Genomic DNA, 57,671 nt, shown 5'->3' with positions numbered 1-57,671 from the left:
TCACAAGCAGAGCATGATGAGATGGCATGTGCAATCCTTGTGACACCTTCAGTCTCCTTTGCTACAGCTTGTCAGCAGGAGGTGGAGCGCCAGTTGGCTGAGCTACCTCGTCAGGACATTGCTAGAGCTTCTATTCGAGACTATGGTGTCATTATCGTGGTGGATTCAATCGAGGCAGGGATAGATGTCATCAACAGCATCGCTCCAGAGCATTTTGAATTGATGGTAGAGGAGCCAATGCAATACGTGGGTAAGGTTGTAAATGCAGGTGCGATTTTTGTAGGTGCTTATAGCTCTGAGCCTGTGGGGGATTATTTTGCAGGCCCCAACCATATTATTCCCACAAATGGAACAGCTCGTTTTTCATCTCCAGTAGATGTGGACGATTTTATTAAGAAATCAAGTTTGATTTATTATAGCAAGGAAGCGTTACTTAGAGACGGAGACACCATTATTGAGCTAGCACGACGTGAAGGGTTAGAAGGACATGCTAGAGCGATTGAGGTTCGGTTAGCGAAGGAAGGCAAAGCACGTAAGGAACAGTAAAGAAGCCCTAAAACACAGGTTGAGAGGAATAGGTGATTATAATGAGTAATTCACAGGGACGTAGCAGTGAAGTAAGTCGCCAAACGAATGAAACGAATATTAAATTGTCCTTTGACATAGATGGAACGGGTAAAACGAACCTTGAAACCGATGTGCCGTTTTTAAATCATATGTTGGATTTATTTACGAAGCATGGTCAATTTAATTTGGATGTGAAGGCTCAAGGGGATATCGAAATTGATGATCATCATACGGTGGAGGATATCGGCATTTGCTTAGGGCAAGTATTTCGTGAAGCTTTAGGCGATAAAAAGGGGATTAAGCGTTATGCGAGTGTCTTTATCCCGATGGATGAAGCTTTGGCCCAAGTAGTTGTAGATATTAGCAATCGTCCTCACTTTGAGTATCGAGCGGAGTATCCGTCTAGTCGTGTAGGGAGTTTTGACGTTGAGCTTGTACATGAGTTTTTATGGAAGCTTGCACTTGAGGCAAGAATTACGTTACATGTCATTGTTCATTATGGTAAAAATACACACCACATGGTGGAGGCTGTCTTTAAGGCATTAGGACGTGCACTAGACGAGGCGACAAGCATAGACCCACGTGTAACTGGTGTGCCTTCAACGAAAGGAGTGCTGTAGTATCGTGAAAGTAGCAATTGTTGACTACGGCATGGGGAATTTGCATAGTGTGGGCAAGGCGGTAGAACGTTTAGGGCATCAAGTCATTGTAGCCGCTAGCCAAGCAGAGATTGAGGCGGCAGATGGTGTTATTTTGCCAGGGGTGGGTGCTTTTGGAGATGCGATGAAGCAATTGTCGCAGACCGGACTGGATAAAGTGCTACAGGATGTCGTTACACGTGGTCAACCGCTACTGGGGATCTGCCTTGGGATGCAGTTATTGTTTGATGAAAGTGTGGAACATGGCAACTATCAGGGGCTTGGGATTTTACCAGGCAAGGTGGTACGCTTTGTAGAAGGAGAGCTTAAAATTCCACATATGGGCTGGAATAAGCTACAGTTTAAAGCGGAAAATGATGCTTTGCTAGCAGGGTTAGAGGAAGGTTATGTTTATTTTGTCCACTCATATCATGTACTGCCTACAGATCGTGCTGATTTGTTAGCCGTTACAGACTATGGTCATGAGGTGACCGCGATTGTGGGACGTGGCAATGTTTATGGAATGCAGTTTCACCCTGAGAAGAGCAGTGAGTTAGGTATGGCTTTGCTGGAAAGCTTTTTAAATAATGTTGTTGGTAAGAAGCAAGCTTGAGTGGGAATGTAACTGTCAGCTGAGAGAATAGTCTTTGTAATGAAGTATAAGGGGGCCAGTGAGATGTCATTTATTATATATCCTGCGATTGATATTCGTGGTGGCAAGTGTGTCAGGCTAGTGCAAGGGGATTACAATCAGGAGACGGTGTACAACGAAAATCCGGTTGAGGTCGCAAAGGCTTGGGAACAGCAAGGGGGAAGCTATATTCACCTTGTTGACTTGGATGGGGCGAAAGCAGGTTATCCAGTTAATGACGAGTTAATCGGTCAGATTGCGTCAGCCGTTGGGGTTCCTGTGCAGGTTGGCGGCGGCATTCGAGATTTGGAATCGGTCAAAAGGTTGCTGTCGTTAGGTGTAAGTCGAGTCATTATCGGAACGGCTGCGATTGAGGACGAAGCATTTACATCCGCAGTACTACAGCAATATGGTGATCAGGTTGCGATTGGCATTGATGCTAGAGACGGCTATGTTGCAACAAGAGGTTGGTTAAACACATCTTCGATCCAAGCAGTGGAGCTTGCGCAGCAATTAGCGGCCAAGGGAGCGGAAACGTTTATTTTCACCGATATTTCTAGAGATGGGATGATGCAGGGTCCAAATGTAGAAGCTATCGTGAATTTAGCGAAGGTATCTGGTAAAACGGTCATTGCTTCTGGTGGGGTAACCGTACAGGAGGATTTATTGGCATTGGCACGTTATAAGGATCAAGGTGTAGGTGGAGCGATTGTAGGTAAAGCACTTTATACAGGGAATATTTCATTAGAAAAAGCGATTGCGGAAATACAGAAGGCGTAGCAGGTTATTAGCGATGTAGGGCATGACGACTTCAGGTGGGTAGTAATCTTCAGGTAAATAGTAATGATATCTGAATCTCACAATCGGGGTTAAGGTGGCAATAAGCTACAAGCTCATGTTAAAAAGAAAGGGGGGAAGCAGGATGTTGGCTAAACGAATTATTCCATGCCTTGATGTCAAGGATGGACGCGTGGTTAAGGGAGTAAACTTTGTCAATCTGCGTGATGCAGGTGATCCTGTAGAGCTAGCTGCATTGTATGATCAAGAGGGGGCAGACGAGCTAGTATTTCTTGATATTTCTGCTTCAAATGAAGGGCGTGCCACAATGGTCGAGGTGGTTCGGCAAACGGCTGGTGAAATTTCTATTCCATTTACGGTAGGTGGGGGGATTTCAAAGGTAGAGGACATGAAGACCATTTTACGTGCGGGCGCAGATAAGATTGGAATTAATACCGCGGCGGTGCTGAACCCTAAGCTAATTTCTGAAGGTGCTTCTTATTTTGGCTCCCAGTGTATTGTAGTTGCAGTCGATGCGAAATACAATGCAGATTGGGAAGAGTGGGAAGTCTATACACATGGTGGGCGCAAGCCAACAGGCATTAAGGCTTTACAATGGGTGAAAGACGTGACAAGCCTAGGTGCGGGTGAAATTTTATTAACAAGCATGGACGCGGATGGGACTAAAAATGGGTTTGACATTGCTTTAACTAAAGCGGTGAGTAGCGCTGTTTCTATTCCTGTTATTGCTTCAGGTGGAGCTGGAAAAAGCGAAGATTTTTATGAGGTGTTCACTGCGGGGCAAGCTGATGCAGCGTTAGCCGCAAGTATTTTTCATTATAAAGAGCTGGCAATTGAAGAAGTGAAGCAGCAACTTCGACTTAAAGGGGTGGAGATTCGATGAGTATGCCAATTTCGTCACTAAAGGATACTATTAAATGGGATGATAAAGGGTTATGCCCTGCTATTGTACAGGATTTTCATACTAAAGAGGTGCTTACGCTTGCTTATGTGAATGAGGAGTCTTTCTTGAAAAGCTTAGAGACAAAGCAAACTTGGTTCTGGAGCCGTTCACGCGCTGAATTGTGGCATAAGGGGGCAACCTCAGGGAATACACAACAAATTGTAGGCTTTCGTTACGATTGTGATGCGGATGCGATTCTGTTTGAAGTGGTATGTGCAGGGCCTGCGTGTCATACAGGGGAAACTAGCTGTTTCCATAACGTTGTGATGGCGGACGACGGGCAAGAGGGCGTAGCTGATGCATCTTCAGTTCAAAACGTAAACGTATCGGGGGCGAAAGGACAGCTGGAACAGCAAGTACAAAAGGTACAAGCTATAGCTGAACAAGGTTCGGCACAAGGCGCAGATGAGCGCTTTGCTGTTTTGGAAGAGCTAGAGCAGTTAATTGAGGAGCGATTCAAAACTCGCCCGGAAGGTGCATACACCACTTATTTATTTGAAAAGGGATTAGATAAAATCCTTAAAAAAGTAGGCGAAGAAACCGCGGAATCGATTATAGCGGCTAAAAATAATGATAATGCAGAGCTTCGTTATGAGGTGAGTGATCTCATCTATCATTTACTTGTGTTGTTGCGTCAGCAAGGGCTTGAATTGGACGAAATTATGCAGGAATTACAGCTTCGACATGAGCGGCCACGTAAGGATTAGTGTACCACGATAGAGTGAACTATTGATTTTTTCAAAATTGCAATTTGTTGTGAAGGGAGGTTGTTACATGCTAATTGACTATCATACTCACCATGCGCGTTGTGGTCATGCGGAAGGAACACTAGAGCAATATGTGCAGCAAGGGATTGCAAAAGGGATCACACAGCTTGGCTTATCCGATCATATGCCACTCATACACGTCAATCCTGCCACGTATTACCCTGAAATGGCGATGCCAATGGCTGAGCTTCCGTATTATGTAGAAGAAGTATTGCAGCTTAAACACAAGTACCGTGAGCAAATTGACATTCGCTTAGGACTTGAAGGTGACTATATTGAAGGGTATGAGGAAGAGATTGCCCGCATTATTGAAGACTATCCTTGGGATTATGTAATTGGTTCTGTTCATTTTTTAGGCGAATGGGATATTTCTGATTTTCGTCAGGTGCATAACTGGGAAGGTAAAGATGTGTTGAACGAATATAGACGTTATTATGAGGCGGTAAGCAAGGCGGCTAAAACAGGGTTTTATGATATTATGGGTCATTTGGATGTCATTAAACGTTTTGAGTATGTGCCAACATCAGATCATGCTGAGGAATGGAAACAGCTAGAACAGATGGCGCTTAAAGCTATTGCTGATGCTGGTGTAGCGATTGAGCTTAATGCTTCAGGTCTAACTAAACCTTGTAAGGAAATGTTTCCTAGCCGACGTATTTTAGAGCAAGCGCATCAATTACACATTTCTATGACCGTAGGATCGGATGCGCATCAGCCTGAAAATGTTTTTCAAAATATCGATATTGCGTTAAAGCTACTTTCTGAATTAGGCGTAAATGAGCTAGCCACCTTTCAGAACCGCAAGCGAGATATGATTTCACTAAAGTTAGCTGAGGCTTAAAAGTAAAAGGTTTTGGAAAGAGGAAGTTTGAAGGTAAGTAGTTTGAAAATTAGAAAGTAAGAAGTTTGAAAAGAGCAGGTGGAGGTATTGCCTAAGTGTAAGAATGTGGACTTTCCCTCCATCAACCCTAGCTGTCAGATTTATTCTAGCAACTAATATCTAGTTACATAATACTATTAATTACAGATTACTATTCTAGTTATCTTTCGTAGTCGGGACATATGTAGTTTTTGATGAATTTCCCACCGTCTTCTCTTCGATATATAGATCCAACGCTTTAATCCCTCTTGTAGCTAGTATTACAAATAAAACAAATGTGATGACGACCAATACTATTATTTTACATAATTCCCAACTTGGTTTTAACCTATTTTTTCTCTTTTATACAGGGAATGCTAGCAGATTCTACTCTTTTCCTCATGGGAGGATGTACATGACTATGGTATACTGTTGAGTGTGAGAAAAAGGAGGTGCTTTGCACTTGGACAATGAGAAACAGCCAGCTACAGCTGTCAAAAACAACGTCTTGCCTTTGACAATGGATGCAGGCTTTTTCTTTGAGAGAGCACTCTCTTCATTAGATCGGTATCGTTATGACAAGGCATTAAAATATTTTGGCAAAGCCGTTGAATATGAACCTAAAAATCCAGTGAACCATTGTAATATGGCAGGGATTTTATCTGAGATGGGAGATTATGCGGCGTCTAATGCTGCGTTGTTGCATGTTCTTGAAGAGATAGACCCAGAAATGACAGAATGCTATTTTTATATTGCTAACAATTATGCCAATATGGAGTTATTTGAGGACGCAGAGGAAGCCCTTGTGCACTACTTAGAAAAAGACAAAAATGGGCAATTTCTTGAAGAAGCAAAGGACATGATGGAATTGCTGCAATATGAGCTAAATCGTCCGACTAAGCTAAGTCAGATTAAATCACGAGAAGGTGTCTACGAGCATGAAAAGGCTCGGAAATGCTTGGAGACAGGACACTTTTCACAGGCGATTAACCTATTAGAGGATATTACACAAAAACAGCCTGATTTTTTAGCTGCACTTAATAATTTGGCATTAGCTTATTATTACCGCGGTGATTTTGAAGCTGCACATGCAGCCATTGCTAGTGTTCTTGATCAAGATGATGGCAATTTACATGCTTTATGTAATCTAGCTATTTTTTATCAACATCAAGGTGAAACCATTCTTCTTCTTTCGTTAATCGAAAACCTACGTAAAATTGTTCCATTTCATCAAGAGCATGTGTTTAAACTAGCAACAACGATGGGGATTTTAGGTCAGCATGAGATCGCATATGGACATTTTAGAAGATTACTTAGAACAATCGAGCATGGACATGATCCGAATTTAATTCATTATGCCGCCGCCGCTGCATGTAATACAGGTAGATATGAGGTTGCCAAAAAGCTTTGGTTACAAATTGAAAAGCTTGACCCTGCTCATGACACAGCGCAGTTTTATTTGAGCCAGCTAGAGGTGGCAGAGCATGGACAAGGGTTACCGATCGTTAGCTATCATTATCAGCTTCCATTTGAGGAGCAATTTAAGGATTGGGAATCGGTAGATGAATGGTTGCCTTCACAGGTTGATCAGAATCCACTATTGCGCTCGTCCCTATTTTGGGCACTTCGTCATAGTGATCGTCCTACTAAAATTGGAGTCGTTCAGTTACTAGGCAAGATAGGTGATGAGGAAGTGAAGCTTGCGCTCCAGGAGTTATTGCTTGACCCCAATGAGGATATGTACGTGAAGAACTTAGTGTTGTTTACATTGCGAAGCATGGGTGTAAATAAAGTCGTTCCTTTTCATGATGGAAATACGATAGAAATGGTAAGTACCGCAGTTGTTAAAACAACCTTACCGTTATGGAAAAAGGAGTGGCAAGGTGTACTTGATGTTGCCTTTGAACACTTGGCAAATCGAGGCGATTTAGAACAACAGCATGACGTGGAGACGTTATGGGTGCAATTTCTGACATTGCAGTACCCCAATATCCCAACAATCCAGTCTGTACAAGGATGGGCGGCAGCACTTGACTATCTTATCAGCAAGGTACATCAGCTAGATTCCTCTTATCAAATGATTTCTACTCGTTATGGGGTTTCTGCTTCAACGGTACGACGGTATGTAGAACGAATTGACACAGTGTGTCAGGTGAAGCAAAAAATTGCTGAGCAGATGTTTGTCGTTAGATAACATGGATTTTCACTGTCATAATAACAGCTTTAAGAGCATTGGCATAATTAAAACGATATGATTGGTAGATTTGATATAAAAGGCGTTCAAACAAAATAAAGTTTGGCGCCTATTTTTATATTGAGGTGGAGAGTGGAGTGACGCTATGGGTTATATTAGTGAGCTAAGGAAGTTAGTAGGGACAACACCAATTATTATGACGGGTGCATGTGTTTTATTGTGTGATTCTGGCCGGCTATTATTGCAGAGAAGAACGGATAATGGTTTATGGGGGACTCCAGGCGGCTCAATGGAGCTTGGTGAAACTTTAGAGGACGTTGCGAAACGGGAGCTTTTAGAAGAAACAGGTCTTGTTGCTCGTCAATTAACGTTAATGCATGTATTTTCAGGTCCTGAATTATATTATAAGTACCCCAATGGCGATGAGGTTTACAATGTTGTAGCCGCGTATATATGCACCGACTATGAAGGTGCTCTTCAAATGGATAATAATGAAGTATCCGAGTTAGCTTTCTTCGACTTTACCAGCCTACCTCTCCCCAATGAGCTATCTCCACCAGAAAAACCGGTCATCTCGAAGTTTTTAGAATATTTAATGAATGCTAAATGATGAATGATGACTCCTGAACTTGTCCATAATGATGATGATCTCATTGTTGGATAAGGAGGAAATTAATATGTATAAATCAGTCATAATCGGTACGGGACCAGCTGGCTTAACCGCGGCGATTTATTTGGCGCGTGCGAGCTTGAATCCACTTGTTATTGAAGGAGAGCAGCCTGGGGGTCAGCTTACAACAACAACAGAAATTGAAAATTTCCCAGGCTTTCCTGAAGGAATTCAAGGTCCTGAATTAATGGATGCGATGCGTAAGCAATCAGAACGCTTTGGTGCGAAGTTTCAGACAGGGCGGGCTTCTGCTGTAGATTTATCGTCAGGCTCTCCATTTACAATTACCTTAGAAAACGGTGAGCAATTAAGTACGGAGACAGTCTTGATCTCTACCGGAGCATCTGCCAAATATTTAGGCATTCCAGGCGAGCAGGATAATATCGGACGGGGAGTAAGCACTTGTGCTACTTGTGATGGCTTTTTTTTCCGAGGTAAAAAAATTATTGTGGTCGGCGGTGGCGATTCTGCGATGGAGGAAGCGGGTTTCTTAACACGTTTTGCGACTGAAGTAACAGTTGTACATCGTAGAGAGGAATTACGTGCTTCTAAAATTATGCAGGAGCGGGTGCAGCAAAACGAAAAGGTGAAGTGGGCATTAGGATATACCCCTCTTGCTGTGGAATCATCCCCTGAAGGGGTTGTGAAGGGATTAAAGGTGCGTGGCTTGGATGGATCAGAGAAGCTAATTGAAGCCGATGGGGTATTTGTCGCTATAGGTCATACTCCAAATACTAGCTTTCTAGCACAGCAGGTCAAGCTGGATGAGCATGGATATATCGTAGTGAAGCCTGGTACATCGTTAACGAGTGTAGCGGGCGTATTTGCTTGTGGGGATGTACAGGATAAAAAATATCGTCAGGCAATTACCGCAGCAGGCTCAGGCTGTATGGCAGCGATGGATTGCGAAAAGTACTTAGAGGGCGATATGGTGCATGACTGGGGAGGCCTATTATAAATAAAATTTGTAATGATCAAGGCTTACTAGTGGATCAGCATTAGATCAGAGTAGGTGAGTACTAGATCCACCCATTTTCTTTAGCGATACGCACCGCTTCAATACGGCTTTTTACCTCAAGCTTGCTTAAAATTTCAGATATATAATTTCTGACGGTACCATGGGTTAAGTGCAAAGTGGCTGCAATATCATTGGCGCTATCTCCATTTGCGACTAGACGCAAAATATCTCGTTCGCGTTCTGATAACGGATTAGCTACAGAAGTGGAACCAAAAATTAAGGCGGGGGAAACCTCCCGATGTCCTTGCATTACGCGACGGATCGCTTCCGCTAAGGTGTCACTTGACTCGTCTTTAAGTAAGTAGCCACGGACATCAGCGGCCACAGCACGTTCAAAATAACCAGGTCTAGCAAACGTAGTTAAAATGATGACTCGACACGAGGTGCCTAATGCGTGGAGCTGCTCGGCAATATCTAAGCCGCTTCGCTTAGGCATTTCAATGTCAATGAGACAAATATCAGGCTGGAGCTTGGTTATAAGCTGGAAGGCTTCTTCTCCATCTTCGGCTTGACCAATAACCGTTAAATCATCCTCCAAATCAAGTAATGAAGCAAGGGCCCCACGCAACATGCGTTGATCCTCGGCAATAACGATAGAAATCATCTTTTACCCTCCTATACGTAATCGAATCCTAAGTGTATGTCCTAAGCACACCCTAAGTACGTCCTTAAGAAATCCTATATACGTTCAAATTATGTCCTAGTCATGCTTTTTAACAGCAAGTGGAACTGCAATTTTTAATGTACTGCCACCATCCAGAGTTGATGCCAGTTCGAGATGACCTTCAATGAGAGCTAAGCGCTCTTTAATCCCTTTCAATCCATTGCCACCTTGCTGTAGTTGTAGTAGTTGTTGGTTAGGAATTCCTTGCCCGTTATCCTTAATGGTCATATTGATGACGCTTGATGAGATCTCAAAAGAAATATGACAAGCTGTTGCATGGCTGTGCTTAACGATATTTGTGATGGCTTCTCTTATACACATGCTAAGTATATTTTGGATCAATGCAGGTATATTCGCTGTCGCCCCGCCACCTATCTCCAGATTAATATTAGCTGCCTCTAAAATATGTTTGGATTCAGCAAGCACTTCTTCAATCGTAATCGTACGCATATCGGATACAAGCTCTCTGACTTGACTGAGTGCAGCTCTTGAGGTTTGTTCGATTTCCTTTGCCTCTGTAACAGCAAGAGTGGGATCACGAGGAATTAGCTTACTGACAAGCTGACTCTTAAGTGTTATTAACGTTAACGTATGACCTAACGTATCATGAAGGTCCCTTGCGATCCGCATCCGCTCCTCTTGTTGGATCAGTGTTTTTATTTGCTCATTTGCTTCCACGAGTTGCTTTTTTAATTCCTTTTTTTGTCTACCAGAACGTGTTCCAAATGGAGTAATAATCATGACCATTAAAAATGGAATTGCGAATAATAGATCTTCTAATTGTAAGCCTTGAAAAAAACCAATACTAATCGGAATCATCTCGGTAATAATCAAGGCAACAATAGCTCTTTTAAATTTTTTGTTTTCTGTATAATACCCTATTGAATATGCCGTAAAAAAGCCCATGTACAAATAAAACGGATTGATCCATAAAGAGAACAGTAAAATGATAGCGAGCTGGGTAGCGATCCAATAATCATATTTTTTCTCAGCTACCCAATATAAACGCTGATAGGAAAACAGGAAAATGACAATTAATAATAAGCCACCGTATAGCTTTAAGCCACTTTCCTGAAGTGTATAGGTTAAAGGAATTAGCAAATAGATGGGCCAAATATATGGGAATATTCCATATTCTTTAGGAAACAGGTTATAAAGACGACCAGCCTTCAAAACGATTACACCACCCGTTGTTTTTTTCTTACATATACGGATAATATCATAAATAAGATGAAGTAACCGAGAAGAATAAATACATTTTTCCAGTCAAAGGCTTCACCGTGTACAATCCCCCATGCGCCATTACCAAAGCTAAACGAGGGCATCCATTTACCGATTTTTTGCAAAAAGTCTGGTAGAACGTTAATTGGCATCCACATGCCACCACTTATCGCTAGTAACATATATACTACATTACTTACACCACTTGCTGTATCCACCTTTTTCATTGAGCCTATTAATGTACCAAGTGCTAGGAAAGGGAGGGAGGCGATCAAAATCCAGCCTGCACAAGCCAACCACTGAAAGGCACTTAAGGTAACGCCATTAATCAAATAACCTGCAATAAAAATGAATATAATTGAAAATAAATGAACGATCGTTTGCCCAATCATTTTGCTCATAAAATAGACAGAGGGTGGAAGTGGTGTAACGGAAATATAAGTCGTCCAGCCTTGAGTTCGCTCCTGTACAAGTCTAATTCCGAGCGTCATAATTGCGGACCCCATTACACTAAAGGTGGTCATAGACATTAAGTAATGTCCTTGCCATAGCTTTGCATCGTCTACCCCTGTACTGATCACTCTCGTAAATAAAAAGTAAAACATAATGGGCATCATTAGAGACCAGAAAATGTAATATCTATTACGGAATAAACGTAGTATTTCAGCACGACATTGTGATAGTAACATCTGAGTTCTCATTATTGTTCACCTCTTGGTTCAATTGTAAGCTGCTCAAAGGCTTCATCTAGCCGACCTTCATTAATTTGAATATCATAAACAGGTAATTCGTGCTTGAAAATACACCGTAATAAATCGTCAGAATTTTGGGTTGGGATCACAATTCTACCTTGCTGTTCATGATAACCATCATCTGAGAACAGTGCTTCTAGCTGTGCATATAGCTCATCGTTATTAATTTGTTGTGGCAAAAAGGATACTGTCCGCTGCATTAGCTTAGCTTTTATGTTAGCTGGGGTATCATCTGCGACAATTTTTCCTTGATTAAATAATAGGATTCGGTCTGCAGCATCATCGGCCTCTTGTAGATAATGTGTACTGAAAATGATCGTTTTCCCTTGAGAAGCAAGCTTTCTTGTATCTTCCCAAAAGTGTCTTCTTGCTGTTGTATCTAAGCCAACGGTAGGCTCATCAAAAAACAAAATATCTGGATTGCCTGCAAGCGCAAGGGCAAAGTTTAGACTACGTTTTTGTCCGCCAGATAACTTATCTGTAAACCGGTTTAGGTCGGTTTGAGAAAAGCGAGTTAACTTAATTAATTGTTCCATGCTAAGGGGATTGTGGTAATAGCTTCTTACAAGTGTGAGTAATTCATGGATACGTAAAGAGTCCATCACACTCACTTCCTGTAGCATTACACCTATTTTCTCTCGCACAAGAGGGGAAGAAGGGGTGTGGCCCAAAATATTTACCTTTCCAGAGGTAGGTTCCATTAAGCCGAGCATCATAGATAAGGTGGTTGTTTTGCCTGCGCCATTGGGGCCAAGGATTGCTGTGATCGAACCTTGGGGAATTTGAAAGCTGATGTTGTTTACCGCTTGTTTATCTTTGAATTTTTTACTGACCTGCGTCAGCTCAATGACATGATTCATCACGTGTTCCTCCGTTACGTTTATTGGTGATGAATTCATTGTAAAATAGCTTGCAGGTCAGTATTAGTGGGGGATGTCATGATATTGTCATGACAACTGTCATATGCATACAGTGCTTGAGCGTGGAGCTATGTTGCTGGTAGGGCTTATAGTTTGCTGTAAGGCTGGTAGTTTAATGAAAGCTGATTTTTTCGCCATCCTCTGGAATAATGACTTGATTTGTTAAATTGTGCTCATCTACATATTTGCGAAGCTGCTCCCGAGTCACTAGACAATGATTGATGGCATCCATGTGCACAGCAACAATTTTGCTGCCAGGGGTCTCCTCACATAATTTAGTAATGTCATGTTCATCCATCGTAATTGGATCACCTGTTACGAATCTGGCCCCGCCTGCATTGGCAATAATGAGTGTAGGCTGATACTTATGAAGTGCCATAGCTACATCCTCACACCAAATGGAGTCCCCAGTAACATATAAAGTGGGTTCATCCTCTGCGGTGATCACAACACCGGATACTGTGCCCATCCGTTCTCCGATTTCACCCGTACCATGCTGCCCCCCTGTACGATATATTTGTAAGCCAAAAAATGAGATGGGCTTATCTAAGGCGTCTACATCATCCCTGTCAGGGAATGCTGTAACATGTAAAAAACCAGCATCTATAATGACTTGTTTATTTTCAGGCTGACATAATATAGGTGTAGATTTAGGTAATGCATTTGCTGCTACAGTATCCCAATGATCTAAATGAACATGGGTGACAATAACAAGATCAGGATTTGACCACTTATCCATCGAAGCTGGTAATGGGATTAGTGGGTTTCTTTTATCATTAGGTGTATTGGGAAAAGGGGGAAATTGCTCCTTATCCGCAAACATGGGATCGATTAATAGTGTCTTTTCTCCATACTTAAGCCATATTGAGGCATGTCGTATTAATTGTATGTCCATCGTAATCTCTCCTTTTCTTGCCCAGCATTTTGCGTTTGGTATAGTTGTTATTATAGATAGAATAAGTAATGATAAACATAATCTAATGAAAGAATATACTTATTATAATTTACATGATGAAAGTACGTTAAAACACCATAGAATTGGAAAATTTCAAAAATGAGTAAAATAGATCAGTTGGATAAACATATTATGGATTTATTAATTGAGGATTCAAGACTTACTTATAAGGAGATTGGAAATAAAGTCCATCTTACAGGCCAAGCCGTTGGCGCTCGGGTTAGAAAATTGGAGGATTTAGGCATTATTCAAGGTTATACGTTACGCTACAATCATCACAAAATAGGGGATCACGTTCATGCTATGGTTACCGTGTTCTTAAATTTGGCGACAAGTCATCATACATTTATTCAGTTTGTGCACCAGCATCCGGAAATTGTAGAGGTGCATCGGGTAAGTGGAGAGGGATGTTATTGGATGAATGTATACACTGCTTCTAATGATAAGCTTAATGCTATTTTGGAGGAGCTATTAAAGTGGGGAAATTACAGAGTGAACTTATCATTAGAGCAGGTGAAGTGAATTTAAATCTCCTTTTTACAGAAATGTAGTAGACCTACAGCTAAGAAGAGCACAAAGCTGCCTAAGACCGTAATCATTAGATTTTGCAGTGGCAAGTTAAAAGCGCCAAAGGTATATGTCTCGTTGCCCACTTTTGGCATCATAGCTAATAAAGGCTGAGCCCAAGGATAAAAAGGCCCAATTTTCCCTGAATTTACGATCAGCAAATTAGGAATCGTAAAGGCTACATTAATTGCCAAAGGTGCAGCAAAGCTAGACCAGCTTAATGAAACGCCTAATTGGAGTGCAACAAGTGGCAGACAAGCAACCCAACCCCCAATGAAGCTACGGAGTAATACCGACCAAGGGATAGATTGATCAATACCATGGATCATGCCTGCACTAAGGATGGCTAGCAAGGCTAAAAGCTGGCAAAACGCAAGTAGTGCCATAATAATTACAAATTTAGTAAAATAAACTTGTGCTCTACCGACAGGTAAAGTGAGGAGCTGCTTCCACCCACCCCCAGTATGCTCATACCGGCAAATAAATGCAGGTAACAGTCCTGACACTACGGGTAGCATAAATACTGCATGTAGGATGATGCTTTGCAGAATAAGGTTCTCCCAGGGAAAAGACGTTGTGTTAGCTACGGTGAGTCCGATTAGAAACACAAACATGGGACTGATTAGCATAAGTAGCCAAATGTGAGAGCGCGACATTTTAAGACGTTCGGAGGCACATATTTTAAAAAAAGTAGTCATATCAGGCAATGTCCTTTCGATTAAAATGTTGACGACTTATAAATAGCACGATGAGGGCAGTAACTATACCTGCAATAATAAAAGGTACCTTTTGCTCACTATTTAAGCTTAAGGAAGGCCAATTTAAAATAAACCATTCTGGTAATTGACCTGCACCTATTGAGACAAGGGATACTGTAACACCAAGGGTCACAGGAATGGCTTGATTTTGATAAACAACGGATAACCAAAGCTGTAAAGACAGTAGTGGCAAGGCACTTAAATAAGGAAACAGACCTAAAATCGCAACCTGCCCAACAGGAATGGCTGTACCAAAACCAAGGACAAGACCTAAAATTAAGCTACCGATCGATAACGTAAAACAAGAAAGCAGCAGGAGCAGTGTACATAATAGAAATTTAGATAAAAATACACGTTTTCTGGAAATTGGTAACGCAAGTAGCTGCTTCCAAGCACTTGTCTGGTGTTCAACATTGGAAACAAGTGAGGAGACTAGTGTACAGCCTAGAAATAGGGAGATGGGAACAAAGGCGCCAATATCGCCTAATAATGACTGCCATAAATGACCTTGATTCTGATGGGTCAAATAGTTGTAGCGAAGGCCCCAGTTCAGTGCCATCATCAGTACGACACCAAGGGGGGCTCCAATCACAAGCAACCAGATTCCCTTTTTAGATATTTTTAAAAAGTCAGCTTTTAGCGATCTGAGTAACATATTAGAGGTTCTCCTTTCCAACTAAGTCCATAAAGATATCCTCTAGCGACTGACGTGCTTGCTCCACTCTATAAATTAAATGACGATGCTCCACAAGATGCGTGACAAGTCTTGCAACTTGTTCATCCTGCATATGTGAGAAGGAGAGTACATTATTTTGAAGTGTGCCCATGAAGCCTAAATCACGTGCTAACCATAACGCATCTTCAGAGTCTGACACTACAAATTTCATCTCGCTGATGGATTGTTTTTTTAATTCCTCCAACGTATCTTGGAACACCATTTTTCCTTTTGAGATAATACCGACCACATTCGCCATTTGCTCTACTTCACTAAGTAGATGACTAGAAATTAAAATCGTGATGCCATATTTTTTAGGTAACTCTTTAATTAACTCACGTATTTCATGAATGCCCATTGGGTCAAGTCCATTTGTTGGCTCATCAAGAATTAGTAGCTTGGGTTGTCCAAGTAAGGAAGCTGCAATGCCTAGACGTTGCTTCATCCCTAACGAAAAACCTTTAACGGGGCGATTAGCCTCTTTCGTTAAGCCAACAATGGTGAGTACCTCGTCAATTCTTGATTTAGGCACATCTAAAATCAGCCGAATTGCTTCTAAATTTTGAGTAGCAGTCAGATGACCGTAATAGGAGGGGTACTCCACTAGGGAGCCAGTATTTCTTAAAATTTCTAGTTTGTGCTTGGCTAAATTTTTGCCCAAAATTTCAATGCTACCCTTACTAGGCTTAATCAGCCCTAATAACATCCGTATTGTCGTTGTTTTGCCGGCACCATTTGGGCCTAAAAAGCCATAAATATCTCCTTGCTGCATCGTTAGATTTAAATGATCGACGACATTAGTTTTGCCGTAGGTTTTTGTTAGATTGGTTGTTTGAATAATTGAATTTGACATTGAATATCATCACCTCTATGTATCATCCTACAGACTGTAGTTTAAATACATAGAGGTGAGTTGTTTAAATTTAGTTTAAAAGTTGAGTTTGGGGGGAGATGTATACCGTGGTTCCATGTGGAGTAGAATCTACTTCGCGAGTTAGATCCATTTCCTTTAACAGCATATCGACAATGAGCAAGCCAAGTCCAGAGCCTTGTGAGGTCGTGTGCGCCTCCATGCCAGGCCCATGATCTTGTATGCAGATGGTTGGAATACCTTTTCGATTTATAACTGATATTCCAATATATTTGCCATTGCTCGCATAACGCATTACGTTTTGGAACAGATTGTCCAAGACACGTCGGAAGCCAAGATCATCAATTCGCCATTTTAAAGGAGTGTCAGGCAAATTGATATGTGCATCTATATTTTTTGCCTCCCATACAGGGTACCATGCTGCTGCACTTTGCCGAAGAAAACGAATGATATCCACCTCGTGTAGCTCGATGTTATATTTTCCACTAGATAATAGGTTGTAGGAAAGAAGATTTTCAATTAATCCATCTAGTTCACTAATTTTACCCTCCATCAGCGCAAGGGATTGTTTACCAGCTTCAGAAAGGGGTTCCTTGGATAACGTGAAAAGGTGACCACCGAGTACAGTTAAAGGTGTGCGTAAATCATGCGAGAGGTTACTTATGAACTTTTTACGAAGGGTTTCTTCCTCACGCTCACGTTTCTGACTAGCTTGAAGCTCTGCAATCATATGGTTAAAGGATTTCTCTAGTCTACCGATTTCATCAGGACTTCCTTCCACGATTGGAGCTGGAAGCAGGTTATCTGCTGTAGGTGTCATCGCCTGCTGCAAGCGAAGCAGCCTTCTCTGAATATTTCTAAAAAATAAAAAGGAGACAATAATAAAAGCGATGATGGTGGCTAATAAGCTAAGCATGTATAAAATAGAGGAAAAAATTTCATTAAAGGTATCGTTTACAACAAGCATGTTACGTGGCAACATAAATACGATAAAGCCCTGATTAGCTCGTGTATATTCGTTGCTATTTCCTATGAAAGAGATAATCGTATAGGGATCAGCATTGACGTGTTTTTTCATAAATTCAATCGCTTGCTCTGCGGACCATGTCGCAGGTATTTTTGGATTTACAGGTAGCTGTAGCTGAGTTTTGCCGTTACCGTCTACCCAAAAGAGGCTTGCCTTAACGTATTTTTGCTTGAGCCTACGTAATGTATCATTGATTGTCTCTGGAGAAGCTTGGTCTAGCTGTCTAGCTTGCTTGTGCCACATATCCTCTAAATGAATGGAATCACCATAATATTCGTTACTTGTAGTCGGAGCTTGCTGCATAAAGTTTTTTATCAAGCTCGTAGCTACAAGTGAAACGGGTAATCCAATTGGGATTAAAATAATAGCGGTTAAAATAATTAAGGTATATTTGGATAAAAGTGAATTTTTATATTTCTGAAGATTTATTCCCTTCATGGCTTCACCCGATAGCCGATCCCACGAATCGTTTCAATGATCTCTGGATTGGCTGGGTCTCGCTCTAGCTTTTCGCGTAAATGTCGGATGTGAACCATTAACGTTTTATCCCCGTCAATGTACGGTTCTCCCCACACGCCTTCGTAGATTTGTTCCTTCGTTAAAATTTGCCCTAAATGGCGAAGCAGAAATTTAAAAATATAAAACTGCTTACCAGTGAGCACAATTTCTTCACCTGTATCGTTATTGATAATAATGTTTTCCTGATCACTAATTGTGAGGTGCTTCACTTGGAGCTGCTGGCTAGCAGGTGTGCCGCTTCGACGAAGCAATACTTCAATTCTGGCAGATAATTCATCGGGATGAAACGGCTTTGTTAAATAGTCGTCAGCAAATTGTAGCCCTTGGAGCTTATCATCAATTGATGTTCTTGCAGATAACATTAGGATCGGTAGTGCAGGGAAACTTTTCTTCAAGCGTTGTCCTAATGTGAAGCCATCTAAGCCAGGCAACATCACATCTAAAATAACAAGCAGACTTTGCTCAGCAAAGGTAAGGGCTTGTTCGCCATCCTTTAGCCAAATGACATGATAACCTCGTTCCTTCAAATCCGCAGATACAAGTTGTCCAATTTCTATATCGTCTTCTATATATAAAAGTGTAATGGGTTCCATTGTGGCCGAGCCTCCTTGTTTTTTTATTTTATATTAGTGTTCTTTATAAATCCATTTTAGCCTTGTTTAGTCTTTGAACTCATCTATTTATTGTCATTTTAGGGACTGGCAATCAAATCCCTTTTTATTTGTGATTATAATCACTGGTGTAACATGAAGGCTATGTTAAGTTTTACTGAGAATAGTTATCACTAACGGAGGTGCACAAAATGAGTGAATTAATTAATAATCGTGAACATCATATACCAGAGCAAACCAGACGTCAGGAATTACTAAAGGAAATTATTAAAGAGCTCCATCAAGGTAAAAGTGTAGAGGAGGTTAAGGCGAGATTTGAAGAAGCTGTAGGTGATGTCACTGTGTCTGAAATTTCCCAGTTAGAGCACGCATTAATGGAGGAGGAAGGAATTCCGGTCTCTGAGGTACAGCGGTTATGTTCAGTGCATACTGCCATTTTCAAAGGCTCCATTGAAGAGATTCATGCTCCTCATTCTGGTCAACCAGAAGATCAGCCAGGACATCCTGTGCATACGTTTAAATTGGAAAACCGCGAGATTGAACGCTTGCTAAACTTTACGATTTCCCTCCATATCGATAAATTTATGAAACATGATGAGGAAGAGATTATTTTTAAGCTAGTTGAAGATTTAAATCTCTTACTAGATGTAGATAAACATTATAGTCGAAAAGAGAACCTGCTATTCCCTTATTTAGAGAAGTATGGCATCTATGGTCCTACGAAGGTGATGTGGGGGGTAGATGACGGAATTCGCGCTATGATTAAGGAAATCAAAGCTAACCTTATGAATTACAATAGTGATAAAGACACGATGAAGATGGACTTGGATCGAATGATCAAAGAAGTAAACGAAATGATCTACAAGGAAGAAAATATTTTGATGCCGATGGCATTGCAGAAGCTGACCGAGGATGAATGGGTGAAAATTGCCGAAGAGTCAGATGAAATCGGATTTTGCTTAACTGCACCAAACGAAAAATGGATTCCAGCTCGTGCGCCGTCACCTGAAACGGTATATGCCAATACAGCTACAGTTGAGACTAAGGGTGAGGGTAAAGATAAAGCTAACGATGGAGCCGAGGCAGGAGAAGCTTTTTCTACACCACAAGGTTTTGTTAAATTTGATACAGGCGTGTTGTCTGTTGGGCAGCTTGAAGCAATTATGAATGTGCTCCCTGTTGATTTAACCTTTATCGATGAAAATGATGTTGTGCGGTACTTCTCCCATGGTGAGCGTATTTTTGCTAGAACGAAAGCGGTGATAGGACGTACAGTACAAAACTGCCACCCACCACAAAGTGTGCATATCGTAAATGAGCTATTAGCAGACTTTAAAGCAGGCAAGAAGGACGTCGAGGACTTCTGGATTCCGTTTAAGGATAAATTCGTGTTTATTCGTTACTTTGCAATACGTGATGAGGATGGTCGTTATATGGGGACACTTGAATTCACCCAAAACATTGCGCCAATTCGTGCGTTAGAGGGGCAGAAGCGGATTATGTCTTAAAATACTTTAAATATAATATCACTCCCTATTCTTATTATGTTTGAGAATAGGGTTTTTTTATTGAAATGTGCTCATTTCACAGGAAATGTTTTCTATTTATAGTCCGAAAGTAATATAATAGAGGAAATATATTAAAAAAATGGAGGAACTTTTTTGCATGAGACAATCAGCAAATATTGAGTTTAAAACCCTCATTTCCAATTTAATGCGTGCACGGTTTCCTTTTCTATACATACCTACTTGGGAAGAAGAGCGAGCCTTATCTGTAATTCAAGCTGTTGCTGAGGATGAAGTTCTTATTAAGACGGTAAGAAAGGTCTTTACTTGGAGCTTGACTAGTGGGCTAGCAGAAATAGGAAAAAAATATAATGATGATTTAAAGGATCCACTTAAATGTTTAGATTTTATAGAGCGATATGATCAACCAGCTATATTTATATTAAAAGATCTGCATATCTATTTTGGTGTAGGTGGTAGGCAGCCTGATCCTCAAATTATAAGGAAAATACGTGATTTATTACCTTTTCTAAAGCAAAGCATTAACCCTAAAAATGTAATCATTGTGAGTCCTACTTTAACAATACCTACAGAGCTACAAAAGGAAATTACAATTGTCGATTTTGATTTACCCACATTTTCAGAGCTAAAAACCATTCTTAGTGAAATGATTGAAGCAAATAAAGCAAGTGGAAGAATTTTAATAGAATTGACTGATTTAGAGGAAGAGAAGCTAGCTAAGGCAGCACTAGGATTAACCTTACATGAGGCAGAAAATGCTTTTGCACGCGCTATGGTTGATGACGGTAAGTTAAATATTAAGGATGTTGAGGTTATTTTAGAGGAAAAACGTCAAATTATTAAAAAGTCAGAAATTTTAGAATTTATAAAATCAGACCTCAATATTAATGATGTAGGTGGACTTGAAAATTTGAAGAGATGGTTAATGAAGCGTAATAAATCGTGGCTAGATTCTGCACAGGAATATGGATTGCCTTCCCCAAGAGGGGTACTTATTACAGGCGTTCCTGGCTGTGGTAAAAGCTTAGTTGCTAAGTCGATTAGCGCAATGTGGCAATTACCCTTACTAAGATTAGATATGGGAAAAATTTTTAGTGGCATTGTGGGTAGTAGTGAAGAAAATATGCGTAAAGCAATCAAAACTGTGGAAGCAGTTTCGCCCTCTATTTTATGGATAGATGAAATTGAAAAGGGCTTTAGTGGCACAACACAAGCTGGTGATAGTGGAACATCTAGTCGTATATTCGGGACATTCTTGACTTGGATGCAAGAAAAAACAAAGCCTGTTTTTGTTGTAGCCACAGCAAATAATATTCATTCATTACCTGCGGAAATGCTACGTAAAGGACGCTTTGATGAAATATTTTTTGTGGATCTTCCAACTAAAAAGGAACGTGTGGAAATTTTCCGTTTGCATATGAATAAGCGCTTAAATTCTCCAAAGGCGAGGGGGCACTTTCAAATTGATGAAAATATCCTTTATCAATTAGCGGAGCTAACAGAGGGTTATGCTGGTGCTGAAATTGAGCAGATTGTAATTACTGCTTTATTTGAAGCCTTTTCTGAAGATAGAGCCATTACACAAGAAGATTTTATCAAAGCGATTCATACAACGGTGCCTCTCTCAGTAACTCAAGCCGAACAAATTCAAGGTATTCGTGAGTGGGCTAATGTAAGAGCTGTTGCGGCAACATTGAAGGAGGATCGACTAGAATATAGTCTTCCGGTGGTTGATCCTATTTTGCCACCACCACAAGCACCAGAGTCTAAATCTCCAGAGCATGATGATGTTTTATTATCAAGAGGTGGTAGGGCAGTAGACTTTTAATTAGAGAGGGGAGGCAAACTTAGTGGCAAAGAAAATACAAATACAAATATTTCCTGACGGACAGATTAAAGCAGAAGTGATGGGTGTTAAAGGTAAAGGGTGCATGGACTACCTAGAGGTTTTGGAGCAGCTACTTGATGCCGAAATTGTTGACTCAGAGTATACAGCTGAATATTACGAGACCGAGCAAGTAGTAATTGAGGAGCAGCAGGTTCCTATAATAAATACGAATGTACAACAAGGTAATAGATAGTGGTTAAATGAAGAGGTATGTTCCAGAAGGGAGAGTAAGTGATGTCAGTTTCATTAACACTGATTCCCATTGCACTCACGTTACGGCTCGTAATGGGGAAAAATAATTTTAATAACTGGGTTGAATCTTCTCAAATAAAAGTGGCTACAGATTTTAAGAATGATCTTGAATTAGTAAGAACGGTTAGAAAAGCAGGATATGATGCGGAGAAATGGGGAGGAAGTATAAAGACCCATATTGACGGGAAAAATTTATACTTTTTTTGGGAGCAAGTTGAAGGGAAATGGACGGCTGTATTTGGAAAATCAGATTCTAAAGCAAAAGTTGAGCATTTTATGAATGAGTTAAATAGGGTAGCTGGTCGGAATGTGTTTGAGAATTTGAAGGGGAATTCTTTATTTGAGACCAAAACTAATGTAAATGATAACAATGTTGCTGTAGAAACTTATCCAACTAATTTTCGTGATGGACAAATATTATTTTCTACACTTAAGCAATTTGGGGTAAACCCCATTTATCAGGGATCCAAAATTTCCTGCAAAGTAGAGGAATCAACTTTAACTTTCAGTCAAACTGAACCTGGTGCTCCTTTCCAAGTACAAATTAAAAATGCACCTAGCTCTACTAAAATATATGAATACTTATCCAATGTCGATGAGGATTATAAAAGATGTGTGCAATCAATGGTATATGAAAAGGTTAAAGCCCGTGTTGCAGATAAAAATATGGAAGTGGAGCATGAAGAGATTTTAGAAGACAATTCGATTGTATTAACTATAAACGTACGAGGTTAGTGAGATGGAGAAGGTTCACTTAGATAGAATTACTGAAATATGTGAGGATTATTCTGATAGTTGGTTTTACCCTAAAGAGCTTATTTCTAAAAAAATGTGGACTAATATGTTTGTTGAATTTAGACTCCCACATGAAATAGAGATTATTGCCTTAATAGATACTACGCTTTTTAAAAATGGAAAACGAGGTCTTATTATAGCCAATACAGGGATTTACTTAAGAAATGCTTGGCCAACCAACTATCATTATGCTTTTTTTAATTGGGAACAATTTAAGGAATTAGAGTTTGAATCATCAGGTAGTTTTAATCTGAGTATGGGTAGTGAAGTTTTATTTAATATGTCTGGAATTTCTGAAAAGAGGGAAGAAGTCATTGAGTTATTTTATGATATACAGCAATGCTTGTTAAACCCAACACAGCCTGAGAGTCAAGATATAGAAGTGTTAGATGTGTTGCATCTAGGTGATGAGAGCAATACTGCATCATTGTATGATAAAAGTGAATTTGCCTTAATTGATGTAAACATAGCTTCACAAGAGGAATTACTTGAGCATTTAGGTCTAGGTATAGAGCCAACTAAACAAATTGTTCAACACCGTGAAACGGTGGGGGGATTCAAAATGATAGAAGAGGTTGGGCAGTTATTAGCATTGAAGCCACATCAGATTGAGCAATTAAGAGGGAAAACTGCATTTTCTCCAATTTTAAGTAAGGTTAAGACTCGTATTATAGATTATTAGAGTTTAAATATTAAATGGGAGAGTAATATGAAAATTAAACCCAGAAGTAAGATTTGGCGCTTTTTTAACTCGTGGTGGGTTCTCCTTACGTTTGTCTTTTTTTTGAATTGGGTCGCCTTTATGTATATTTCTGCTAAAACTAAGAAAAAAGCATGGGCGGTATGGGGACTCGTCTATGCAATTCCATTTATTTTACTTTTATTAGAGGTATACGATGAGAAAAGCGCCGCATATGATTATCTTTTTTTTGCAGCAATAATAGGCACAGTGATCTCGGTAATTCATGCGCTTAATATTCGTAAAGAATACTTATCCCGACTTCAATATCGAAAGGCATATGAAGCTGAGATGGAACGGCATTTGGCATATGATTATAATCCTGATACAGAGGATTATGACGATGAAGATTACGAATATGAAGATGACGAAGATTATGAAGAAGATGAGGATACTGGGGATTCTTATTATGAAGAAGAGGAAGTTGCAGCTTCTCAAATCGAAGAGGCTACATTATCTTCATCATCTGATAGCTTATTGGACTTAAATGTTGCTACAGAGGAACAAATTTCAGACTTACCTGGAGTGGGTATTATTTTAGCGAAAAAGGCGATTAAACATAGGGAGGAAAGTGGAGAATTCCATTCAGTGGAGGAATTCTTTCAGTTGCTACAATTGAAACAATACGCAATAGACCGAATACGTCCCTTAGTTGTTGTCATTGAATCACCTTCGCTACCCCCTCAAACCAATCGTAGAAGGTTGGTGGATTATTAGTGCAATTAAATGTTCATCAATATATCCCAGTTACTAAAGTAGAGGGGCCAGGTATTCGTGCCTGTATACAGGTACAGGGATGCCCCATCCGATGTAATGGCTGTGCAGTACCATTTACATGGCCTGAAAATGGCGGAATTGCTAGAGATGTAAATGAACTCGCAGAAAGCATATTAAATACTGATGGAATCGAAGGAGTTACATTTCTAGGGGGAGAACCATTTGCTCAAGCAGAGGCTTTAGCTATGTTAGGGCGCCTTTTGCGTCATGAGGGTTTGTCCGTTATGACCTTTACAGGTTATGTATATGAAGACTTAGTTGCGTCTAACAATCAGCATTATTCTGATTTAATTGCAGTTACTGATCTACTCGTGGATGGTCCCTTTCAAAAAGAAAACTTGGATACAAGTAGACCGTGGGTAGGCTCATCAAATCAAAGGTATCATTTTTTAACAGATCGTTACCTTTATCTCCAAGATAAATTATTGGATATACCCAATCGGCTTGAAGTTCGTCTAGGTACAGATGGTAGGGTAATGGTTAATGGATTAGCAGAACTTACAGATTTAGAGTACTTATTTGGAAAGCTAATGTGAAGAGCCTAACAATAAGTAAAAAATTAATACTGAATCCAATCTCTCTGAATAAAATGAAATTAACGGATATGGAAAGCGTATTCGTTATTTTTCATTTTATTTTTTGTGAAAATAATCACTTGATGTAGGGAGGGGTAACGAAATGAAAAGGATGAGTTTAAAGACGGTAAAAAATAGCTTTTTAATACTATTGTCAATGGTGTTAATATTGGGGCTAATTGGGTGCAACAAGGATGAGGATGGTGGGAATGGAGAAAGTAAAACAGATTTAAATGCAGTACAGCTTTACAAACCTGGTACTTATAATGGGGAAGCAGAAGGGCTTCATAGTAAGATTAAGGTGGAAGTCACGGTGGATGCTAATTCAATAAAATCAATTAAGGTGGTAGAGCAAAATGATACCAAAGGTGTAAGTGATCCCGTATTCACCACCATTCCAGACAAAATTGTTCAAGGTCAGACGTTAAAGGTGGATGCGGTAACGGGCGCCTCTGTATCAAGTAAAGGCTTACTTGATGCTATTGCAGATGCGTTAGCTAAAGCAGGCGCGGATGTGAATGCGCTTAAAAATAAGGAGCCCATTCAAGCTGATGTGGCTAAGGAAGCAGTTGTAAAGGAAACTGAGGTAGTTGTCGTTGGTGGCGGTGGTGCAGGTTTAGCGGCTGCAGTGTCTGCGGGTGAACAAGGAGCAAAAGTCATTTTAATCGAAAAGGCACCTGCGCTAGGTGGGAATACAATCCGATCTGGGGGTGCATTAAACGCCTATGACCCTGTTCGCCAACCCAAAATAGAGATGAACCAAGCTTTAATTAATGAGTTAAAGGATATTTTAACTTATAAGGAAGACCAGTTTGGGGAGTATGCAAGCACATTAAAGATGTTAAAGGGGCAAATCAAAAACTATTTAAATAAAGAAGACACTTCTAAGCTATTCGACTCGCCTGAGCTTCATATGATTCATACTTACATCGGTGGAAAGCGAACAGGGTTAGATGGTAAGAAGATATGGGGTAAGTTTGAGTTGGTACAAACGCTAGCTAAAAATGGCTATGGCACAATTCAGTGGCTGGAGGGTAATGGGGTAGGGTTTGGAGATGGGATTGGTACAGTGCTTGGGGCTTTATGGCCAAGGACACATCATAGTACACAACCTTTAGCTACAGGTTATATTAATAGTCTAGAAAAAGCAGCAACGAAGCTAGGTGCAGAAATTATGCTCAACACAAAAGCAACAAAGCTAATTATGGAAAATGGGAAAGTAGTGGGCGTAACCGCGGAGCAGTCAGATGGTACAGTGGTTACGTTAAAAGCAACAAAAGGCGTTGTTATGGCGACAGGTGGGTTCGGTGCAAATCCTGAGATGGTTGTGAAATACAACAATTATTGGCCCGACCTTGATCCAAACATCAAAACAACGAATACCGCGAATGCAACTGGAGACGGGATTGTCATGGGGGAAGAAGTTGGCGCTAACTTGTGGGGAATGGGCTTTATTCAGCTTATGCCAAGCGGTGAACCTGAAACAGGTGCATTATCTGGTGGGGTATGGGGAAGTGCAGAAACACAGATTTTCGTTAATAAGGAAGGCAAGCGATATGTAAATGAGTATGCGGAACGGGACGTTTTGGCAGCCGCTGCACTTAAGCAAAGGGATAAGACCTTTTATATCATTAGTGATATGACAGCGCTAGGCAATCCTAAAATGAGCGACCAAACAAACTGGGGTGAAACCTACCAGAGTTTAATAGATCGTAAAAGTATTTTTAAAGGGGATACGTTGGAGGATCTAGCACAGCAAATTGGGGTGCCTGTAGAAACCTTTGTGAAGGAGATGGATAAATACAATACGTATGTTGAAAATCAAAATGATCCTGAGTTTGGTAAAAAGAACTTTGGCGCAAAGCTAGAAAAGGCACCTTTCTTTGCTACACCAAGAACCCCTTCGGTTCACCACACGATGGGTGGACTTGAAATTAATGAAAAGGCACAGGTGCTGGATGCTAAGGGAGCTCCAATACCTGGATTCTACGCAGCAGGAGAGGTTACTGGGGGGCTTCATGCTGGTAACCGATTAGGTGGTAATGCAATAACAGATATTTTTACGTTTGGACGAATTGCGGGGGCTAGTGCGGCTGGAGCCAAATAACGAATAATATTTTTTATATAATCCCCTGTACTCTTAAATAAAATGGAGGACACAGGGGATTTATTTTTCCCTAGTATTCCTTGCTCCAAGCGTGATTCACTTCTCTTGACCTATCGGTCAAGGTTCGCTTATAGTTGGTACGTAGGAGCAAACAATTTTAATAGAGAAAAAGGTGGCTTGTGACATGTCTGAAAATATCTACATTGGCGTTGATCTGGGTGGTACTGCGATAAAGGTCGGTATCTGTAGCGAAGAGGGCAAGCTTCTTCAGACTTATGAAGGCCCAACTGAAGCCGATAAGGGTGCCGAGACATTGATTGACAATATCGAACGGTATGTACGCCATATTGTTGAACAATCAGAGTTTGATTGGGAGCAAGTTAAAGGCATAGGTGCAGGGGTTGCCGGGTTTACCAATGTACGTGAAGGCATCATTATTCTTGCGCCAAATGTAGGATTGCGAGATTTCCATATTCGCAAAATTTTAGAGGATCGTCTAGGCAAGCCTGTAATGATAGATAACGATGCCAATGTTGCTGCACTCGGCGAAGCATGGGGTGGCGCAGGCGCAGGTATCGATAATTGCGTATGTTATACACTCGGAACAGGTGTTGGCGGTGGAATTATTATAAATGGTAAAATATATCAAGGATTTTCGGGATTGGCAGGAGAGCTTGGGCATATTTCAGTTGTTCCTGATCTTGAAGCAATACAATGTGGCTGTGGCAAGATGGGTTGCCTAGAAACTGTGTCCTCTGCGACAGGTATCATTCGTATGGGTAAGGATGCAGTGGTTCGTGGGGAGCGTACAACATTATCCTTGGTAGAGAAAATTACAGCAAAGGATGTATTTGATGCTGCCAAAGCAGGCGATGAGGTTTCCATTCGTATCGTTAATCGCGCTGCCTATTATATAGGTAAGTCTTTAGCGGCAGTTGCATTAGTGCTTAACCCAGAACTGGTTATTATCGGTGGCGGAGTATCTAAAGCTGGAGATATTTTATTTGATGAAATCAGATCTGTGTTCGCACAATTAACACCTGAGCCAACACAAGCTGGATTAAGAATCGTTCCAGCGGTTTTAGGTAATGATGCAGGTATTGTAGGTGCAGCAGGTTTATTTTTACGCTCATAATTGGCGAGGTATATAAGGATAATATGAACACTCAGCGCATATGCTTTGTGTATGCAAGGAGGGAAAAACATGCTGGATGCAGAGGAAATATCAGTCGCTAATCTCATTATTATTACGGGAATGTCAGGAGCAGGGAAGACGCTTGCAGTGCGAAGTCTTGAAGATTTAGGTTTCTTTTGTGTAGACAATTTGCCTCCTGTATTAATTCCTAAATTTGCAGAGCTAATTGAGCAGTCAAAGGGGAAAATCGCTAAGGTTGCTTTAGTTATTGACTTGCGTGGAAGAGAATTTTTTACAGCATTATCTGAATCCTTAGGTTACGTTAAAGAACATTTTACAATCCATTGTGAAATTTTATTTTTAGATGCATTAGATAATATTCTTGTTCAACGTTATAAGGAAAGTCGTCGTCGTCATCCATTAGCACCTGAAGGCATGCCTCTGGATGGCATTAAGCTAGAGCGCAAAATGTTAGATGAGTTGAGGTCTTCTGCTAATCTAGTGATCGATACCAGCCATATGAAGCCGGCACAGCTTAAGGAGAAAATTATTTCGAGATTTTCCCATCTGGAGAGTAATCAGCTCTCTGTGAATGTCACTTCATTTGGATTCAAATACGGAATTCCGATTGATGCTGATCTTGTTTTTGATGTGAGATTTTTACCAAATCCACATTACATTGAGCATTTACGGCCTAAAACCGGTCAGGATGCAGATGTATATGATTATGTGATGAAATGGCCAGAGACACAGGCGTTTTTAACTAAGCTATTAGATATGCTTCATTTTCTGCTGCCTCAATATCATAAAGAAGGAAAAAGTCAGGTCATCATCGGAATCGGGTGTACAGGTGGCAAGCATCGTTCTGTAGCGATTAGTGAATATTTAGGTCGCATGCTTGGTACTAGCGAAACGGAGAAGGTGCGAGTCAGTCATCGAGACTCTGATAAGGACCGACATTAAGGGTGTGAATGATTGATGGGTCGGCAAAGGGAAGCAAGAAAACCACGCATTGTGGTCATGGGTGGAGGAACAGGTCTATCTGTGATGCTGCGTGGTTTAAAAGAAAAACCATTAGATATTACAGCCATTGTTACCGTAGCTGATGATGGAGGAAGCTCAGGCATTTTACGTAGTGAGCTACAGATGCCACCGCCGGGAGATATTCGAAACGTGCTCACAGCACTAGCGGATGTTGAACCGTTGCTATCAGATATGCTGAGCTATAGATTTACATCAGGCTCGGGGCTTGCAGGACATAGTTTAGGTAATTTAATTCTTGCAGCGATTACGGATATTTCAGGTGATTTTGTAACGGCTGTGCGTGAGCTAAGTCGTGTATTTGCAGTTCGTGGACGTGTGTTGCCTGCTGCGGATCAAGCGGTTGTGCTTCATGCAGAGATGGAGGATGGTTCGATTGTTTCAGGTGAGTCTGCGATTCCTCAAGCTCAAGGCAAGATCAAACGAATTATGTTAGAACCCGCTGAGGTGGAAGCTTTACCAGAAGCGGTTGAAGCGATTGCTGAAGCAGATGCAATTTTAATTGGCCCTGGTAGCCTCTATACTAGCATTATTCCTAATTTACTTGTGCCAAAACTCGCTCAGGCGATTTTAAATAATGATACGGCAATTAAAATGTTTGTTTGTAATGTCATGACACAGCCTGGTGAAACGGATGGTTATACTGTAAGTGATCATTTGGAAGCGGTATACCAGCATGTTGGACATCATTTGTTTGATTATGTTATCGTCAATGATGGAGAAATACCGTCTCAAATTCAAGACTTTTATGCTGAAAAGGGAGCAAAACCAGTTGAGGTAGATTGGGATGTTGTGACTGGACGTGGCTATAAGGTCATTGCAGATACACTCGTATTATTTAGAACCTATTTACGGCATGATGCAGATAAATTAAGCCATCACATTTATCAGTTAGTAGAAAACTGGATTTCTAGAAAGAGGTGATTCCCTTGTCGTTTGCGGCACAAACCAAAAAAGAGCTAACGATGTTTGAAGCTGAGCCTTGCTGTGAACAAGCCGAGTTATCAGCACTTATTCGGATGAATGGCTCTGTTCAGGTTTCGAATAAGAAGGTGGTTTTGGATATTTCTACGGAAAATGCCGCGATTGCAAGGCGCATCTATTCGTTAATTAAAAAGCATTTTCAGATTCATACTGAATTGCTTGTTCGTAAAAAAATGCGCTTGAAGAAAAACAATGTATACATCGTAAGAATTCCAGGCAAAGTACAAGAGATATTGCAGAGCTTAAAAATTGTTTCAGAGGGTTTTATTTTTAATTCAGGAATTAATCCTGAGCTCACTCGGAAAAACTGTTGTAAGCGGGCTTACTTGCGTGGAGCATTTATGGCAGGAGGGTCCGTGAATAATCCGGAAGGCTCATCCTATCATTTAGAAATTGCCTCAATGTATGAGGAGCATTGCAAGGCACTTGTCGATTTAGCTAATGAATTTGAATTAAATGCTCGCTTTATTGAGCGTAAAAAAGGATTCATTTTTTATATCAAAGAGGGTGAAAAAATTATCGAGTTGCTTAGTATTATTGGAGCACATCAAGCTTTATTTAAGTTTGAGGATGTACGAATCATGCGCGATATGCGAAATTCAGTTAATCGTATCGTAAATTGTGAAACTGCAAACCTTAATAAAACGATCGGTGCTGCTGTTAGACAAATCGATAATATTAAATTCCTTCAGAAAGAAATCGGTTTAGAAAATTTGCCAGAAAAACTTAAAGAGGTAGCTGAGGTACGCTTAGCACATCCAGATATGAACTTAAAGGAAGTTGGCGAATTGCTTAAAGGAACCGTTAGCAAATCAGGTGTAAACCATAGGTTACGTAAGATTGATGAGCTTGCCGAAAAAATTCGTGGGTCTTAGGTAGTTTCTTACTTACTGGATATGCTATAATGATATTAATTATAATGTATTAGAGAAGCAGCTTGCATAAATGTAATTAGCGACTTCTAAATTAGCAATACAAATTTACGAAAACGGTTCAATTTGTAAATATTGTGTCTAAGAGTGATCTAATTAGTTATGCAAATTGTTTAGGTTAAGAGATACGTTGTTTGAATTTCGTAATAGGGGGTAAGGTTTCATGGTTAAAAGCCCAGTGACCGTTCGATTAAAAACGGGACTTCATGCTCGTCCAGCAGCACTTTTCGTTCAAGAAGCGAACAAATATTCATCCGAAATTTTTGTTGAAAAGGATGATAAAAAAGTAAATGCTAAAAGTATCATGGGGATTATGAGCCTTGCCATTAGCACCGGAACAGAAATTTATATTAGTGCCGAGGGTGCAGATGCTGAACAGGCAGCAAACGCTCTAATCAGTTTAGTAAGCAAGGAAGAATTAGAAAACCAATAATGAACCAAAATAAAAGAGTAGTTTCGCATTTTTTGCGAAGCTACTCTTTTTTGATGAATTTTAATGTTAATTAATAACAGTTTAAAATTTTAAGTATTTTTTTAAGCTACATGATTTTGAATTGCAACATTTAAATACTTGACACCGTCAAAGGTTACAACAAAGGAAAAAAAATTTGTAGTTAATTTTAAAATAATTTTATTTAAAAATGGAGGCGTAAAGTGATGAAAACATGGTTAAAGCCAGTAGGAGCAACACTTGTAGCAGGTGTATTATTGTTTGGGACAGCTTCAACAGGGGTATTTGCCAATCGAGCATTCGCAGCGGATGCAGTACAGCAAAATAAAAGTATTATAAGTGTAGTGGGTAATGGTGAAATTTCCGTTAAACCTGATATTGCTTATTTATCAATCGGAGTGAAAACAGAGGCAGCTACTGCAAAAGCAGCACAAGCTGGAACAGCAGCAAAAATTTCTAAGCTAACGGCTGTACTAAAGGATCAATGGAAAATTAGTGGCAAGGATTTAAAAACAGGAGATTTTTATGTACAACCAAATTACACATATACTGAAAAAGATGGACAAAAAACTAAAGGATACAGCTCATCTCATATGTTGCAAATTACTTATCGTGATTTAGATAAGGTTGGACAATTGCTGGATGCTGTTTCTGAAGCAGGCGCAAACCAAATCAATAATGTTAATTTTGGAATTGAGAACCCAGAACAATTTGAAGCAGAAGTGATCGAAAAAGCGATGAAAAATGCGAATAATAGAGCAAAAGCTATTGCTAAAGCTTCTGGTCGTCAGTTAGGTACTGAGCTTTCCATTAGTCAATCCGGTAGCGATTCTTCCCTATATCTACAAAATCTCGTGTTAGAAAAAGCACAAGCAATGGGAAGTGTTGCAGACCGTACAACAGTAGAGATCGGTGAAATTAACGTTAAAATGAGTTTAAATGTTGTTTATGAGTTAAAATAATCAGTCTATAACTTATAATAACTTGTAAATTAGTTCGCAAGGGCTTTGTGTAATCTTACACAAGGCTCTTTGTCTTTAAAATTAGCTTCGTAGAAAACTATTGTAACCTAGGTCAAAACAAGGTATAGTGAATATGCAAAATTATAAGGAACCCATTTATACAAAATCAACAAGCCATCCCTACGGATATGGCTTGTTTTATAGTTAAGACAAACATTGCAAAGGAGCTGGTGTCCCAATGATTGCGCTATCTGAAGTGACTAAGAACTTTGGTGGTCAAGCTGTTGTACATCCATTATCACTAACGATCGAAGAAGGGGAGTTCTTAACTCTACTTGGCCCAAGCGGCTGCGGTAAAACGACTATTCTACGTATGCTTGCTGGCTTTGAGCAGCCTACAAGTGGTCAAATTATGTTAGATGGATTAGATTTAACGGAGCTTCCACCTAATCGGAGAGATTTAAATCTTGTTTTTCAGCATTATGCCTTATTTCCACATATGACTGTCGAGGATAATATCGCCTTTGGTCTTAAAATGAAAAAGCTCTCCAAACAAGAGCAAACAAAACGTATTCAAGAAGCTACTGAAATGACACAGTTAAGTGCACTTACAAAACGTTTCCCTCATCAGCTATCCGGTGGACAACAACAACGGGTGGCTATTGCGCGTGCCATTGCAAATAAACCAAAGGTGTTATTGTTAGATGAACCACTTGGGGCGCTGGACCTTCAGTTAAGAAAAAGCCTACAAGCTGAACTTAAGCAACTACAACGTAGTCTTGGAATTACGTTTGTGTACGTTACACATGACCAAGAGGAAGCGATGATGTTATCTGATCGGATAGTCATTATGAATCATGGGAAAGTAGAACAGATTGGCTCACCACGCGAAATTTATGAGACACCTGCAACGTTATTTTCAGCGACCTTTGTAGGGGAAAATAATATATTTGCGCAAGACGGTGCTATGATTGCGTTAAGACCAGAGAAGCTTAGTGCACAACATCATAATTTGGAGCAATGTAAATATACTGGTGAGATTACTGATGTTCTTTATCTTGGTAGCGTTCATAAACTAGTGGTACAGCTCGATAAGGAGCCAATGAAGGTATCGATTGTGTTGGATCTTAATCAGGATAACTCGTGGCATATCGGACAACGTATAGGGGTTAGCTGGAAAGCGGAAGACGAGGTGATTGTCGGATCATGAGAAAATCCAATTGGGGTATTATGCCGATCATCTTTTGGCTAGGGTTGTTTTTAGTTGTCCCGATGCTGATTGTAGTTGTGATTTCCTTTATGAGCCGAGATACACTTGGTAACGTTGTTATGGGCTTCAACTTGGATGGTTACAAACGTTTTTTTGAGCCGCTGTATTTAGGGATTTATTGGGATACGATTGTATTGTCTGTAATTACAACTGGATTATGTCTTTTGCTAAGCTACCCACTAGCTTATTATATTGCAAATGCAAGCACGAAGATGAGAACATGGGGTCTCATTTTAATTACAGTCCCATTTTGGATTAACTTCCTTATTCGTACATATGCTTGGGTGTTATTGCTGCGTACACAAGGGGTTGTAAATAATTTGCTCATCGACCTTGGATGGATTGCAGAACCGTTACAAATGCTATATACCAAAGGTGCAGTATTGCTTGGCATGGTCTATACCTTTATTCCATTTATGGTTTTGCCGATTTATGTCGCAATAGAACAAATGGACAAAAAGCTACTTGAGGCGGCAAGTGATCTTGGAGCAACAAGCTGGCGTGCATTTTGGCATGTGACATTACCTCAGACAAAGTCAGGCATTATGACAGGCGCTGTTCTTGTATATGTATCCACAACAGGGATGTTTGTCGTCACAGATATTTTGGGCGGAGCTAAATCTGCAATGATAAGCAACATTATTCAAAGTCAATTCCTTGGGGCGCGAAATTGGCCATTTGGTGCAGCATTATCAGTTATATTTGTCATTACGTCTTTAATACTAATCGCCTTATTTAATCGTGCAATGACAGCCAAACACTTAACTGTGAAGGAGGGCCGATGACATGAAAACTAAAAATCATGGCCTGCTCGCAGTGCATTCCCTACTAATGATGGCATTTATTTATATTCCAATTATAATTATTATTTTGTATTCCTTTAACTCGTCGCGTTTGGCGGCGGACTGGAGTGGTTTTACCTTTGATTGGTACATCTCTTTGTTTAAAAACCGACATGTATTAGAGGCATTAGGGAATAGCTTAACGGTTGCAATTGTATCCACGGTTGTCTCTACTATACTTGGTACGTTAGCAGCATTAGCAATGCGAAAGCTAACTAAGCGCCTAAACAAGGGAATGGGGGCATTGTTGTATATGCCTATCATTGTACCCGATATTATTATGGGTTTATCGTTATTAGTTTTGTTTAATCAAATTCATATCCCATTAGGGCAAAGTACGATTATTATCGCGCATATTACGTTTAGCTTGTCTTATGTGTATGTGGTTGTGGCTTCTAGATTGTCAGGAATGGGCAAGCAATTAGAAGAGGCAGCGAGTGATTTAGGCGCAGGTTCGTGGCAAACATTTAGATATGTTATTTTCCCACAAATTTCGCCTGCGATTATTTCAGGGGCTTTAATTGCTTTTACTTTATCGTTAGATGACTTTATGATCAGCTTTTTTGTAAGTGGACCAAGTTCAACTACGTTACCCATTTATATTTATGGACAGGTTAAGCGTGGTATTTCCCCGGAAATCAATGCTTTATGTACAATTTTAATTGTCGTAAGTATTACTTTAATCTTGTTGGCTCAATTTATTTTGAATCGAGGCAAAGGACAAAAAAAGCAATCTGTGTTACCATTTTAAAATTACATGTAAGTCTATTGGCTTATAAATAAACAGCTTTATGAAAGAGAGGGAGATAAGGAATTGAAAAAAATGAAATGGGCTAGTGTATGGCTAGCTATAATGTTACTTGGTTCTATACTTGCAGGGTGTGGGTCTTCATCTTCAAAAGAAACGCTAAACGTTTATAGCTGGGCGGATAACTTTGATGGTGAAGTGTTAGCGGCGTTTGAAAAGGAATACAATGTGAAAATAAACTATGATGTTTTTGCCAATAATGAAGATTTACTTGCTAAAATAAAAGCCGGTGGCGGAGGATATGATCTCATTCAGCCTTCGGATTATATGGTGAAAACGATGATTCAGCAGGATTTGCTGGAGCCGCTTAATAAAGAAAATATCCCGAATTGGACCAATATTGCTGATATTTATAAAAATCCGCCCTTTGATCCTGATAACAAGTATTCGTTAGTATACATGTCAGGTGTCACAGGGATTGCATATAACAAAAAATATGTAAAAGAAGAAATTACGAGTTGGTCAGACCTATGGAATCCCGCTTATGCAGGGAAGGTCATTTTATTAGATGATAACCGTGAGGTGATTGGGATGGCGCTTAAAAAGGCCGGCCTTTCTAATAGCTCACAAAATGAAACTGAAATTACTGCAGCAGTCAATGATTTGAAGGCGTTATTACCTAATGTGCTTGCCTTTGATACAGATAATATTAAACAAAAGATGATGTCAGAAGAAGGCTGGATCGCAACAGTGTGGTCTGGGGATGCCTCCTTTATTGCGAAGCAAAATCCTGATGTGGCCTATGTAGTACCTAAAGAGGGTGGTACCATTTTTGCTGATAACTATGCCATCCCTAAGGGTGCTAAAAATAAGGAATTAGCGGAGAAGTTCATTAACTTTATGCTTGATCCTGAAAATAGTGCTAAAAACTATGAGTCTATTGGATATAGTGATCCAAATACGAAGGCGAAGCCATTCCATAGTGAAGCCTACAACAATGACAAGATGATTAATTTGTCTCCAGACGAGTTGTCTCGAACTGAGTGGCTTGGCGATGTTGGTGAGAAATTAGATTTGTATGATCGTTATTGGACAGAACTGAAGAGTGGACGATAATAATATAATAACACTAAGAAGAACACCTTTGAAGAAGTTAGACTGCTATTTGGAGTTAATCCATGGTAGGAAGACAGGATTTATTCAGGGTGTTTTTCTTTTGTTTACAAAACATAATAACTTCTTATTGCGGAAATACTATGGGCATCCAAAAAAAGGAGTGAATAGCATCAATGAGAAAGTGGCATAAAACAGTAGTTTCAGCGATGTTGATTGTACTATTAAGTTGTAGTTCATTATTTAGCTTCGTCAATGCACAACCTGACAAAAAGGAACCGGTAAGAACAGATAATAAAGCGGTCACTTTAGTTACGGTGACGGTCAAAGGCAAGCCGCTACAGCAACAAGGTATTATGGGTGAAGAGGGTGTATTGCTTCCATTACAGCTGATTGAAAAAGGGCTTCATATTTCTGTGAATTATGACGCAGAGAAAAAAAGCTATATTTTACAACGTGACCAAGTTGCAGTGGTATTAACACCGACAGATGGAGAAGCAAATGCAGTTGTGAATGGGAGTACACAGATTATGCCATACGAATGGAAGCAGGTAGGGGAGCAACCTTATGTTTCTGCTAAGGTGGTTACTGATCATTTAGGGTATACATCTCAATATAATGAAGCAAATCAAACCCTTGCATTGACAAAACACAAGCTAAATCCAATTACAATTTCAACTGTAACGATTGAGAAAAACATACCTGAGGCAACAATTAAAGTAGAGTATCCACAGATTAGTGGGTTAGACAATAAAAAAGCAGAAAAATCAATTAATAAACAGTTAAAATCAAGGGCAGATAAATTTGTTGAGAATTCAATTAAAGAAGCTAAAAATAGCCAACCTTCACCAAATGGAAGCAAATATGAGTATTTAGGCAACTATACAGTTACATTTAATCGTGATGGTGTTCTAAGCATTGTTGAACAGACCTATGCTTATACAGGTGGGGCTCATGGGAATAGCATCAGAGAGGGCTTAACCTTTTGCTTAAGTAATGGGAAGTTGCTAACACTGGATCAGATTTTGTCCGCTAATCCAAACTATCGTAAAATTGTAGACCCACAAATTTTACAGCAGCTTAAAAAGACCGAAGGATACTTTAATAACTTCACTACGATTGGCCCTAACCCTGACTTTTATTTAAAGGATGAAGGGGTCGTTATTTTCTTCCAGCTCTATGATTATTTACCTTATGTATTTGGCTTCCCAGAGTTTTATTTTCCATTTAGCGAATTGCTGCCAGAAGGGGCAAACCCGTTTGAAGCTTGTAAATAGCTAGAAATTGAAATGCTACTCGAATAGTTAATGGCAACACTTCTTTAACAATTTTATGATGGGGCATCTCCGTAACCAGAAATGGTTAATTGGGATGCTCTTTTTTTGTTGAAAGGATTTTTATGTTGTGAAAAGAATAGAAAACAATAGAGTACGAATAAAAAAGGAATAGATGAAGAGGTTGGTCTGTTTATAGTCAGTATTAATTTTATAGGGGAAGAGGGTTATACTGTGGGACAGCAAGCAAAAGATTGGGGAATATGGAATGTTCGCAGTAAGTTGGCACGTACAGGGCAAAAAATCAAAGATGGTAAGCTAGTCATTGGCTTCATTGGTGGCTCTATTACGGACGGAAGACCAAGGCATAATTGGCCTGAGGCTGTTACCGCTTGGTTTGTAGATCGTTTTAAGGGGGTCAAAATTGTAGTTGAAAATGCAGCGATTGGTGCAACGGGAAGTGACTTGGCTGTATTTCGGGCAAAACGCGATTTGCTTGATCGTGGTTGTGATTTAATTTTTGTGGATTATGCTGTAAATGATGAGGGCGTACCCACACAAAGACGGATGGCAACAAGAGAGGGATTAATTCGTAAGTTACTTGCTAGTGAAGGTGATGAAATTCCTAAAAGCAATGCAAAGACAGATGGGAAGGCGATGGATTGTTCAATTAGCGAGACGGAGTTATGTGAGTTAAGCCCGGATGTGGTTTTGGTGTATACATTTAGCCAAAGTATGTCTGAGCCGATGCTGGCAGGGCAGGTTCCACCTTCGATTGCAGAGTTTGAGCAATTAGCTCAGCATTATAATTTGAATAGTATTTGGATGGGTAAATATGCTTATGGGGAGGTGCAGCGTGGCTTGATGCGCTGGGAGGAATGGCTACCTGATGGTCTCCATCCAACTTCTCGTGGGAGCTATAGCTATGCGCAAAGTGTAATTGCTTTTTTAGAACAGCAGTTAGTTGATGGTTTCGGGGGCTCCAGCGCAATTGTAAAAGAACTTCCCATTCTAAGTCACAACTTGCCTGAGCCACTTGAGGTTTCACATTGGCAGTCTGCAAAAGTGATGTCACTTGACTCAATTTGTACTGAAGGCCCTTGGGTTATGAAGCGTTGGCTTGATTATGAATGGTTTGATCATGTTCTAGAAACTAATTCGATTGGTGCTAAGCTGTCTTTTCATTTTAATGGTCGTGGTGTAGCGTTAGCATTTGATTTTGGCAAAGCATCTGCCGATTTTAAATATCGGATTAATCACGGAGATTGGAACGTCGTACGGCTTGATCGTCCTGATTGGGTGGGAAGTAGCGGCTGGTTACGTCTAAGCACATTAGCGGAGACGCTAGCCGCTGGTGATCATTTTGTTGAGCTGGAGATTGTCCATAGTAATGATCCTGCATGCCAAGGGTTTAACTTTAGATTAGGGTTGGTGGGGATTATAAAATAAATGATTAAAATTCTGGAACTATTTAAAAATTAGTACTTGCCAACGACTAGAGGGTGGTAGCTACGATCCAGCCTTAATCATTTGATCTTATAGATATTGAACCATCATTGATGGTATATAGCTTATTAACGCTGACCGTTCCGCTAGTGGGGGAATCTGGATCACCGTCATATACACAAATTTGCTTTTGAACTTGATACGTATCGTTTATTTTAATGATAGAGTAATTAACAGGTGGCCAAGCTTCATAGTCCACATACTTTAACGTAACTTCCACTATGATTTCATCACGGTTGCTAACATCTACTTTATCTATAGAAAAATACTCTAATGCTGCTCCCTCAGAGTTACCCTTTGCCTGAATCGCAGTAAAGTAATCATGGATGATGAGCTTTGACATTTTGAGCGGATTTTGTTCAACCGCTTGGATTGGCTTACTTGTTGCTGCCTCCAGCGTTTGTGGTGTGATGAGCTTATCAGCATTGGCGCTTACGATGCTAGCACACAGCAGGAACAGAGCTAAAGTTAATAAAAAGGGGAGCTTTTTTTGTAACATGGTAAGATCTCCTATCAGTTAATTTTAATTTTTGATTTTTGTGATTTGGCTAATATGTAATTCTGGGAAATACTAAAAAGTTTAGTTGCCTATATAACGTTTCATACTGATATTTGTTTCCAAATTTATGTATTAACATCAAATAAACCAGATGCCTTCATTATCCTTAAGTAAAGTCTGTGTTGATAATGAGGAATCTGGTTTTTATTTTTTATTTTCTTTGTATTTTATCCCAAATATTTCAACCCAATTAATTAAGGTTCAACCTTAAAATCAGTGCTTGACCGCTAATCCAAACTAGCGAAGAGACAGAGCGATTCTGAAGGTTGTCTCTTAAAATCAAGTTCCATCCATAACTAAACTTCAATAAGAGGAATATGATTTTAACAACAATCGCAAGAACGCTCTGGATCGTAGCTTCCAGTTCCCTATCGTTATCAAGTACTAATTTCTAAATGAAGCCATAATTAATCCAATATCTCTACATCAATCAGCTTAAATTCATTTACATCTGCTAAGCCACGATTCGTAATACGCACCTCAGGAATGACAGGTAATGCGATTAAAGACAATGTCATAAATGGAGCATGAAGGGGTGATCCTAACTGCTTCCACGCTGCTTCAAGCTGTTTAACCTGTTCTACAACATTGCCAAGTGGCTGATCGGAGATTAAACCCGCAATGACCATCGGTACTGCGGCTAGCACTTCTCCATCACAAACAGCGATCATACCGCCACCTAGCTTCGCTAGCTCATTTGCTGCAAATGCCATATCCTCTGTGTTTGTACCCATCACGAGCAAATTGTGACTGTCATGCGCTACTGTAGAAGCAACTGCTCCTTGTTTAAGCCCAAATCCACGAGCAAAGGCGAGCGAAATCTGACCTGTGCCACGATGTCTCTCAATACAAGCAAGCTGAATAATATCCTGCTCAAGATCAGGTTGTATCATTCCTTCCTTCACTTGAAGTGTAGCTGTTGACTTGGCTGTTCGTGCGCTATTTTCAATGACATCAATGACATGGACGATGGTTTCGCCTTTATTCCCTTTGCTTTTGCTAGCTAAAGAGAAATCCGCGGCTACAAGAGGTCTAGCTAAATGAAGTGATTGCTTTGCCTTATCAGGGTATTGATAGGTAGGGAAGCTTGCTAGTAGCTTGCCGTTGTCATATATAACCTCGCCATGAGCAATGACAGTGGACGGTTCCATTTTTTCAAGATCATCAATCAGTAAAATATCTGCAAATTTTCCTGGTGCAATTCCACCTAAATCGCTATCAAGCTTAAAATAACGAGCAGTGTTAATGGTCGCCATTTGAATCGCCTGAACAGGGGAGACGCCTTCTTCAATTGCACGACGGACAACGTGATTCATATGTCCTTGCTCCATCAAGGTTTGAGGGTAAGCATCATCCGTAACTAACAAAATCTGATCCGTGCTAGCATGATCCTCTGTGACCACTTTAATAACCTCTTTTACATCTTGCCATGCGGAGCCTTCACGAATCATTAGGTACATACCCAGACGTAGCTTTTCCAGTCCTTGTTGTTTAGTTACCGACTCATGGCAGGAGCTAGCGCCAGAAGCAACATACGCTTGTAGCATACGCTCATCTTCCGCAGGGAAATGACCTGTAACGGTTTTTCCCGCCTTTAACGTAGCGGCAATCTCGCCATGCATTTTATCATCGCCATAAGCAACGCCAGGGAAGTTCATTACTTCACCTAAACCTTCGACACCTTCCCAGTTCATGCCTTGCTCAATATCTGCCACCTGAAGCGATGCACCAGCATCCTCAAGATCATCTGTAGCAGGTACACAAGAAGGGAACGTCGTATACACGCGTAGTGGTAAATTTCGACCTTCTTCATGCATCCAGCGGACACCTTCTGCTCCAAATACGTTTGCGATTTCGTGCGGGTCCATAAAAATAGCTGTTGTGCCCTTAGTTAAGGCTACTTTTGCAAATTCGGTAACAGTTAACATTGTACTTTCTACATGCATGTGCCCATCCAATAAGCCAGGAGAAATGTATTTTCCCTGTGCATCAATTACCTTTGTATTGTCGCCAATGGTATGATCACCTTGTCCTACAAATGCCACTCTGCCTTGTGCAATTGCAACATCAATATTTTTTAATATTTCGCCTGTATATACGTTAACTAACTTTCCGTTTTTTATGACAAGGTCTGCGGGATGATTGCCTAACGCAACTTGACCTAATTTCTGACTGACCTTGTATAACGGCTCATAGCTTGATTGTGGCATGAATAGCTGGCTCCTTTTTTGGGTAATTAAAAATAAATATTAAATGGAATTATACAAAAAGCTACTTCATATGGAAAGCATTAATTAAAAAGCTGCCCTTGTCGTGGAATCATCCTCGTACAAAGACAGCCTTATTTGTTAAAGTATTTGCGTTTTATGCCTTTTCAGGCGCAATCTTTTCAATAACTTGGTCAACAAGACCATATTCCTTAGCAGCATGTGCACTCATAAAGTAGTCGCGGTCTGTATCCTTTTCAATACGCTCTAAAGGTTGACCTGTGCGTTCTGCTAAAATTTTGTTCAATTTATCGCGCATTTGCAAAATACGGCGAGCACGAATTTCAATATCTGTCGCTTGCCCTTCTGCGCCACCAAGTGGTTGGTGAATCATGACTTCACTGTTCGGCAAAGCAAAGCGTTTGCCTGGTGCACCTGCATTTAACAAAAATGCACCCATTGAAGCCGCAAGACCTACACAGATTGTGGATACATCTGCTTTAATGTATTGCATCGTATCATAAATTGCCATCCCTGCTGTGATAGAACCGCCAGGACTATTAATGTAAAGGCTAATGTCTTTCGTTGGGTCCTGAGCATCCAAGAATAACATTTGTGCAATGATCGAATTAGCTACAACATCATTAACCTGGGAGCCGAGGAAAATAATCCGGTCTTTCAGTAGTCTGGAATAAATGTCATAGGCACGCTCACCGCGGTTACTTTGTTCAACAACCATTGGAATATAACTCACTGATAAAACCTCCTTGAATGTGGATATAGCACATCACTGACTACCAACTCAATAAGAGGTGGTAATAGCAGGCTACTCCCTTGTATATAATTGTAGTTTCATGGGTTAGGTCAATCTTATTTTTGACCAATTTGATTGATTACAACCCCATAATAAACAATTTCAAAAAGAAAGTCAAAGAAAGTCAAACTTTGTTTAATAAAAAATTCCCGAAGGGGAATCTGTAGTACAAGCTGTGTTATCATGAAGGAAAGTAAAAACTTGGGTAGAACGCGCCCGCGAGGAATTGAACCTCGATCTCAGGCTCCGGAGGCCTACGTCATATCCATTGGACCACGGGCGCAAATTAGATAGTGCAAGAGCTATTATATGAGATTTTAGGTTAAAAAGCAAGCAGAAACCAGACTGTGTGTCGCAAGACCTCTCTGGATCGTAGCTACCACCCCGCAATCGTGGGCAAGTACTAATTTTTAAGTAGATATATATATATTTTAAATTTATTTATTTAACAATTGGATAATTACTTCGTTGCTAATCTGATAGTTTTCCTCTATATGTAGACCCTTTGGTGTGGCTATGCGCCATATCTTGTTCCTATCAAAAAATACTTTTACATATACATAAAAAATAAATAGTTAACCTTTTACATTTATCCTGTATAACTAAGGTTAATATTGCAAATTATACGGTCGTTGGGCTTGCAACTGACTCCAAAATTGGGTAGAATATATGTGGGACTTAAAACGTTAACCCGGGACGTTTTAGGGCCAAGGAGAAGACGAGAGAAGTCGAAGCTTGCAGGAGTGAAAAAGCATGCGTAAAATTTTAGAAATGCAGCAGCAGCTTCTTCCTGATCTCATGGAAATTCTCAAAAAGAGGTACACCATACTTCACCAGATCATGTTATCTGACGTAATTGGCCGTAGAACCTTGGCAACTTCACTGGATATGACGGAACGTGTATTGCGTGCCGAGACGGATCTTTTGAAGACGCAGGGCCTAATTGAAATTGAGAATATAGGAATGAGAATCAGTGATTCAGGCAGAGCTCTGTTGGAAAATTTAGAGCCTCTGGTGAAGGAGATTTTCGGCCTAGCCAATTTAGAGGATAAGATTAAGCAGCTTTACGGATTGCGTAAGGTGATCATTGTACCAGGCGATTGTGAGAGTTCTCCATTAATTAAGCAAAACCTTGGAAGAGCAGGGGCAAAAGCATTGCTAAAGGTCATACACGATGGCGATGTTGTTGCGGTAACTGGTGGCTCTACGTTGGCTAAGGTGGCTGAACAATTAAATCCGCCGAGTACTACCTCGCTGAAGCAAAGCTGGTTCGTACCAGCAAGAGGTGGGCTGAATGAGAGCTTGGAAATTCAAGCGAATACGATTGCTTCTGCAATGGCTAAGAAGCTAGGTGCAGGTTATAGCTTATTACATGTACCTGATCTATTAGGCAAAGAAGCGTATGAATCACTTGTTCACGATCCTAACGTGCATAGTATAGTTGATCAAATCCGCAAGGCGGACATTATCGTACATGGTATTGGTGATGCAATGGAGATGGCGGCAAGGCGTAAGCTAGAGCCATCCTTTGTACAGGATCTTCACAAACACGGGGCAGTAGCTGAATCATTTGGATTTTATTTCAATGAGGAGGGCAAGGTGATTCATAAAATGCTCACATTAGGCTTACGCCTAGAGGATATTATGGACACTGGAACTGTAATCGGAGTTGTTGGTGGAAAAAGCAAGGCAAAAGCGATACATGCAGTATTAAAGTTCGGACATGAGGATATTCTTGTGACGGATGAAGCTGCTGCAATGGAAATCGTAGCTATGCATGAACATAACTTTTGTTGATTTATTACTTCTTGTTTACTCATGGCAGGCTTCATTACCTGCTTTGATTAATAAAAAAAACATACTTTTGGGAGGATCTATTCATGACTGTAAAAGTAGGTATTAATGGATTTGGCCGTATTGGACGTTTAGCTTTCCGTCGTATTCAAAACGTGGAAGGTATCGAAGTGGTAGCGATCAATGACCTAACAGACGCTAAAATGTTGGCTCATTTGTTGAAATATGACACAACTCAAGGTAAATTCGACGGTGACGTTGAAGTACATGATGGTTTCTTTAAAGTAAATGGTAAAGAGGTTAAGGTTCTTGCTAACCGTAACCCTGAAGAATTGCCTTGGGGCGACCTTGGTGTAGATATCGTACTTGAATGTACTGGTTTCTTCACAACTAAAGAAGGCGCTGAAAAGCACCTTAAAGGTGGAGCTAAGAAAGTTGTTATCTCCGCACCTGCTACTGGCGACATGAAAACTGTTGTTTACAACGTTAACCATGAAATCTTGGACGGTTCTGAAACAGTTATCTCTGGTGCTTCTTGCACAACGAACTGCTTAGCTCCTATGGCTAAAGTTCTTGAAGATAAATTTGGTGTCGTTGAAGGTTTGATGACTACAATTCACGCTTACACTGGCGACCAAAACACTTTGGATGCTCCACATGCTAAAGGTGACTTCCGTCGTGCTCGTGCAGCTGCTGAAAACATCATCCCTAACACAACTGGTGCTGCTAAAGCAATCGGTCTAGTTATCCCTTCATTGCAAGGTAAATTAGATGGTGCAGCTCAACGTGTTCCTGTAGCAACTGGTTCTTTGACTGAGCTTGTTACTGTTCTTGATAAAAACGTAACTGTTGCTGAAATCAACGAAGCAATGAAAGCTGCTTCTGATCCAGACACTTATGGTTACACTGAAGATGAAATCGTATCTTCTGACATCAAAGGAATGACTTTCGGTTCCCTATTTGATGCAACTCAAACTAAAGTATTAACTGTTGGCGACAAACAATTGGTTAAAACCGTTGCTTGGTATGACAATGAAATGTCTTACACAGCTCAATTGGTTCGTACTTTGGAATTCTTCGCTAAAAAAGCTAACTAATATTAAATTAGTTAACTTATAAATATGATTTGAAAATATCAAAGAGGAGTGACCTTTCGAAGCACTCCTCTTTGGTTCATGAATAAAAATCGACATTCACACACACATAGATTTTTATTTTTATAGAGATAAAAGCAACATATATAAGAGAGCATAATAAGAGCATAAGAGCTAATTAGGATTACTATTACTAGTGCTTGCGCCGTTTTGAGCGACCTGCGAGGAATGGGCTGCATATCTATTAGGAGGAACGTGGAGATGAACAAAAAGAGTGTACGTGATGTAGAAGTAACAGGCAAACGCGTATTTGTCCGCGTTGATTTCAATGTACCGATGCAAGATGGAGTCATTACAGATGATACTCGGATTCGTGAAACTCTACCAACCATTAAATATTTGGTTGAAAACGGAGCAAAGGTAATTTTGGCGAGCCACCTTGGTCGTCCAAAAGGTCAAGTTGTTGATTCTATGCGTTTAACCAAGCCTGCAGAGCGTTTAGCTGAATTGCTAGGCAAACCAGTTGCAAAAGCAGATGAAGCGATTGGCGAAGTTGCAAAAGCTAAAGTTGCTGAGCTTAACAATGGTGACGTATTAGTGCTTGAAAACGTGCGTTTCTACCCTGGTGAAGAGAAAAATGATCCAGAACTTGCGAAGCAATTTGCAGAGCTTGCTGATTTGTTCGTAAATGATGCATTTGGTGCAGCTCACCGTGCTCATGCTTCCACAGAAGGTATCGCTCATCATCTTCCAGCTGTATCTGGCTTGTTGATGGAAAAAGAATTAAACGTGCTTGGTAAAGCATTGTCTAACCCAGATCGTCCTTTCACTGCAATTATCGGTGGATCTAAAGTTAAGGATAAAATCGATGTCATCGATAACTTGCTTAACATCGCTGATAATGTATTGATTGGTGGCGGTCTTGCTTATACGTTCTTCAAAGCACAAGGCTATGAAATTGGTCAATCTTTGTTAGATGATACTAAGCTTGATGCTTCCCTTGGTTTCATCGAAAAAGCGAAAAAGCTTGGTAAAAACTTTGTATTGCCAGTGGACGTTGTGATTGCGGATGACTTTAGTGCAGAAGCAAACCATAAAGAAGTAGATATCGATAGCATTCCTGCGGATTGGGAAGGCGTGGATATCGGTCCTAAAACACGCGCAATGTATGCTGATATCATCAAAAACTCCAAATTGGTAGTATGGAATGGACCAATGGGCGTATTTGAAATTGATATTTTCGCAAACGGAACAAAAGAAGTTGCTGAGGCTTGCGCGACAACAGAAGGCTACACCATTATTGGTGGTGGTGATTCCGCAGCAGCAGCAGAGAAATTTAACCTTGCTAGCCAAATGGATCACATCTCTACTGGTGGCGGCGCATCTCTTGAGTTCATGGAAGGTAAAGCACTTCCAGGCGTTGTGGCTTTAAACGATAAATAAAACTGTTCGCAGTTGATGGCCATCTAGGGTCTGACTTAAATAGAGTAAGGAGTGAACCGCATTGAGAACACCGATTATTGCAGGAAACTGGAAGATGTTCAAAACTGTTTCTGAAGCAACTGCTTTTTTCCAAGGCATTAAGGGTAAAGCGGAGGTTAGTGGCGTGGAGAGTGTAATTTGTGCACCATTCACGAACTTGCCTGCTTTAGTAGAAGCAGCAAAAGGAACGTCAATCAAAATTGGCGCTCAAAACCTTCATTTTGAAGACGAAGGTGCGTTTACAGGCGAAATCAGTGGTGGAATGTTAAAAGAGCTTGGCGTAGATTATGTCATTATTGGACATTCTGAGCGTCGTGCTTATTTTGGCGAAACTGATGAAATTGTAAACAAAAAAGTTCATGCCGCATTCAAACATGGATTAACTCCTATTCCGTGTGTGGGTGAAAAGCTAGAAGAGCGTGAAGCAGGTCAAACCAAAGAGGTTGTAAAAGTACAAACAACAGCAGCGCTTCAAGGCTTATCCGCTGAGCAAGCGGCACAGGTTGTTATTGCTTATGAGCCGATTTGGGCGATTGGTACTGGTAAATCTTCTACTTCTCAAGATGCTAATGAAGTAATTGCTTACATTCGTAGCTTAGTAAAAGACCTTTATAATAATGAAGTAGCTGACAAAATTCGTATTCAATACGGCGGCAGCGTGAAGCCTGAGAATGTGAAGGAATATATGGGACAAAGCGACATTGATGGTGCTTTGGTAGGCGGAGCTAGCTTGCAGCCTGAATCTTATATTCAGTTGGTTGAGGGGGCAAAGTAAGATGGCTCCAAAACCAGTAGCATTAATTATTATGGACGGATTTGGACTTCGTAATACAACCGAAGGTAACGCAGTAGCGCAGGCAAATAAGCCAAACTACGATCGTTACTTAAAAGAATACCCGAACACCACTTTAACTGCTTGCGGTGAAGCTGTAGGTCTTCCAGAAGGACAAATGGGTAACTCTGAGGTAGGTCACTTGAATATCGGTGCAGGACGTATCGTATATCAAGATTTGACTCGGATTTCTAAGTCCATTCGCGACGGTGAATTTTTCGACAACGAAACATTAGTTGCAGCGGTTCGTAGTGCAAAACAAAACGGCAAAAAGCTACATTTGTACGGCTTGTTGTCTGATGGTGGCGTTCATAGCCATATTGAGCATTTATTTGCAATGCTTGATCTAGCCAAAAAGGAAGATATGCAGGATGTTTACATTCATGCCTTCCTTGATGGACGTGACGTTGCTCCAGACAGTGCAGTTGGCTTCATTAAATCTTTGATTGCTAAAATCGAAGAGGTTGGTGTAGGCAAAATCGCAACAGTACAAGGTCGCTATTATGCAATGGATCGTGACAAACGTTGGGAACGTGTAGAAAAATCTTATCGTGCAATGGTTTATGGTGAAGGCCCTAAATATACTGATGCACTTAAAGCAGTTGAGGAATCTTACGAAAAATCAGTATTTGATGAATTCGTAATGCCAACTGTAATCGTTGATGACAAGGATCAACCTGTTGGTCTTGTGGAATCAGGCGATTCTGTTATTTTCCTTAACTTCCGTCCTGACCGCGCTATCCAATTGTCTAATGTATTCACCAACAAAGATTTCCGTGGCTTTGACCGTGGACCTAAGTTCCCAGAAGGCTTGCATTTCGTGTGCTTAACCTTGTTTGCTGAATCCGTAGACGGTTTTGTCGCATATTCGCCTAAGAACTTGGATAATACGTTTGGTGAAGTATTAGTACAGCATGGTAAGAAACAGCTTCGTATTGCTGAAACTGAAAAATATCCTCACGTTACGTTCTTCTTTAGTGGTGGACGTGATGTAGAGCTTCCAGGTGAAACTCGTATTTTGATTAACTCACCTAAAGTTGCAACCTATGACCTCCAGCCGGAAATGAGTGCATATGAAGTAGCTGAAGCTTGTGTGAAGGAAATTGAAGCAGATAAGCATGATGCGATCATTTTGAACTTTGCTAACCCTGATATGGTAGGGCACTCTGGTATGCTAGAGCCTACTAAAAAGGCAGTTGAAGTGACAGATGAATGTGTTGGTAAAGTGGTAGATGCCGTTACTGCAAAAGGTGGCGTGGTTATCATTATTGCTGACCATGGTAATGCGGATATGGTATTTGATGAAAACGGTCGTCCGTTTACAGCTCATACTACAAATCCTGTACCATTTATCGTAACAAGTAAAGATGTTGTTCTTCGCGAAAGCGGCATCCTTGCTGACGTTGCTCCAACCTTGCTTGATTTGATGGGCTTGCCTAAGCCTGCTGAAATGACAGGCGAATCTATGATTGCTAGTCGCAAGTAAATAGTAGGTCATCGTCCAACTTGACCTCAAAACTCACATGCATAGTATGTTTTGTCTAGTTTTGGAGCATGTTGATTAGCAGTTAAGACAAGTCTGATGTAAAATATATAATGATAAATTTAACCACAAAAGGAGACATATACAATGACAATTATTTCTGACGTATACGCTCGCGAAGTCCTAGACTCCCGCGGTAACCCAACGGTTGAAGTAGAAGTATATTTAGAGTCCGGTGCAATCGGCCGCGCAATCGTACCATCTGGTGCTTCCACTGGTGCGCATGAAGCAGTTGAGCTTCGTGACGAAGACAAAAACCGTTACGTAGGTAAAGGTGTTTTGAAAGCAGTTGAGAATGTAAACGAAAAAATCGCTCCAGAAGTAATTGGTATGGACGCACTTGATCAATTAGGAATCGACAAAGCGATGATCGCTTTGGACGGTACACATAACAAAGGTAAATTGGGTGCTAATGCAATTCTAGCTGTATCTATGGCTGTAGCTCGTGCAGCAGCAGATGCTCTTGATTTGCCACTTTATGTTTACCTTGGTGGATTCAACGCTAAACAATTGCCAGTACCTATGATGAACATCGTTAACGGTGGCGCTCATGCTGACAACAACGTTGACGTTCAAGAATTCATGGTATTGCCTGTAGGCGCTCCTTCCTTCAAAGAAGCACTTCGTATGGGAGCTGAAATCTTCCACAGCTTGAAGTCTGTACTTAAAGGTAAAGGCTTGAACACTGCTGTAGGTGATGAAGGTGGATTTGCACCTAACTTCACTTCTAACGAAGATGCATTGTCCTCCATCATGGAAGCAATCGAAAAAGCAGGTTACAAACCAGGTGAAGACGTATTGCTTGGTATGGACGTAGCTTCTACTGAATTCTTCAAAGATGGTAAATACCACCTTGAAGGCGAAGGTAAATCCTTCACTCCTGCTGAATTCGTTGACTTGCTTGCTTCTTGGGTTGACAAATATCCAATCATCACAATCGAAGATGGTTGTTCTGAAGACGATTGGGAAGGTTGGAAATTGCTTACTGAAAAATTGGGTAACAAAATTCAACTCGTTGGTGACGACTTGTTCGTTACAAACACTGAGCGTCTAGCTAAAGGTATTAAAGATGGTATCGGTAACTCTATCTTGATCAAAGTTAACCAAATCGGTACTTTGACTGAAACTTTTGATGCAATCGAAATGGCTAAACGTGCTGGTTACACAGCAGTAGTATCTCACCGTTCTGGTGAATCCGAAGACAGCACAATTGCTGACATCGCTGTAGCAACTAACGCTGGTCAAATCAAAACTGGTGCGCCTTCCCGTACTGACCGTATCGCGAAGTACAACCAATTGCTTCGTATCGAAGATCAATTGGGTGAATTGGCTCAATACCACGGCTTGAAATCTTTCTACAACTTGAGCAAATAATTTACAATAATTAAAAAGGAATTGCCCTTATCTCGTCTGCAGGCGAGTAGGGCAATTCCTTTTTTTTAACTAACACAATTTACTGAGTAACGACCGATTGCACAGCACTTTTCCAGCCAGCATAATTACTTTCACGTAGCTGCTCCGACATCGTTGGTTGAAATAACTCATATAGGTTCTGATCATGTGGCAAGTGATCGTAATCGCTCCAGAAGCCAACGGCAACACCACCAAGGTAAACAGAGCCTAAGGCAGATAATTCAGGACAGGTAGAGCGGATTACGGATTGTCCTAAAATATCTGCCTGAAATTGCATGAGCCAACGGTTTGCTGAAGCGCCACCGTCTGTGCGTAAGTCTGTGAAGGATACACCAGATTGCTGCTGCATGAAGTCTACTGCATCACGTATTTGGTAAGTAGTGCTTTCTAGCGCTGCACGAATAATGTGTGCTTTTGTACTTCCACGGGTCATGCCAACAATTGCCGCACGTGCACAAGGGTCCCAGTAAGGGACACCCAAGCCAACAAATGCGGGTACAAGATAGACACCTTCATTAGAAGGCAGACTATCCACTAACTGTTGCATTTCCTCAAATGTAGAAAATAAGCCCAGATTATCGCGTGTCCATTTGATGCTGTCCCCTGACGATCGAATGACAGCCTCCAAAGCATAGGTGACTTTGCCATCAGCGCCCCAAGCTATCGTAGTCACAAGTCCTTCCCCACCATCCACAGGCTGCGTTCCTACATTCATGAGAAGTGAAGTCCCTGTACCATAGGTCGCCTTTGCTGTTCCTGGCTCAAAGCATAAATGCCCAAACAATGCACCCTGTGAGTCACCTATTAAGCCTGATATTGGGATTGGGACAGGTAGGCTAGATCCGTTATTAGAAACGGTACTAAAAATACTCTCATCATTCATATAGCCAACAATGGAGTCTGAGGAGTGAACCTTAGGCAAAATAGAGAGTGGTACTTCAAATAAATTGCCAAGCTCTTCATCCCACTGTAAGGTATGGATGTTAAATAAAGAGGTACGGCTCGCATTAGAATAGTCTGTGACATGAGAGGTCCCACCTGTTAGCTTCCACACAAGCCAACTATCCATCGTCCCCGCGAGTAGTCGGTTTTCATTTACTAATTGAGGTGCGCCTTCCACATGCTCAAGCATCCAACTAAATTTAGTGGCTGAAAAGTAGGGATCGATGAGTAGTCCTGTTTTTGCTTTAACTTGTGCTTCCACACCCTTTTCCTTTAACTGTCTACAAATTTCAGCCGTCCGTTGGCATTGCCACACAATCGCATTATGGATGGGCAATCCCGTTGCTTTATCCCACATGACCGCAGTTTCACGCTGATTGGTTATTGTCACAGCAGCAAGTTCATCCGAAGTAGCTCCCACTTTTTTCATAACATTTTGCATACATTGCTTTACATTTTCATAGATTTCAAGTGGATCATGCTCAACCCAACCGGGTTGTGGATACAATTGCTTATGCTCCATTGCGGAACGGGCGATAACTTCACCTTGTTGATTCACCAACAACGTTTTTGTGCCTGAGGTGCTTTGATCGATGGATAAAATATATTTTTGCTTGCCTGTCATTGAACTCACCCTTATCTATCTATCTATCTATCAATTCAAGCGCAATTTGAGTAATGTTTTCTTTTGTAATACCATAATGCTGAAATACTTCGTTTGTTTTCCCTGCAATCGCAGGCTCATCTGGAATGCCCAGTACCTTCATCGGCACAGGTTGATGTTGGACGACAACCTCAGCAACGGCGGCACCTAGACCGCCATAAATGCTATGCTCTTCCACGGTTATGATTGCTCCTGTTTCATTAGCTGCTGCAATTATTGCTGCTTCATCCAGTGGTTTAATGGTATGCATATTAAGCACTCTTGCTTGTATGCCTTCAGCCTTCAAGGCTTCAGCCGCATCAACCGCAATTCGCACCGTTTCGCCTGTAGCGATAATCGTAATGTCGTTACCTTCCTTTAAAGTTACGGCTTTACCGATTTCAAATGGATACTCCTCCGATTCATACACATCCTCAACCGCGTTACGTCCAATACGGACATATACGCCGCCGTCATAATTAACTAGGGCTTCCGTTAGTTTTTTTGTCTCATGCCGATCTGCTGGTAGCACGATGGCTAAACCCGGAATGGCACGAGCCACAGCGATATCCTGCAAGGAGTGGTGGGACATGCCAAGTGCACCATAGCTTACACCACCACTAATGCCGATTAGCTTCACATTGGTACGGGAATAAGCTACATCAACCTTAATTTGCTCAATACTACGCATACTGAGGAAGCAAGCAGGAGAAGTCACAAAGGTTTTTTTGCCACTATGAGCAAGTCCTGCCGCCATACCTACAATGTTTTGCTCAGCAATACCCACCTCGACAAATTGCTGGGGATAGGTGCTCGCAAATGGTGCCATTGCAGCGGAACCACGGGAATCACTCGCTAAAACGGTAATATCCTGATCGGTTTTTGCTAATTCCATGAGCGTTTCACAAATGACTTGACGGTTAGGGATTTTATTCATTGTCGTTACACCTGTCCTTTCGCGTTTAATTCATCGATGTAGCTTTGTAGCTCAGCATGTGCAAGCGTAAGCTCCTCATCATTGGGCACGTGGTGATGCCACGCAGGGACATTTTCAGCAAAGGAGACGCCTTTGCCTTTCACCGTATTTGCCATGATTAAGGTTGGTTTACCTTGTACTTCAGGAACATTACGGAAGGCTTGAAGTAATTGCTCCATGTCGTTGCCATCGATGGAGACCACATTCCAGCCAAAAGCAGTCCATTTATCCTCTAATGGCTCAATTCCCATGACCTCCTCTGTACTTCCACTGATCTGCAATCGATTACGGTCGATGATCCCCACCAAGTTATCTAGCTTGTAATGAGCACCAGCCATCGCCGCTTCCCAGTTAGAGCCTTCGGCTTGCTCGCCATCACCCATGAGGCAAAATACACGATAGGAGGCACCATCTCGTTTTGCGGCAAGTGCCATTCCTACGGAGATGGGTAAGCCATGTCCAAGCGCACCTGTGTTCATTTCGATCCCAGGCACTTTATTGTTTGGGTGTCCGATGAGACGTGTACCAAATTGACTGAAGGTAAGTAGCTCTTCTTTTGGAAAAAATCCAAGATCCGCAAGTACACACCAGAGGGATTCCACGGAATGTCCTTTGCTCGCAATAAATCGATCACGATTATCCATATCTGGTTGAGCAGGATCAATATTCATAATTGAATAATAAAGTGCAGTCAAAATATCTGTGTTGCTTAATGAGCCTCCAGTGTGCCCTGTTTTGGCGCGATGAATGATTGTGAGTAGGTCTTTGCGAATTTGTGCTGCTTTAATTTTTAGTTGAGGCGTATCCATTGTTTTGTGCCCTCCCCATAAGTAGAAGTGAAAGTAAAGTTTAGAAGCGAATGACCTATACTGAATGAGTTATAGACTGAGGCTTGGAGACAAGGTCGGAGCCACGCAACCAGCGCTCAATTTCTTGTATGGTTGGATCTACGGGATCAGGATTTAGACCAGGGATATAGTGACAAGCTTCATAAATGGCTGGAATGACATTAGCATGAATCCCTACCGCATGGTGGACATACGGTCCCTTAACTAGCTTTTCCTCCCATAGCGGCCAGTCGTTTACTTCGACCCATACATAGGAGCCACGAGTATAAGGGCCTTGAATTCCATGGGCTTTACCTAAGAAAATGGAGTATTCCCCATTGTCCCCATCGAAGCGGGCAAGCGTCATGCCGCCGCCACGAATTTCGCCTTCGTGTGTACCAGGGGCGTGGTCATCAAATAAAAAGTGCTTACGTAGCTTAGGTTTATCTTCAACAGAAAGTGAAACAGGGAAGTTCCCACAATGGAACAAGAGCTCGCCATTTTCATTTTCAGGGTGACGAACGGTAATATCTGCAAAAAAGGTAGGTGTGGTATGCATCGCAGCCGCTTGAACCATGATTGATGTGATCGCGCCGTGAATGTCGGTTTCGCACGTAACTGGAATTTGCTCATCGGTGAGGATGGCGTTGGCTAAGCATGGCATGATGCCCATGGAATCCTGAAGGGAAGACCAGCACTGAATGGCAATCGCGCTACTACCTGTTTCTTGTGCATATGATTTCATAGCGACTTTTAGTGCGGCGATTCGGGTAATATCGTCTTCTGTCACCTCACTATAATCGAGGGTTGCCTTAATGTAATCGATCGTTTCCAATAGTTCACTGCTGTTGCTAGCTGCAATTTTTTTACTACGTAACTGAATGTCTACAAGGGTGATCGGATGAATCTCAATCCCAAACTTCTCTAATAATTCACCTTCGTTGCAAATCATCGTCCAGAAGGAAGCAGGGCGAGGTCCAATTTGTAAAATACGTAGGTTTTTAAAATGACGTACAACGTTCGCAGCCGCAATAAAGTTGATGAAGCCACGTTCAAAGACAGGATCAGTAACCCAACTGTTTGTGATATAGGTAAATGGAACATTAAAGCGGCGCAATACTTTACCTGTTGCGAAAATGCCGCACTGGGTATCACGTAAACGCATGCCATCCTCTAAAGGAGCTTCATCCCGAGGTCCCCAGAGCAATACGGGTTTGCCTAACGCCTTGCCCACACGAGCTACAGTGTCCTCTGTCCCAAAGTTACAGTGAGGGAAAAACACAGCATCGACTTCTTCTTCCTTAAATCGCTTAATGATTAAATCCGCATTGACGTGATCATCATAAAGTAAACCTTCTGAATTAAGGCCTTCCAAATCAACAATATCGATATCTAGTCCAAAGCTCTCAATTTGCTGACGAATTTGCACCTTATACTTAAAGGCATCTTCTGCACTAAAGGTAAAGCGGCGAGTAGGGGCGTAGCCCAATTTAAATTTTTTCATAGGTGGCAACTCCTTTTAGTAAAAAACTAAAATTTAATGTAAATAAACTAAACTAAAAGTGATTATTAACTAAAATTTATATTATATCGACATGTTAACATCGTGAGAAAGCGCAGTCAATCATTTGTTTAGTTAAATTTATATTAAATATATGATTAGTTTATGTTATTCTATATCTATAATTAGTTTAGTTTAGAACTATAAAAGGAGATTTGTTTTAGTTGAGTATGATAGGAGAAGTATATCGAAATAGGTTTAAATACAATTAAGTTGAAAAAATCAGTATTATAGGGCTATTTTTCCAATCTTAAATTTTTGGTATTAAATGAGAAGGTTTGAAATCTCTATTGCTTGTAATCTAAATTTTTAATTTAGTTTAGTTTATATATTTGTTGTATCATTTTTTGATATAGTATAAACTTCATTTCATACTTTAATAAAAATAGTTGTGAAGGCAATAATGATGTTATAGCGACAGGGGGGAACTGTAATGAATTCACGTATGATTGCAATTTTACAGCATCTTTTAGCTGCAGATGGACCTCTAAAAAGTGAGCATCTAGCGAAATTGATCCAAGTTACTTCTCGGACAGTGCGTAGTGACATTAGGGAGCTAGAGGGGATACTAGATCAATATGGAGCTTCCATTCAACCTGTTCGCGCAAGAGGATATGAACTTAAAATTATAGATCAAGATCGATTTTGTATATTACAGGAGAAGTTATCGTTAGGCCATCCAGCCCAAGACTCGAATTCACCTCAGTATCGGTACAATTATTTGATTAGAAGACTGTTGCTAGCAGAAACGTATGTGAAGCTTGAAGAACTGGCAGATGAGCTTTATGTCAGCAAATCTACAGTTCAAAATGATTTGAAAGAGGTTAAGCAGACTTTAACAAAATACGGGATTTTGATTGATAAGCGCCCCAATTATGGAATTAAGCTTAAAGGCGATGAGGTTCATTTGCGGTTTTGCATTTCTGAATTTATTATGAATCGCTTGGGAGATGGCTTAGACCAAAAGCAAAGGGAAGACATATATAGCGACTTGAAAATAGTATCCTCTGTTGAAATGGAGTTAATTCGTAATATCATCATGGAGCAAATTCAGGAGCTTGGTGTTAACTTGTCTGATGCTGCGTTTAACAACCTAGCGAATCATATTGCCATCTCATGTAGACGTATTCGCGAAGGCAATCAAGTTACAGTATCTCCAGATGATCGAAACGAAATTGCATTAATTGAAGTTATTGAGGCAGCCGGGCAAATCGTGGAACGAATTGGAAAAGCGTTGCAATTATCATTTTCTATGGATGAAGTGGTTTATATCGCTATGCATTTATCTGGGAATAAGTGGTTTTCTGGAAAAGGAGACAGCATAGAGATTCGCCGGGATAGTGAGATCAGATCGGATGACGAAAATTATGCTTTAGTAAAAGACATCCTCGTTAAAATCGAT

The 57,671-nt window shown here is 40.6% G+C and carries 55 protein-coding genes and 1 tRNA gene (2 of these 56 cut by a window edge); 38 read left to right on the top strand and 18 right to left on the bottom strand.

Annotated elements, in window-relative coordinates:
- The 10 genes from hisD to trxB form a co-directional block, all read left to right on the top strand.
- Positions 1 to 546, top strand: partial view of a histidinol dehydrogenase gene (hisD, locus tag J2Z32_RS15960; RefSeq protein ID WP_210090169.1) — the end only. The gene continues 756 nt to the left of window position 1, outside the view; only the last 546 of its 1,302 coding nucleotides appear in the window; its start codon lies beyond the left edge, outside the window; it ends in the stop codon at positions 544 to 546.
- A 41-nt stretch (positions 547 to 587) separates the two neighbouring features.
- Entirely contained in the window at positions 588 to 1,187 is a 600-nt protein-coding gene (gene hisB, locus J2Z32_RS15955) for an imidazoleglycerol-phosphate dehydratase HisB (protein ID WP_210090168.1), read from the top strand.
- Between the two features lie 4 nt (positions 1,188 to 1,191).
- Entirely contained in the window at positions 1,192 to 1,818 is a 627-nt protein-coding gene (hisH, locus tag J2Z32_RS15950) for an imidazole glycerol phosphate synthase subunit HisH (protein WP_210090167.1), read from the top strand.
- Between the two features lie 63 nt (positions 1,819 to 1,881).
- Complete coding sequence (gene hisA, locus J2Z32_RS15945; protein ID WP_210090166.1) at positions 1,882 to 2,616, top strand: 1-(5-phosphoribosyl)-5-[(5-phosphoribosylamino)methylideneamino]imidazole-4-carboxamide isomerase; 735 nt, start codon at positions 1,882 to 1,884, stop codon at positions 2,614 to 2,616.
- 142 nt (positions 2,617 to 2,758) lie between these two features.
- Positions 2,759 to 3,517, top strand: coding sequence for an imidazole glycerol phosphate synthase subunit HisF (gene hisF, locus J2Z32_RS15940; protein ID WP_210090165.1), 759 nt, complete (start codon positions 2,759 to 2,761; stop codon positions 3,515 to 3,517).
- Positions 3,514 to 4,284, top strand: coding sequence for a bifunctional phosphoribosyl-AMP cyclohydrolase/phosphoribosyl-ATP diphosphatase HisIE (gene hisIE, locus J2Z32_RS15935; protein ID WP_210090164.1), 771 nt, complete (start codon positions 3,514 to 3,516; stop codon positions 4,282 to 4,284). The genes hisF and hisIE overlap by 4 nt, the downstream gene beginning before the upstream one ends.
- A gap of 67 nt (positions 4,285 to 4,351) precedes the next feature.
- Positions 4,352 to 5,185 carry a histidinol-phosphatase HisJ gene (gene hisJ / locus J2Z32_RS15930; protein WP_210090163.1) on the top strand — a complete coding sequence of 278 codons (834 nt, stop codon included), beginning with the start codon at positions 4,352 to 4,354 and terminating at the stop codon, positions 5,183 to 5,185.
- Positions 5,186 to 5,666: 481 nt separating this feature from the next.
- Positions 5,667 to 7,397, top strand: coding sequence for a tetratricopeptide repeat protein (locus J2Z32_RS15925; protein WP_342453971.1), 1,731 nt, complete (start codon positions 5,667 to 5,669; stop codon positions 7,395 to 7,397).
- Positions 7,398 to 7,542: 145 nt separating this feature from the next.
- Positions 7,543 to 8,007: an NUDIX hydrolase gene (locus J2Z32_RS15920; RefSeq protein WP_210090162.1), complete on the top strand. Its 465-nt coding sequence runs from the start codon at positions 7,543 to 7,545 to the stop codon at positions 8,005 to 8,007.
- Between the two features lie 67 nt (positions 8,008 to 8,074).
- A complete protein-coding gene (trxB, locus tag J2Z32_RS15915) occupies positions 8,075 to 9,025 on the top strand; it encodes a thioredoxin-disulfide reductase (RefSeq protein ID WP_210090161.1) in 951 nt (316 codons plus the stop codon).
- A gap of 61 nt (positions 9,026 to 9,086) precedes the next feature.
- On the opposite strand, the gene J2Z32_RS15910 is transcribed toward trxB, so the two are convergent.
- The 5 genes from J2Z32_RS15910 to J2Z32_RS15890 all read right to left on the bottom strand — a co-directional run bounded on the left by J2Z32_RS15910 (position 9,087) and on the right by J2Z32_RS15890 (position 13,537).
- On the bottom strand, positions 9,087 to 9,689 hold the full coding sequence (locus J2Z32_RS15910; RefSeq protein WP_210090160.1) for a response regulator transcription factor: 603 nt from the start codon (positions 9,687 to 9,689) through the stop codon (positions 9,087 to 9,089).
- A gap of 96 nt (positions 9,690 to 9,785) precedes the next feature.
- Positions 9,786 to 10,922 (bottom strand): sensor histidine kinase, encoded by a 1,137-nt coding sequence (locus J2Z32_RS15905; RefSeq protein ID WP_210090159.1) that lies wholly within the window; start codon positions 10,920 to 10,922, stop codon positions 9,786 to 9,788.
- A gap of 5 nt (positions 10,923 to 10,927) precedes the next feature.
- The gene (locus J2Z32_RS15900) at positions 10,928 to 11,671 is read right to left on the bottom strand and encodes an ABC transporter permease (RefSeq protein ID WP_210090158.1); all 744 of its coding nucleotides are present in this window, start codon (positions 11,669 to 11,671) and stop codon (positions 10,928 to 10,930) included.
- Positions 11,671 to 12,582, bottom strand: a complete 912-nt coding sequence (locus J2Z32_RS15895) for an ABC transporter ATP-binding protein (protein ID WP_210090157.1) — start codon at positions 12,580 to 12,582, stop codon at positions 11,671 to 11,673. Before J2Z32_RS15895 ends, J2Z32_RS15900 begins: the two co-directional genes overlap by 1 nt.
- 172 nt (positions 12,583 to 12,754) lie before the next feature.
- A complete protein-coding gene (locus J2Z32_RS15890) occupies positions 12,755 to 13,537 on the bottom strand; it encodes an MBL fold metallo-hydrolase (protein WP_210090156.1) in 783 nt (260 codons plus the stop codon).
- 159 nt (positions 13,538 to 13,696) lie between these two features.
- Between J2Z32_RS15890 and J2Z32_RS15885 the strand changes: the two genes are divergently transcribed.
- On the top strand, positions 13,697 to 14,119 hold the full coding sequence (locus J2Z32_RS15885; RefSeq protein WP_210090155.1) for an Lrp/AsnC family transcriptional regulator: 423 nt from the start codon (positions 13,697 to 13,699) through the stop codon (positions 14,117 to 14,119).
- Between the two features lie 2 nt (positions 14,120 to 14,121).
- Here the strand turns inward: J2Z32_RS15885 and J2Z32_RS15880 are convergent, their stop codons facing one another.
- From J2Z32_RS15880 to J2Z32_RS15860, 5 genes are all read right to left on the bottom strand, one after another.
- Entirely contained in the window at positions 14,122 to 14,862 is a 741-nt protein-coding gene (locus J2Z32_RS15880) for an ABC transporter permease (RefSeq protein ID WP_210090154.1), read from the bottom strand.
- Between the two features lies 1 nt (position 14,863).
- A complete protein-coding gene (locus J2Z32_RS15875; RefSeq protein WP_210090153.1) occupies positions 14,864 to 15,577 on the bottom strand; it encodes an ABC transporter permease in 714 nt (237 codons plus the stop codon).
- A 1-nt stretch (position 15,578) separates the two neighbouring features.
- The gene (locus J2Z32_RS15870; RefSeq protein WP_210090152.1) at positions 15,579 to 16,490 is read right to left on the bottom strand and encodes an ABC transporter ATP-binding protein; all 912 of its coding nucleotides are present in this window, start codon (positions 16,488 to 16,490) and stop codon (positions 15,579 to 15,581) included.
- 70 nt (positions 16,491 to 16,560) lie between these two features.
- Positions 16,561 to 17,973, bottom strand: coding sequence for a HAMP domain-containing sensor histidine kinase (locus J2Z32_RS15865; RefSeq protein WP_245251524.1), 1,413 nt, complete (start codon positions 17,971 to 17,973; stop codon positions 16,561 to 16,563).
- Positions 17,970 to 18,647 carry a response regulator transcription factor gene (locus J2Z32_RS15860; protein WP_210090151.1) on the bottom strand — a complete coding sequence of 226 codons (678 nt, stop codon included), beginning with the start codon at positions 18,645 to 18,647 and terminating at the stop codon, positions 17,970 to 17,972. Before J2Z32_RS15860 ends, J2Z32_RS15865 begins: the two co-directional genes overlap by 4 nt.
- Before the next feature lie 209 nt (positions 18,648 to 18,856).
- Here J2Z32_RS15860 and J2Z32_RS15855 point away from each other — a divergent pair, with 209 nt between their 5' ends.
- The 20 genes from J2Z32_RS15855 (at position 18,857) to J2Z32_RS15760 (ending at position 39,525) form a co-directional block, all read left to right on the top strand.
- Entirely contained in the window at positions 18,857 to 20,173 is a 1,317-nt protein-coding gene (locus tag J2Z32_RS15855; RefSeq protein WP_210090150.1) for a DUF438 domain-containing protein, read from the top strand.
- A gap of 157 nt (positions 20,174 to 20,330) precedes the next feature.
- A complete protein-coding gene (locus J2Z32_RS15850; protein ID WP_210090149.1) occupies positions 20,331 to 22,019 on the top strand; it encodes an AAA family ATPase in 1,689 nt (562 codons plus the stop codon).
- 22 nt (positions 22,020 to 22,041) lie between these two features.
- The gene (locus tag J2Z32_RS15845; protein WP_210090148.1) at positions 22,042 to 22,272 is read left to right on the top strand and encodes a DUF2997 domain-containing protein; all 231 of its coding nucleotides are present in this window, start codon (positions 22,042 to 22,044) and stop codon (positions 22,270 to 22,272) included.
- A gap of 92 nt (positions 22,273 to 22,364) precedes the next feature.
- Positions 22,365 to 23,066 carry a hypothetical protein gene (locus tag J2Z32_RS15840; protein ID WP_210090147.1) on the top strand — a complete coding sequence of 234 codons (702 nt, stop codon included), beginning with the start codon at positions 22,365 to 22,367 and terminating at the stop codon, positions 23,064 to 23,066.
- A 4-nt stretch (positions 23,067 to 23,070) separates the two neighbouring features.
- Positions 23,071 to 23,808 (top strand): ComEA family DNA-binding protein, encoded by a 738-nt coding sequence (locus J2Z32_RS15835; RefSeq protein ID WP_210090146.1) that lies wholly within the window; start codon positions 23,071 to 23,073, stop codon positions 23,806 to 23,808.
- 102 nt (positions 23,809 to 23,910) lie between these two features.
- A complete protein-coding gene (locus tag J2Z32_RS15830) occupies positions 23,911 to 24,582 on the top strand; it encodes a ComEA family DNA-binding protein (RefSeq protein WP_210090145.1) in 672 nt (223 codons plus the stop codon).
- A complete protein-coding gene (locus J2Z32_RS15825; RefSeq protein WP_210090144.1) occupies positions 24,582 to 25,178 on the top strand; it encodes a 4Fe-4S single cluster domain-containing protein in 597 nt (198 codons plus the stop codon). Before J2Z32_RS15830 ends, J2Z32_RS15825 begins: the two co-directional genes overlap by 1 nt.
- Before the next feature lie 142 nt (positions 25,179 to 25,320).
- Positions 25,321 to 27,324, top strand: a complete 2,004-nt coding sequence (locus J2Z32_RS15820; protein ID WP_210090143.1) for a flavocytochrome c — start codon at positions 25,321 to 25,323, stop codon at positions 27,322 to 27,324.
- A gap of 184 nt (positions 27,325 to 27,508) precedes the next feature.
- Positions 27,509 to 28,459 carry an ROK family glucokinase gene (locus J2Z32_RS15815; RefSeq protein WP_210090142.1) on the top strand — a complete coding sequence of 317 codons (951 nt, stop codon included), beginning with the start codon at positions 27,509 to 27,511 and terminating at the stop codon, positions 28,457 to 28,459.
- 69 nt (positions 28,460 to 28,528) lie between these two features.
- Positions 28,529 to 29,422: an RNase adapter RapZ gene (rapZ, locus tag J2Z32_RS15810; RefSeq protein WP_210090141.1), complete on the top strand. Its 894-nt coding sequence runs from the start codon at positions 28,529 to 28,531 to the stop codon at positions 29,420 to 29,422.
- Positions 29,423 to 29,437: 15 nt separating this feature from the next.
- The gene (locus J2Z32_RS15805) at positions 29,438 to 30,424 is read left to right on the top strand and encodes a gluconeogenesis factor YvcK family protein (protein WP_210090140.1); all 987 of its coding nucleotides are present in this window, start codon (positions 29,438 to 29,440) and stop codon (positions 30,422 to 30,424) included.
- Positions 30,425 to 30,429: 5 nt separating this feature from the next.
- Entirely contained in the window at positions 30,430 to 31,359 is a 930-nt protein-coding gene (gene whiA, locus J2Z32_RS15800) for a DNA-binding protein WhiA (RefSeq protein ID WP_210090139.1), read from the top strand.
- A 220-nt stretch (positions 31,360 to 31,579) separates the two neighbouring features.
- The gene (locus J2Z32_RS15795; protein ID WP_210090138.1) at positions 31,580 to 31,849 is read left to right on the top strand and encodes an HPr family phosphocarrier protein; all 270 of its coding nucleotides are present in this window, start codon (positions 31,580 to 31,582) and stop codon (positions 31,847 to 31,849) included.
- A gap of 224 nt (positions 31,850 to 32,073) precedes the next feature.
- Positions 32,074 to 32,829 (top strand): SIMPL domain-containing protein, encoded by a 756-nt coding sequence (locus J2Z32_RS15790; RefSeq protein WP_210090137.1) that lies wholly within the window; start codon positions 32,074 to 32,076, stop codon positions 32,827 to 32,829.
- A 238-nt stretch (positions 32,830 to 33,067) separates the two neighbouring features.
- Positions 33,068 to 34,039: an ABC transporter ATP-binding protein gene (locus J2Z32_RS15785; RefSeq protein ID WP_210090136.1), complete on the top strand. Its 972-nt coding sequence runs from the start codon at positions 33,068 to 33,070 to the stop codon at positions 34,037 to 34,039.
- A complete protein-coding gene (locus J2Z32_RS15780; protein ID WP_210090135.1) occupies positions 34,036 to 34,884 on the top strand; it encodes an ABC transporter permease in 849 nt (282 codons plus the stop codon). Before J2Z32_RS15785 ends, J2Z32_RS15780 begins: the two co-directional genes overlap by 4 nt.
- 1 nt (position 34,885) lies before the next feature.
- Positions 34,886 to 35,692 (top strand): ABC transporter permease, encoded by an 807-nt coding sequence (locus tag J2Z32_RS15775; RefSeq protein WP_210090134.1) that lies wholly within the window; start codon positions 34,886 to 34,888, stop codon positions 35,690 to 35,692.
- Positions 35,693 to 35,764: 72 nt separating this feature from the next.
- Entirely contained in the window at positions 35,765 to 36,805 is a 1,041-nt protein-coding gene (locus tag J2Z32_RS15770; RefSeq protein ID WP_210090184.1) for an ABC transporter substrate-binding protein, read from the top strand.
- Positions 36,806 to 36,978: 173 nt separating this feature from the next.
- Positions 36,979 to 38,079, top strand: a complete 1,101-nt coding sequence (locus J2Z32_RS15765) for a PdaC/SigV domain-containing protein (RefSeq protein ID WP_245251523.1) — start codon at positions 36,979 to 36,981, stop codon at positions 38,077 to 38,079.
- 231 nt (positions 38,080 to 38,310) lie between these two features.
- Complete coding sequence (locus J2Z32_RS15760; RefSeq protein ID WP_210090133.1) at positions 38,311 to 39,525, top strand: SGNH/GDSL hydrolase family protein; 1,215 nt, start codon at positions 38,311 to 38,313, stop codon at positions 39,523 to 39,525.
- A gap of 73 nt (positions 39,526 to 39,598) precedes the next feature.
- Here the strand turns inward: J2Z32_RS15760 and J2Z32_RS15755 are convergent, their stop codons facing one another.
- The 4 genes from J2Z32_RS15755 to J2Z32_RS15740 all read right to left on the bottom strand — a co-directional run bounded on the left by J2Z32_RS15755 (position 39,599) and on the right by J2Z32_RS15740 (position 43,445).
- Positions 39,599 to 40,081 (bottom strand): hypothetical protein, encoded by a 483-nt coding sequence (locus J2Z32_RS15755; RefSeq protein ID WP_210090132.1) that lies wholly within the window; start codon positions 40,079 to 40,081, stop codon positions 39,599 to 39,601.
- Between the two features lie 467 nt (positions 40,082 to 40,548).
- The gene (gene ade, locus J2Z32_RS15750) at positions 40,549 to 42,351 is read right to left on the bottom strand and encodes an adenine deaminase (protein ID WP_210090131.1); all 1,803 of its coding nucleotides are present in this window, start codon (positions 42,349 to 42,351) and stop codon (positions 40,549 to 40,551) included.
- A 154-nt stretch (positions 42,352 to 42,505) separates the two neighbouring features.
- Entirely contained in the window at positions 42,506 to 43,102 is a 597-nt protein-coding gene (gene clpP / locus J2Z32_RS15745) for an ATP-dependent Clp endopeptidase proteolytic subunit ClpP (RefSeq protein ID WP_210090130.1), read from the bottom strand.
- Positions 43,103 to 43,373: 271 nt separating this feature from the next.
- Positions 43,374 to 43,445, bottom strand: a tRNA-Arg gene (locus J2Z32_RS15740).
- A 470-nt stretch (positions 43,446 to 43,915) separates the two neighbouring features.
- Here J2Z32_RS15740 and J2Z32_RS15735 point away from each other — a divergent pair.
- The 6 genes from J2Z32_RS15735 (at position 43,916) to eno (ending at position 51,281) form a co-directional block, all read left to right on the top strand.
- Positions 43,916 to 44,959 carry a sugar-binding transcriptional regulator gene (locus J2Z32_RS15735; RefSeq protein ID WP_210090129.1) on the top strand — a complete coding sequence of 348 codons (1,044 nt, stop codon included), beginning with the start codon at positions 43,916 to 43,918 and terminating at the stop codon, positions 44,957 to 44,959.
- 83 nt (positions 44,960 to 45,042) lie between these two features.
- Positions 45,043 to 46,053, top strand: coding sequence for a type I glyceraldehyde-3-phosphate dehydrogenase (gap, locus tag J2Z32_RS15730; RefSeq protein ID WP_210090128.1), 1,011 nt, complete (start codon positions 45,043 to 45,045; stop codon positions 46,051 to 46,053).
- A 258-nt stretch (positions 46,054 to 46,311) separates the two neighbouring features.
- Entirely contained in the window at positions 46,312 to 47,493 is a 1,182-nt protein-coding gene (locus J2Z32_RS15725; RefSeq protein ID WP_210090127.1) for a phosphoglycerate kinase, read from the top strand.
- A gap of 61 nt (positions 47,494 to 47,554) precedes the next feature.
- Positions 47,555 to 48,307, top strand: a complete 753-nt coding sequence (gene tpiA / locus J2Z32_RS15720; RefSeq protein WP_210090126.1) for a triose-phosphate isomerase — start codon at positions 47,555 to 47,557, stop codon at positions 48,305 to 48,307.
- Position 48,308: 1 nt separating this feature from the next.
- A complete protein-coding gene (gene gpmI, locus J2Z32_RS15715; RefSeq protein ID WP_210090125.1) occupies positions 48,309 to 49,850 on the top strand; it encodes a 2,3-bisphosphoglycerate-independent phosphoglycerate mutase in 1,542 nt (513 codons plus the stop codon).
- 144 nt (positions 49,851 to 49,994) lie between these two features.
- Complete coding sequence (gene eno / locus J2Z32_RS15710; protein ID WP_210090124.1) at positions 49,995 to 51,281, top strand: phosphopyruvate hydratase; 1,287 nt, start codon at positions 49,995 to 49,997, stop codon at positions 51,279 to 51,281.
- A gap of 79 nt (positions 51,282 to 51,360) precedes the next feature.
- Here the strand turns inward: eno and glpK are convergent, their stop codons facing one another.
- From glpK to J2Z32_RS15690, 4 genes are read right to left on the bottom strand one after another with little or no spacing between them, the layout of a single operon-like run.
- A complete protein-coding gene (glpK, locus tag J2Z32_RS15705) occupies positions 51,361 to 52,887 on the bottom strand; it encodes a glycerol kinase GlpK (protein WP_210090182.1) in 1,527 nt (508 codons plus the stop codon).
- 19 nt (positions 52,888 to 52,906) lie between these two features.
- Positions 52,907 to 53,842 (bottom strand): transketolase family protein, encoded by a 936-nt coding sequence (locus J2Z32_RS15700; RefSeq protein WP_210090123.1) that lies wholly within the window; start codon positions 53,840 to 53,842, stop codon positions 52,907 to 52,909.
- A 5-nt stretch (positions 53,843 to 53,847) separates the two neighbouring features.
- Positions 53,848 to 54,690, bottom strand: a complete 843-nt coding sequence (locus J2Z32_RS15695; protein WP_210090122.1) for a transketolase — start codon at positions 54,688 to 54,690, stop codon at positions 53,848 to 53,850.
- A 55-nt stretch (positions 54,691 to 54,745) separates the two neighbouring features.
- The gene (locus J2Z32_RS15690) at positions 54,746 to 56,212 is read right to left on the bottom strand and encodes an L-fucose/L-arabinose isomerase family protein (RefSeq protein ID WP_210090121.1); all 1,467 of its coding nucleotides are present in this window, start codon (positions 56,210 to 56,212) and stop codon (positions 54,746 to 54,748) included.
- A 490-nt stretch (positions 56,213 to 56,702) separates the two neighbouring features.
- On the opposite strand from J2Z32_RS15690, the gene J2Z32_RS15685 reads away from it, so the two are divergent.
- On the top strand, positions 56,703 to 57,671 hold the beginning of the coding sequence (locus J2Z32_RS15685; protein WP_210090120.1) for a BglG family transcription antiterminator. It continues 993 nt past the right edge of the window; 969 of the gene's 1,962 nt are visible here — the first part of the coding sequence; its start codon is at positions 56,703 to 56,705; the stop codon falls past the right edge of the window.

The sequence above is a fragment of the Paenibacillus turicensis genome (assembly GCF_017873435.1).
GTDB lineage: Bacteria > Bacillota > Bacilli > Paenibacillales > Paenibacillaceae > Fontibacillus > Fontibacillus turicensis.
The sequence above is the reverse complement of the archived record's forward strand: the minus strand, read 5'-3'. Positions and strand labels throughout refer to the sequence as shown.

Coding starts and splice junctions, on each gene's coding strand:
- J2Z32_RS15880 (WP_210090154.1), bottom strand. CDS start 14,862: ATGACTACTTTTTTTAAAATATGTGCCTCCGAACGTCTTAAAATGTCG.
- J2Z32_RS15695 (WP_210090122.1), bottom strand. CDS start 54,690: ATGGATACGCCTCAACTAAAAATTAAAGCAGCACAAATTCGCAAAGAC.
- J2Z32_RS15795 (WP_210090138.1), top strand. CDS start 31,580: ATGGTTAAAAGCCCAGTGACCGTTCGATTAAAAACGGGACTTCATGCT.
- J2Z32_RS15775 (WP_210090134.1), top strand. CDS start 34,886: ATGAAAACTAAAAATCATGGCCTGCTCGCAGTGCATTCCCTACTAATG.
- J2Z32_RS15840 (WP_210090147.1), top strand. CDS start 22,365: ATGGGGAAAAATAATTTTAATAACTGGGTTGAATCTTCTCAAATAAAA.
- hisF (WP_210090165.1), top strand. CDS start 2,759: ATGTTGGCTAAACGAATTATTCCATGCCTTGATGTCAAGGATGGACGC.
- rapZ (WP_210090141.1), top strand. CDS start 28,529: ATGCTGGATGCAGAGGAAATATCAGTCGCTAATCTCATTATTATTACG.
- hisA (WP_210090166.1), top strand. CDS start 1,882: ATGTCATTTATTATATATCCTGCGATTGATATTCGTGGTGGCAAGTGT.
- trxB (WP_210090161.1), top strand. CDS start 8,075: ATGTATAAATCAGTCATAATCGGTACGGGACCAGCTGGCTTAACCGCG.
- J2Z32_RS15870 (WP_210090152.1), bottom strand. CDS start 16,490: ATGTCAAATTCAATTATTCAAACAACCAATCTAACAAAAACCTACGGC.
- J2Z32_RS15815 (WP_210090142.1), top strand. CDS start 27,509: ATGTCTGAAAATATCTACATTGGCGTTGATCTGGGTGGTACTGCGATA.
- J2Z32_RS15900 (WP_210090158.1), bottom strand. CDS start 11,671: ATGAGAACTCAGATGTTACTATCACAATGTCGTGCTGAAATACTACGT.
- J2Z32_RS15860 (WP_210090151.1), bottom strand. CDS start 18,647: ATGGAACCCATTACACTTTTATATATAGAAGACGATATAGAAATTGGA.
- J2Z32_RS15690 (WP_210090121.1), bottom strand. CDS start 56,212: ATGAAAAAATTTAAATTGGGCTACGCCCCTACTCGCCGCTTTACCTTT.
- glpK (WP_210090182.1), bottom strand. CDS start 52,887: ATGACAGGCAAGCAAAAATATATTTTATCCATCGATCAAAGCACCTCA.
- J2Z32_RS15725 (WP_210090127.1), top strand. CDS start 46,312: ATGAACAAAAAGAGTGTACGTGATGTAGAAGTAACAGGCAAACGCGTA.
- J2Z32_RS15885 (WP_210090155.1), top strand. CDS start 13,697: ATGAGTAAAATAGATCAGTTGGATAAACATATTATGGATTTATTAATT.
- gpmI (WP_210090125.1), top strand. CDS start 48,309: ATGGCTCCAAAACCAGTAGCATTAATTATTATGGACGGATTTGGACTT.
- J2Z32_RS15890 (WP_210090156.1), bottom strand. CDS start 13,537: ATGGACATACAATTAATACGACATGCCTCAATATGGCTTAAGTATGGA.
- hisJ (WP_210090163.1), top strand. CDS start 4,352: ATGCTAATTGACTATCATACTCACCATGCGCGTTGTGGTCATGCGGAA.
- J2Z32_RS15875 (WP_210090153.1), bottom strand. CDS start 15,577: ATGTTACTCAGATCGCTAAAAGCTGACTTTTTAAAAATATCTAAAAAG.
- J2Z32_RS15700 (WP_210090123.1), bottom strand. CDS start 53,842: ATGAATAAAATCCCTAACCGTCAAGTCATTTGTGAAACGCTCATGGAA.
- hisIE (WP_210090164.1), top strand. CDS start 3,514: ATGAGTATGCCAATTTCGTCACTAAAGGATACTATTAAATGGGATGAT.
- J2Z32_RS15765 (WP_245251523.1), top strand. CDS start 36,979: ATGAGAAAGTGGCATAAAACAGTAGTTTCAGCGATGTTGATTGTACTA.
- J2Z32_RS15865 (WP_245251524.1), bottom strand. CDS start 17,973: ATGAAGGGAATAAATCTTCAGAAATATAAAAATTCACTTTTATCCAAA.
- J2Z32_RS15790 (WP_210090137.1), top strand. CDS start 32,074: ATGAAAACATGGTTAAAGCCAGTAGGAGCAACACTTGTAGCAGGTGTA.
- J2Z32_RS15770 (WP_210090184.1), top strand. CDS start 35,765: ATGAAATGGGCTAGTGTATGGCTAGCTATAATGTTACTTGGTTCTATA.
- J2Z32_RS15785 (WP_210090136.1), top strand. CDS start 33,068: ATGATTGCGCTATCTGAAGTGACTAAGAACTTTGGTGGTCAAGCTGTT.
- J2Z32_RS15850 (WP_210090149.1), top strand. CDS start 20,331: ATGAGACAATCAGCAAATATTGAGTTTAAAACCCTCATTTCCAATTTA.
- J2Z32_RS15805 (WP_210090140.1), top strand. CDS start 29,438: ATGGGTCGGCAAAGGGAAGCAAGAAAACCACGCATTGTGGTCATGGGT.
- J2Z32_RS15820 (WP_210090143.1), top strand. CDS start 25,321: ATGAAAAGGATGAGTTTAAAGACGGTAAAAAATAGCTTTTTAATACTA.
- gap (WP_210090128.1), top strand. CDS start 45,043: ATGACTGTAAAAGTAGGTATTAATGGATTTGGCCGTATTGGACGTTTA.
- J2Z32_RS15910 (WP_210090160.1), bottom strand. CDS start 9,689: ATGATTTCTATCGTTATTGCCGAGGATCAACGCATGTTGCGTGGGGCC.
- J2Z32_RS15920 (WP_210090162.1), top strand. CDS start 7,543: ATGGGTTATATTAGTGAGCTAAGGAAGTTAGTAGGGACAACACCAATT.
- J2Z32_RS15895 (WP_210090157.1), bottom strand. CDS start 12,582: ATGAATCATGTCATTGAGCTGACGCAGGTCAGTAAAAAATTCAAAGAT.
- eno (WP_210090124.1), top strand. CDS start 49,995: ATGACAATTATTTCTGACGTATACGCTCGCGAAGTCCTAGACTCCCGC.
- J2Z32_RS15735 (WP_210090129.1), top strand. CDS start 43,916: ATGCGTAAAATTTTAGAAATGCAGCAGCAGCTTCTTCCTGATCTCATG.
- ade (WP_210090131.1), bottom strand. CDS start 42,351: ATGCCACAATCAAGCTATGAGCCGTTATACAAGGTCAGTCAGAAATTA.
- J2Z32_RS15755 (WP_210090132.1), bottom strand. CDS start 40,081: ATGTTACAAAAAAAGCTCCCCTTTTTATTAACTTTAGCTCTGTTCCTG.
- J2Z32_RS15855 (WP_210090150.1), top strand. CDS start 18,857: ATGAGTGAATTAATTAATAATCGTGAACATCATATACCAGAGCAAACC.
- J2Z32_RS15780 (WP_210090135.1), top strand. CDS start 34,036: ATGAGAAAATCCAATTGGGGTATTATGCCGATCATCTTTTGGCTAGGG.
- J2Z32_RS15835 (WP_210090146.1), top strand. CDS start 23,071: ATGGAGAAGGTTCACTTAGATAGAATTACTGAAATATGTGAGGATTAT.
- hisB (WP_210090168.1), top strand. CDS start 588: ATGAGTAATTCACAGGGACGTAGCAGTGAAGTAAGTCGCCAAACGAAT.